Genomic DNA, 57,671 nt, shown 5'->3' with positions numbered 1-57,671 from the left:
AACATGATTACAAGCCACCTAAAAAATGACTCAAAACCATGTATCATTCTGTTTAGTGATTTAATATGTATTTAATATATCATAAAACAAATCAAAAGTAAAGCATTATTTGACCGCACTTAAAAATAAATGCGGTCAAAGTATATTTTAGTCTTTAAAACTATGCTATTTTGATTATTACCATTATTGAATTGGTTATTGTTACATTATTACTGTTATTTCTAAGTGAAACTGTGGCAGGTGTCGTACCTGCAACGTAGAACATTGAATTTGCACTTGCAAGCTCTGTATCTATATCGCTTTTTAAGCTTGCACTTGAATCTGCATTGTATATTGTTGTATTGTCTTGTACTACCGAGAATGAAACAGTATAAGGATATACTACTCCTGCTCCGCCTGCACTTGCTGTCAGATGATAATATACCTGATATAGTCCCGGTTCATTGATTATAAATTCAGGAGAACCGTCAGTATGAGAAAAACTATTTCCAACTAAAGTAGTAGTTCTTTCAAAACCTATCAAATCGGATGAGTTATAAGTTGAAGGGTTTTCATTAACCGCAGCAACAACTTCCTGCTGACCGCCTGCACCTGTTGGTCCTGTCGGACCGATTTCACCTTGAATACCCTGCGGACCTTCTGGTCCTGTTTCACCGGTAGGACCGGTCGGACCGATTTCACCCTGGATACCCTGCGGACCTTCTGGTCCTGTTTCACCGGTAGGACCGGTCGGACCGATTTCTCCTGCCAAACCTTGAACGCCATCTGCTCCAGTAGGACCAACTGCACCGTCTGCTCCTGTTGGACCCGTTGGTCCTGTTGCTCCGGTAGCTCCTGTTGCTCCCGTTGGTCCTGTTGGACCGATTTCACCTGCTAAACCTTGTGCTCCTTCTGCCCCTGTAGCTCCTGTGGCTCCTGTGGCTCCCGTAGGACCTGTTGGTCCGGTTGCTCCGGTTGGACCTATATCTCCAACTTCACCTTTTTCGCCCTTTTCACCTTCGATACCTTGATCACCGCTGTAACCTCTAGGACCTGTTGGTCCGGTTGGACCTGTAGCACCTGTGGCTCCTCTAGGTCCTGTTGGTCCGGTTGGACCTGTTATACCAATACCCGTGGCACCGGTTGCTCCTGTGGCACCAGTTACACCCGTAGGTCCAGTTGGACCTGTTATACCTGTAGCTCCGGTTACGCTGGCACCAGTTGCTCCTGTGGCACCGGTTGCTCCTCTTGGACCAACTTCACCTTGAGCTCCCTGACTTCCGGTAGCCCCTGTTGGTCCGGTTGCTCCCGCTGCACCTGTTGCTCCTGTTGGTCCCGTTGGACCTGTTATACCAATACCCGTGGCACCGGTCGGACCTGTTGGTCCTATCTCTCCTGCCAGACCTTGTGCCCCTGTTGAGCCTGTCGCACCTGTTGCACCGACAGAACCTGTTGCTCCTGTTGCGCCTGTTTCACCTCTTAGTCCCTGAGGTCCTTGTGGTCCCTGAGCACCCTGGATACCGGTAGGTCCTGTTGGACCAGTCACACCTGCCCCTGTAGGACCGGTTGGACCCGTAACTCCCTGAATACCCTGTGGACCTGTTGCTCCTGTAGCACCGGTCGCTCCTGTTCCTGATGGACCCGTTGGACCTTGTACACCTTGAGGTCCCTGAGGTCCTTGGACGCCTGTTGCACCCGTAGCTCCTCTAAAGCCTCTTGGTCCTTGTGGTCCGGGACTTCCTGTAGGACCCATAGGTCCGGGGCATCCTCTAGGTCCTCTCGGACCGGTTGGACCCGTCACACAGCATCCGGGATCCGGAGGTGGTGGAGGACAAGGACATCCCGGCTCGGGGTTACATCCGCAGTCATAATCATAATCGTTCGGATAGTAATCGTCGGGTTCCATATTACATGAATTTTCGCTTTCATGACAGCTATAATTTCTATTCATATCATTGTTTCTGCCTTCTAGAAAGCTGTCAAAATCAAAATCATACATTAAATTATATCACTCCTTAATTTACTTATATGAGAACATAAACTTATATAATATTAATATTACAAATACTTTTAATCTATTAGTTACAATATATAGTGAGCCTCAAAAATTATTTGAATTATTCTTTTAATTACTGTTATAAAACCATATATTTAACTTATTTATTATTGATCCATTCATATAAGAAAGTAAACTTACTTATTAAGTTTGTCTTTAAAATACTTTTTATTAAGTTTGTATTCCTTTGAAGCAGGTTTAAATAAGCCTGCTAATTCATTATATTCATTTGCGAGTTTTATGTTACCGATTTTGTCATAACATACACAAAGCTGTATCAAGGGAATATAATTGTAACAGTCCTCCAAAACAAATCCTCCGAGACTATCCTTTCTTTCACATGATAAAGCCCTGTTATACCAATATATAGCCTGGTTATATTTTGATTTGGACATAAAATAATAACCTAAATCACAGCATACCTCAGCTCTCGGAATATCATATTTAAAGCTTTTAAATAATGATTCTACCGCGAGTTCATCTTCCCCGACTTTATCATAACATTTATAAAGAAGCCTTGCCGCATCTATTTTATTTTCAAGAAAACCATCCTTTAAAGATAAAAATTTCTGAAACATCCCTATCGCTTCATGATATTTCTCATGATAATATAGCTCTCTGGAATAATAAAACAGCTCTCTCGGATTTAACTCTGCTCCTTCTTTAATCATCTTTTCGAATATCCTCAAATTCCTATCCGGGTCAGAAACTTTTAATTTTCTATGAGTTACGGCGATATTCGAATGAAGGGTGATACCGTATGGAGCTATAGCCTCATGCACCGCTCCCTTCCATAGATCTCTGTGAACGTTTTTAAGAAGTCTTTCTCTATAATAAGAAAATATAACATTCCCTTCACTGTCAAAAGAAGTGTTATATTTCATCATTACCACATCGGTGTTTTTATCCAATGTTTCTTTTAATTTAATAAATTCTTTCCTGTCTTTTTCTTCTATCACATCATCTGCATCAAGCCATAGGATAAAATCTTTATTGGCTTTGGAAAATGAAAAATTCCTTGCAAGGGAAAAATCATCCGTCCATTTAAAATCATATACCTTATCAGTATATTTATAAGCTATTTCCTTTGTCTTATCCTTTGAACCCGTGTCTACTATTATTATTTCATCGACGATGTTTTTCACACTATCCAAACATCTATCCAATACGTCTTCTTCGTTTTTTACTATCATACATAAACTTATTGTAATCACACTTATCCCCTCGTCTTTAAACAAATTTATATATAATATGAAAGAAAGAGTATTTTTGTGACTTAGCTGTATCAAGCAAACAAAGCTTTATATTTTAAAGAAATAAAAAGAATATAAACAAAAAGTAAAAAAAAATTTATTTTCCATAGTTTAAATACAAGAGTTTAATAATTTTTTTAATTATGTTCTTAATTTTATAGTGCTTCCTCTTATATTTATTTCTTACTAATTAAAATCAATAAAATAATAAAAAACACCCCAATAAGGAGTGTTTTATCATTTAAGTTTTTACAGATATTTCAAATCTCTGTGATATATCCTATATATAAAGTAAATACATAGACTTACACCGACTACTTCGGCTATCGGGAATGCCCACCATGTAGCATTTATCCCCCAAAGTTTGGATAGGATGAATGCAACGGGAAGAAGCACTACAAGCTGTCTTACGGCAGAAATTATAAGACTTGCTATACCATGTCCCAAAGCCTGACATACAGACATTATACAAATCGACACCCCGGCAATGAGATAGTGAATACCTATTATCCTAAGTGCGGGAACACCTATCTGCATCATTGTATCGGAAGCATTGAATATCATAAATAGTTTATCCGGAAGGAATTCAAATATCAAAAATCCTATAAACATTATAATGACCGCATAGACTATGCCGGTCTTTAAAGTCTTTGTAATCCTGTCTTTCTTTTTAGCTCCGTAATTATAAGATACTATAGGAACCATACCATTATTAAGTCCGAACACAGGCATGAATATAAAACTTTGAAGCTTGAAGTATACCCCAAACACCGCCGTTGCGGTAGATGAAAATGTTATAAGTATTTTATTCATTCCAAATGTCATTACGGAAGCAATGGAAGACATTATAATGGAAGGTACTCCTACGGCATATATCTTCTTTATTATATTAAGCGAAGGTCTGAACCCTTTTAAGTTTATATCTATTTCATGATTTTTATAATGGTTGAAAAATATCCCCGCAATTGCCGCAACTATCTGTCCTATAACTGTAGCGAGAGCTGCTCCTCCAACTCCCATTTTAGGAAAACCAAGTAATCCGAATATCATTATAGGGTCTAAGATAATATTTATAATGGCACCGAGACCTTGAGTATACATGTTATATATTGTCTTACCCGTAGACTGAAGAAGTCTTTCAAATGTTATTTGGAAGAAAACCCCAAATGACAAGATACAGCATACTCTTAGATAAGTAGTTCCCTGACTTACTATATCAGCTATATCCGTCTGTGTCCTAAAGAACATATTTGCTCCGAAAATACCAAATAACAAGAATACCAAGTAACTCATTAAAGCGAGAAAAATCGCATTCTTCGCAATCTTATTTGCGGTATCGTATTCTTTCTCCCCAAGGGATTTTGATAAAAAGGCATTGATACCTACCCCTGTACCTACAGCGACTGCTATCATAAGGTTTTGAATGGGAAAAGCAAGGGATACCGCCGTAAGTGCATTTTCACTTATCTGAGCCACAAACATACTGTCTACTATATTATATAAAGCCTGTATCAGCATCGATATCATCATAGGAAGAGACATCGAAAGTATCAATTTATTTATGGGCATTACACCCATTTTATTTTCTTTTCTTTCTTCTACTTTTATTTCTTTTTCTCTAGCCAATATATTCACTCTCCTTTATGTCAACCAAATCTTTGATGATTTTTACTGAAGTATCAAGTCCGAGATTACTATTGATTACCAAATCGTAATTCTGAGCTCTGCTCCATTTCCTGTCCGTTTGATAGTTATAATAAACCGCTCTCGCCTTGTCGGTTTTATGTACATATTTTTCTATATTCTTTTCATTTACCTTATAAACTTCTTTTACCCTACTCACTCTGTCCTCTTTTGGAGCATGGATAAATACTCTTATGCAGTTTTCTTTATGTCTTAAAATGTAATCAGCACACATCCCCACTATTACACATGGACCTTTATCTGCTATCTTTTTTACTATATCTCTTTCAGATACACTCACCTGATCTTCAATAGGAAGATTTTCATAACTGAAAGATGTATCATAAAAGAAACTCAATGGTCTTCTATTTTCTACATTCTTAATAAAATCGGACGCAAGCCCCGTTTCTTTTACCATTAAATTTATAAGTTCTTCATCATAGAAAGGGATATCCAGCATTTCTGCAAGCTTTTTACCTATTATACGACCTCCGGAGCCGTACTCTCTTCCTATGGTAATAACATAACTTCTCATAATCTACCTCCTAATGTTGGTATTGCAACTAATGTTATAAACAAAAAAACAGCTATTTCTACTGCTTTAGACTAATTTTAAGCTAATATGACATATTTGTCAACAAGCAAAGATAATATTTCTTGACTTTTTAGAATTATGATTATAATATAAAGGTTGCAAAGGAAACTATTATTTGGAGCCAACCATGAAAGAAAAAACAAAATTCAATATAATAAAATACACTTCAAAACTACATAGGAAATCTCAGATGTATGTAAACGAACAAGTGAAAAATTTGGATATAACAGGAGGGCAGGTACCGTTTATAAAAATACTCTGCGAAAATGGGGAAATCATACAAAATGAGTTCTGCAGATTTTTGGACATTGATAAAAGTACCGTCGCAAAGATGATGGTAAAACTTGAAAGCGAAGGATATATAATAAAAACAAACAATAAAACCGACAACAGATCCACGTATATAAAACCCACCGATAAATCATATAAAATATATCCAAAATTAAAAAGGATAGAACAAAACTGGTTTGGTGAAATCACAAAAGATTTTACGGATATAGAAAAACTGATTTTTTTTGATTTAATTAAAAAAGCAACCATCAATGCAGGAAGTTTTTTCTACAGGTGCGATAACTAAATCAATGCTCCTTTCATACAATAGTGTGAAAGGAGTTTTTAATGTTTTATGTAAAAGTAGAAAACAATGTAAAAATCGCGGTTTATGATCTAAACCCTGATGCATGTAAGACCGTACTGATGATACACGGCTGGCCCTTATCAAATAAAATATTCGAATATCAAAAACGCTTTCTCGTGGAATGCGGATACAGAGTAATAACTCTTGACTTAAGAGGCTTTGGAAACTCTGACGCTCCGGCATGGGGATATGATTACGACACATTGGCAAGAGATATATATAAAGTGGTATGCAAATTGAATTTACACTATTTCACTCTTATCGGATTTTCTATGGGAGGAGCAATAGTATTAAGATATATGAATAATTATGACGGATACGGAGTTGAGAAATTGATACTCCTTGGAGCTGCTGCTCCAAGCTTCACGAGCTTTGAAGGATTTCCTTACGGAGTAAGCAGAGATTCCGTAGATGAACTGATAAGACTGGCAAAAACAGACAGAGCAAAATTTTCAAAGAACTTCAGTGAAAAACTATTTTACAGACCTCACAGCGAAGAAATAAAAAATTGGTTTTATGATATTTCTCTTTCGGCTTCAGGTATAGGTACCGTAGAGACCGGATATTCACTGAGAGACGAACGCGGAATGGAAGACTTATGTAGTGTACGTGTCCCAACAGGGATATTTCATGGTAAAAAAGATGATATAGTACCGTACGAACTTGGAGTTATCCAGCACGAATATATAAGAGGTTCAAAGTTATTTACATTTGAAAACAGCGGACATGGTATTTTTTACGACGAGTTAAAAAAATTCAATCAGCAGTTGTTAAATTATCTTAGAAGTTAAAAAGAGTTCCCTTAAAGGAACTCTTTTTTATTTTAATTTTAGGCTGCCTGCTTCTTCTTTTTATTTTCTCTGTGCTTTCTTCTAATAAAATACTTCTTGGTTTCATATACAACGACTCCGCTAAGTGCGAACAGTGCGATCATATTAGGCAGAGCCATAAGCCCGTTGAATATATCCGCTATGGTCCATACAGCTTTAACGGTCATATAAGGTCCTATAAATACAGCAAAGATATATAGCCATCTGAAAGCTTTGATATATTTTACTTTACCTCCCGATAAGTATTCAAGACATCTTTCGGAGTAGTAATCCCAGCCTAATATTGTAGTAAAAGCAAAGAACACCAAACACATCATCAAAATAAATGACGATACCTGTGCAGGCAGAGGAAGTCCTTGATTAAAGGCATAAGTAGTAACACCTACCCCCTCCAAGCCGCTAACCTGCCATGCTCCCGTTATTACTATAGAAAGTCCCGTCATGGTACAAATCAGTATAGTATCTATGAATGTACCGGTCATGGAAACAAGACCCTGACGGACAGGTTCTTTTGTCTGAGCCGCAGCTGCTGCTATAGGAGCGGAACCAAGTCCCGCCTCGTTTGAAAATATACCTCTGGCAACTCCCTTTTGCATAGCTATTATCATACTTCCGACCACCCCGCCGGTAATCGCAGAAGGATTATATGCCCCTTGAACAATCACTTTGATCGCTCCCGGGATTGCAGAAGCATTGTATATCATAAGCACTACACATATCGCAATATAAATAACCGCCATAAAAGGAACGATTATCTGAGAAACATTAGCTATACGTTTGATACCTCCGATAAGTACAAGTGCAACACAAATACTAAGTATAAAGGATGCAATTATAACCGCCCATGAATATGTACCGATATGAGGGATAGTAACGCTCCATGACATGTTAGGGTCAAAGAAATTTTTAACAGCAGAAGTTATCCCATTTACCTGAGAGAACGTACCGATCCCGAAAAGACCTACGCACACACCAAAGAAAGCAAATATCTTTGCAAGCCACTTCCAGTTCTTTCCCATACCATGCTCGATATAGTAAAAAGGTCCTCCCAAAGTATGGTTATCCTTACTTATCACTCTATACTTAACAGCAAGAAGACCTTCCGCATACTTTGTCGCCATTCCGAAGAATGCCGCTATTTCCATCCAGAATAATGCCCCGGGTCCCCCGGCAGCTATCGCCGTAGCAACTCCCACTATATTCCCCGTTCCGATAGTTGCGGAAAGAGCGGTACACAAAGCAGCAAAAGATGTAACCTCACCGTCTCCTCCCTCTTCATTCTTAACCATATATTTTAAAGCCAAAGGAAGTTTACGAAGCTGTAAAAAACCAAGCCTTACAGTCAGCAAAATCCCTCCCGCCAAAATAAGTATAATAAGAGGCGTACCCCATACAAGGTCATCAACCTTTGTCAAAAATGTATTAATAATTCCCCACATAATTTTGATCCTTTCTGTTTTTAAAACAAAAGATAAAAAAAGAGCTAAATATAATCATACTTAGCTCCGAATAATAAACATTATTTAATATAAAAATAATCTTATTATACTCTGTCCTTTTGCCTGAGAGATTAATGTAATTTTAAATTTTAAATATTACATCTTGCACCTTCGGCACTCCTTAGAGATTCTCCAGAGCCACATCCGTTCATAGTCCTTATCCTAATGGACACCTGAGAGTTTTACTCCTTCGGTAAGGTCTGACCTACTTTCCTACAAACTTCTTTTGCTTAATTATTATTTGATTTTTATACACCTGTTTTATTATACACAAAATGACAATAAATTACAAAAAAATTAATAAAAAAAGTAAGGATTTATTTCCTTACTCTTTATATCAATCTATTCTTAAAATATCATGATTTATTTTTTTATAAAATAACTTCTTTATCTCATTAAAATCCTTCGTAAGGCTCGTTATCCACATGAGCTTTACAACCACCGATTCCGTAGTCATATCATACGCTTCCAGTACGTTATAATTTGAAACTGTCTTATGCCCGACTTCATACAGTTTTGCATCACTGCCTTCAAGCATTACCTGAGTTGAAAGAACTATTATCTTTCCTTTTTTGGTAATCATTTGAAGTTTATCAAAAAAGTTTCTTTTATCGTGAAAAGGCAGTCCGCCTACCCCATACCCTTCGATTACGATAACATCATAATTATCTGAGATATAATCAAGTATATCAGGCTCCATTCCCGGTATCAACTTAAGCAGAAAAACTCTTGAATCAATGGTCGTATGGAAAACTATATCACTCTCTTTTCTTTCCTTTTCGACATACTTTATTATCCTATTTTCATCTATAAAAGCCGCAACAGGATAATTTATACTTTCAAAGGCATTATAGCTCTTTGAGCGTAATTTTCTCGCTCTCGTACCAACTATCGCTTTCCCGTTGAATACGAGATATACTCCGTGAATATCATCATCACATGCGAAAGTAAAACTATCTATCAAATTTTTCTTTGCGTCAGTGATATCAGCATTTATCGGTTTTTGAGAACCTGTGAGTATAACAGGCTTTTTAGGATTTTGAATTAAATATGAAACAGCCGACGAAGTATATGCCATAGTATCGGTGCCGTGAGTTATTATAAATCCGTCATATTCTTCATATTTTTCTTTTATGCACTTTGCGATTTTTATCCAGTGCTCGGGCTGAATGTTCGTGGAGTCGACATTAAAAAGCTGTATATAATCCACACCACATATATCTTTTATTTCGGGGATATAAGATATAAGTTCCTCTGCGGAAGTATTTGGTTTCATTCCGTTTTTTGTCTTTATGGAAGCAATGGTGCCTCCCGTTGCAATAAGAAGTATTTTTTTCATTTATCTATCTCAAATCTTTGATTTTTTTAATTTTCTTCCGGCTCAGCTTGCAAAAGTTAGTGAAATATTTCAAGTTTATGAATGAAAACCGCAAGAGTTTCTATCCTTTGAAATTTATTGATTTCGGTATAAATTGACAACGACTCCCGTTATTATTGCTGTCACAATAATAGAATATATATTAAGAAGGAGCGACAGTATTTTAACTATAAGAACAACGGCAAGTATATCACAAAATCACACGATAGAAACAACACTGTACGAATACCACAGACCGGATACAACAGAAGTTATACCCGGTTAAAATTTATATAATGATAAGCTTATATTTATATAAAAACAAATACTATGAGTATCTTATTTGATTTCGTCCTTTTTAATAAAAATTTTAATTTTATTATATTATTATCCCTTAAAATAAATAAAATATATCCAATATACGGTTTATAATGTAATCTCCATTGATTTATCCTATGATTTTTGTATATATATTTATAAATCCGGTAACAGTAACTATCAATACAAGAACAGGGGTTATATATCTAATGCAGAAAAGCCATATCTTTTTAAGCTTAAAAGGATGTCCCGAAGCTTCCATTTCGTCTATCAGTTTAGTCGTATCCCATTTCCAGCCTACATAATAACACATAAATATACCCCCTAAAGGAAGAAGTATGTTATCGGTTATCATACCTATAAAATCAAAAAATGTGTAGCCCAGTATACTTACATCAGCCAAAGGACCGAAAGACAGCGAAGAGAATATCCCAAGGAAGAATATTACTACAGTCAAAATACCTATTGATTTCTTTCTATTCCATTTAAGACTGTCTATTGTGAAAGACGTACTTACTTCTAAAAGTGCAATAGCACTGGTAAGAGCCGCAAAAAACATTATAAGGAAAAATAAAAGTGCGAATATGCTCCCCCCGCTCATGGAAGCAAACACTTTGGGAAGAGTCCCGAATATAAGGCTCGGTCCCTGTCCGGGTTCAAGTCCGAATGAAAAAACCGCAGGAAAAATCGCTATACCTGCAAGTATAGCCATACATGTGTCAAGCAAAGCAACATTGAGGCAGCTCTTTTCTATGTTCTCTTTTTTTGATAAATAACTTCCGTAAGTAATGGTTATCCCCATACATAAACTGAGAGAATAAAAGACCTGACTTAGAGCAGTATTTATGGAATCAAAAGTAAAGTTACCGAAGTTGGGTTTAAATATAAATTTAAGCCCCTCAGACGCTCCCGGAAGAGTAAGCCCCCTTATGATAACTATAATTATCAAAACAAATAACGTAGGCATCATTATTTTACTTGCTTTTTCTATACCGCTGACGCCGAAGAAACAAATCACTCCCGTAAGAAGCATGAATATAAAATGCCAAATGATAGGCTCAACGGGACTTGAAATAAACGCTTCAAAGCTTTCCGGAGCATTGAATGTAGTTAGATAACTAAAGAAGTATTTTAACATCCATCCCCCGATGACACTGTAGTAAGAAAGGATTAAAAAAGCAGACAAAACCCCAAGTATCCCTACAATCTTTGCTCTTGGATTTATGATTTCATATGCCCTTACCGGATTATGTCTGCTCATACGTCCTATTGACATCTCCGTTATCATAACCGGTATACCCAGTATCAATATAAAAAATAAATATGCGAGAAGAAACGGAAATCCTCCGTTCTTACCCATTAAATATGGAAATTTCCATAGATTACCAAGCCCTATCGCAGCTCCTGCTGTCGCCAGCAGGAAACCGATCTTGCTTGCCCATTGATTGTTATTATTTTTCATTTTCGCCCTCCGAATTTTACACTAACATCTATTATACATAAACCGACAAAAAATGACAGTAAAACATCATAAATATATACATTTTTATATAATATTTAGTATTCCTTGAAGGGTAGGATTAATTCTAAAAAAAGACCTATAAAGATAGGTCTTTTCCGATTTATTTATTATTATTTAATTTGTTTTTTCTTATTATAAAGAAAATTGAGAGTATACTTATTATGGATATTACTATATACAAGTTAATGTTCGAAACATCATTTGTATTTGGATTATTTACATTAGTTTTATTTGTTTCAGAACTACCGTTTTTATCCTTATTTGCATTATTATTCTTATCTGAAACACTTCCCGAACCGGAAGATGACTTTATTTTTTTCCACCTTGCATATAATTCCAAATCACCGACAGTGCCGGTCTTGATTTGAGTTATCTTGCTTCCGCCTTTATTCGAAGTATACCATCCAAGGAATGTATATCCGTTCTTTGTTGCATCTGCTAAAATCATATTTTCGGATTCTATATTATATGTATTCGGATTGTTAAGAGAATTTACTCCACCGTTCAAATGATAATTGATGTTATATTCAATAACTTCAAATTCACCAACCACTTCAACATCTTCACCCGGCATTTTAAAAGAATATTTTTCGTCTGTTTTATTTGTTTCATTATCATTATATTTAAGACTTTTATCCTTTAATTTATACCCTTTATCCGCATTTATTACGATTTCTATCATCTGAGTTTCTGCTGCAAAATCCATATCCGTTTTAATCGTTCCATGTTCGGTTTCTTTGCATTTTATATCATAACCCAAAGCTAGCTTCAAAGTCTTATCTTCCTTGAGTAAAGCATACGGACTTTCCGGAGCAAAATTCTTTGCTTCAAAACCCAATTTAGGCAAATCGGAAACAAATATAATATCCCCATTTTTAGGTTTGTTGTTTCCTTCAAATTTTATATTTATGGGATTTTCTGCTTTTATACTTCCGTTCAAAATAAAAGGAAGAGTATTTAACAACAGGGAATTGTCAAAAACCATACTCGAAGCAATACCCTTGGAGGACACTGTACCGAATTCAAAATCCGAATCATCTATAGCTTTATTGAACTTTATACTGCTTGAATTATTTAATTGTAAATTTGCATTATCATTATTTTTATCTCTTAACAAATTAGGAGAGATATTCGAAGGAAAAGCTATATGAGAATTATCAAGTATCAAATCATCAAAATATCTGATTGTACCTGCATTCATTAATGAGTTCGATTTACCTTCGTTTTTGAGAGTAATAATGCCGTCTCCCCCAATCAATCCGCTGATATCCGAATTTGCACTGATTGATACAGAAGATAAACTCGCATTATCAAAATTTATATTAACGTTATTTTTAACACCAATATTATTTTTTGTTTCGACATATCCCGTTCCCTGACAATTTCCTGATCCGTAAACATTACTTACACTTGCAGAAAGCCCCTTGATATTAATTTCGCTGTTACCTACGGTAGCATTTGCATTATCGCTTGCAAAAGAATATCCCGCGCCGTAGATATTATTTACAGAAGCATTTTCACTTACATTTATTTTTACATTTTTATTTATTTTTGCACTGTCAGAAGAAGCTGCATAACCTCCTCCGTATACCGCTTTGGTTATATTTGCGTCCCCTTTGATATTTATAGTTACATTTTGAGCATCCGCACTTGTTTTTAAAGTAGGAGCATTTGCTCTCCCTGCTCCGTAAACGGTACCGATAGTACCTTTTGTTATATTTATGGTTACATCTTTTACATCTGCTTTTCCATTTGCCGTACTGTTTCCCGCTCCGTAAACATTTTCTATCGTCCCTCCGTCAATATTTATATTAACATTCAAAGCACCGACATTTGCGTCGCCCAGCCCCGGAGCACCTATCAAAGACCCTCCGCCATATAAACTTCCGATTTCTGCATTATCGGATATTTTAATACCAACATTTCCGTTTACAAAAGCATTTGGCTCGGTATTATCTCCGTGACCACCCGAAACCAGCCCACCTCCGCAGACTTCTTTAAATTTTCCTCCCGCAATTTCAATATTCACATCTTTATTTAGTGCTTTTCTCGAAGAAGCATATATTGAAATATCTTTACTTGAAGAATTTGTTGTAACATCTTTACCCAATGTAAGCTTATTGCCGTTGGATATAAGCTTTCTTTCACTTGATGAAAACAAAGATACATTATCTATGGTCAAATTTCCTGTTAAATTTAAGTCATCGTTTAAGCTAAGTTTGGGATTTATACCGCTGACACCTTTTATTGTTATATTTGCGGGAAGATTAATACCCTGCGGTATAGAACAGTCTCCGGCTAAATATAACGTTCCGTTAGTCTTTAACAGTGATAATCCGGCAGCTATACTTCCCGCGGAACTATCCTTGCTATCACCATTTCCGCTTTCTCCGTCCTTGATATAAATAACATCTTTCTTCATAGACTCGGGTATCGTTACTTCAACCGTCTGTTTATATTCTTTATTATAAACGGGAGTACCATAGCTTCCCGCTATTTTCCAAACTATTGTATGATTTCCGCCTATACTTGTATCTAATGTGGTTTCACTTCCTCCTGAAGGATTTAAATATGAAACAGTAACCTTTCTGATTGAAGTTAAATAACTGCTCCTTATCCAGGACGGGATACTTGAATTCGTATCGAATAAATCGGTCCCGTCTTTTAACTTACCTTTCAATTCCGGCGGTCCGCTAAAGGAGGAATTCATATCAAGAGGTCCCATCTGTACAGCTTCGAATGTCAAATCAGGCTGCTGTTCACTATAGTCTATCGTCCCCGAAAAACTATCTATAAAAGCCTTTGGCTTACCGCTGCTGAAGTCGATACAGTTTAACTTCAAATTGACATTGTTCAAATTAGTACATCCGCTGAAATCAAAATCTCTTATATAAGAGGAATTAAGAGCCAAAGTCGTAAGAGAAGAAGCATTGCTGAAATCTACGGTGTTTACCGTACATCCCGAAAATATCCCGTTCATTGTCGTTACTTTATCACCGTGATACGATACCTTTTCCAATTTCTTCATATTGTATAATGAACTCGAAGCTACACTTTCCAATGTATCGGGCAGTTCTAATTCTTTTATAGGTAAACCGTATAAAGAACCAAAGTTAAGTTTTTTAATTTCCTTTGGAAATTTAAAGTTCTCGATCTTTAATGTACCATTCAAGCCCAAAGCTGTATTATTACTGTAATCCATAGCATCATTGGTTGATTTTATGCCGCTTAAATCAATAGTAGTCGCGTTTGTCCACTTTTCATCCATGTAGGCAAAGTCATCACCGGTCAGAACCGCACTTCCGCTTACCTTAAAAGAACTGACACTGCTTGCTTGTGTAGAACCCAATGCAGATTTTGTCGCATTCTCCAATGAACCGTTGTTATATACTATATTTACACTATCTGCACCTTTTACATTTGAAAGAGTAAAGCAGAATATAATTAATACCAAACCAACTAAGAATACAATCGCATTTTTAATACTAAGTTTTTTTACAGAACTTTTTGAATCCATAATACCCCCTTAAATGATTTAAATATCTGATATTATACAAAATCGTACTTTTTGTGACAGAAAATGATAACGCAAAATTTCTACGATTTAGAACATGATAAATTTGATTTTGTAATAAAAACATATAAAATAAATAAAATTATAATATGTATTAATTATAACATAATACTACCAAAAAGTACACTATTTTATTGTAAACGACAATATTAAACACTTTCTGACATATACTATCAAAGATCTTTATATATTTTTAATATTTTATATATAAAGCATTACACTATCTTAATGCATGAACGGATATAATAGTAAATGTAAAAAGGAAGTGAAAAAAATGAAACATTTAAATTTTACTTTAAAGAATTATGAAGAAAGAAATATTATGATACATCCCTATATATCGTATATATTAGCTGCAATATGTATACCGAGCTTTATAATTATAGGAGTTATAATAAGCGTTACATTAATTATGTATCCATTATCCATAATATTTGGATGGGTATAATCATAAATTTCATTAATCCTTAAAGGATATAGACAAACTCTTGATTAAGATAATGTACGTATCATTTTCTATACAAAAAATTTAATTTTTTTAATCAAAAATATCAACTATAGTAATTTAAAATATAAATATATTTTACTAAATATGATATATAAACATTAAATTTTTTATCATATTAATTTTATTGTATATCTTAAAGAAAAAAAGAAGATAATTTATCTTCTTTCATTCAATTATTTATTATTTAAAAATAGTAATTTATAGCAAGTTCAAAACTTAAGAATATCACATTTAAATCAGCTAAAAATATTTATGAGGTGATAAAAAATGAGATATAAAAATTTAAATGACTTGATAGCATCAAGCTCCAGTTCCAGAAAATACTTCTTGTCTTTGCCTACTTCGGTACAACTTGGACTGCATGACCAAAACGATTATATTCATAGCTTGAACGATCTATGTACAAATGCGGAATATATATCAAAATCGGAATACATTTCAAAACCCGATTTACGTTAATATAATTCGTTATTACAGTAAGCTCATTTGATTTTCTTTTAAAGATTCAACTCTTCTTTCATATATTTTGTCACCTTCCCTTATTTTATCACATAATATTGGAGAAGCAACGTCATATAATTTAAGATTATCCACTACCATATTTTTACTATAATTAGCATAACAATATCTGCATCCGTTCAAACATGTATTATATGAACCAATATGAATGCTTTCCATACATCCGCATATAGGTCTTCGATTTTTATCTTTATTTGCTTTAATTTTACAGCCAATAATATTTTCAATCATGTCCTTATCTATGCAGTGACCGTGCCCTACTCCAAATTCACTTAAATCAATTTCTTCAGCACATGTTTCAATACTCATATCGTTTTTTTCTGATGTTATAGATAAATTTTTTGCAAAGTAAATCATATCGTCTTTATTTAGTTCATTCAAATTCAAATCTTTTGTATTTCTTATAGTCTTATCATATAAATCAATAAAACTTATAATTACCTTATTAGTATATCATTTTAAACTATTTGATATTTTTTCAAAAGCTCTTAAATGATATTCCTTGTTATATTTATCACTCAGTAAAATAGGGCCATATCTCCAAATTACGTTATCTTTTCCTATCTTATCGGATAATCTTTTAAATACAGCTATCAATTCTTCGCTCTTATCAGGCAAATTAGGCTCTATATCCTTCCCATAAGATGTCAAAGTAAATTGAAAATAATAATCATAACCGTTGAGTTCATCCAGCTTATCTATCATATTCTTAGGATTTTTAGTCCAAAAGACTATACAGTTCACTGCGTCTTTGGAAAGGCTGACTTTGCTTATTTGCTTTTTATTAAACGGATTTCTGATATACACATATCCGTCTTTAATCCTATTTATAAACCAATCGGAATAGTAACTTGGTATATCCGTCCTCCTGCTGGCACTTATGATCATTTTACAAACTCACTCTCTTATTTTTTAATATGATAACACATTTATCATTTACATTAATTCAATTTTCAAACATATGAAAATTAAAATCTTATTTCATATTTAAAACTATTATATTTTGGAATTAATTACATAAATTATAATAACGATATTTCTACATATAGGAGCATAAAATGAAAAACAATATAAAAACTTTGATAATATCCATACTTATACCTCTTCTAACGGGAGGACTTGCGGGGTTATTGACAAGTAAAAGCATGGTCATATATAAACATTTAAATCTTCCCCCACTATCCCCGCCGGGATTTATATTTCCAATCGTATGGACAATTTTATATATTTTAATGGGAATAGGAGCATATTTTATAATTATATCAGATTCAAGCACAAGGACAGAAGCTCTCAGGACATATGCCCTTCAGCTGGTACTTAACTTTCTTTGGACGATAGTGTTTTTCAATATGAGAAACTTCTTTTTGGCTTTTATAATACTGATTGCTTTATGGGCTTTAATAATAAAAATGATAATAACATTCAAAGAAATCAAACCACTGGCAGGATATCTGCAAATCCCATATTTACTTTGGGTCACTTTTGCGGGATATCTAAATTTTATGGTGTTTATTTTGAATTAAAATAAAAAAAGGATAAGTTTTGGGCTTATTCTTTTTTGTTTTAATCATATATATTAATAAATTTTAAGTAATAACTATACTACACTAAGTACAAATATATAATTCAAATATCAATTCTTTAAAAATTTCCTAATTCTCTATATATAAGTAATTAAAATACAAATTTAAATATAGATTGTTAATTAATAAAAAAATATATTATTTTAAAATATAACAAACCTTTTAACTGTAACAAATAAAGCCAATAAAACAGTATTCTACTTCCCAGCAACAGCGCAGATAGTTTCACTGGTGCCTGAATAAGACTTACCTGTGACATCATCATATAAATCAATATATCTAAATCCCGCATTTTTAATTTCGGAAACTATAGAATCTTTTGTATATACCTGATTCCAAATATTATAACATTCAATATTTTCTTCGGTTAGAATCAAATACTGTTCTAAAGTATTTAACGTTTCTTTATATATATAATTTCGCTGAATACACACATGTTCTTTCTCCGACCAAAAACCCTTTTTATTGTATTCAATAATTTCTTTCTCTTCAAAATCATCAATAAATTTCTTTGTAAATCCGTCTAAAATCAAAATGCCATCTTTCTTCAAAGCTTTCCTTGTTTTATTTAATATTACAGCTCTGTCTTTAGGATGTAGAACTCCTAAGTCACAGTAAATCAAAATCGCAATATCAAACTCAGCTTCATAATCTATATCCAAATAATTTTGATAATGATATTCTATATCCATACCCTTTTCTTTTGCATGCTTTTTCGCATATTCAATTGAACGTTTTGAAAAATCTACTCCTGTAACATTAAATCCTTTTTTACAAAATAGTTCATCATATATCCCAGGTCCGCAACCTAAATCCAATAACTTTTTATTTTTAGTGACACTTAATAATCCGCTGATCCAATCAGCTGATTTCTTTATAAACTCATGATTCCTGGTCGCACCTTCGGACTTTGGATTTAAATGCTCTTTTAACATATATTTAGAAATATTTTCATCATTCCAAAATGCTGATGTGCTCTTTTCATATACATCAGGTTTATTCTTTATGTAGTTTATTAGTTTTTTATTTGTATTGCTCATGGTTGAGTTCCTTTAAATCATTTATTTTAATTTTATATTTATTTATTAAGTAACACCACCGTCTCCACATGGCTCGGTTGTTCAACGAAAAACATACTCAACCCCTATTGTACAAGGGAATGGTGGAACGCACCTTTCCCCTTAAAATCTAGGGTTTCGAGCCTGTGATAACCTTGAATTTCTCTATAATTTGTATAGGCAAACAGGGTAAAGCTCTGTTCCTTAAACTTCATTTTTCATGTCATCCCTACAAACTGGAATTTATCGTTCAACCACATAACGATAATGTGGCATATCTACGCCTCTGTAATGCTTCATCCATGTGTCTTTTATTATCATTCCATTTCTTATGGCTACATTTTGAGATGCTATATTCGTGTCTCTGATAATGGAACACACTTCCGTTGCATTTAATGTTTCAAATGCATACTTTTTACACGCTTTTGCCGACTCAATGGCATATCCGTTATGCCAGTATGACCGCTCAAAAAGATAACCTACTTCAAGCACCTCGTTTTCTTTCCATGGCTGCATAGTAAGTCCACACTGCCCAATCATTTCATCGGTTTCTTTCAAGACAACAGCCCATAAACCAAAGCCCCATTTTTGATAACGTGCAATTTGCCTGTCAAGCCATTCGTGGACTTCATCATTGCTAAATGCCCCTTCATATGCATACATCGTATCTTCATCTTGTAGGATTTTACACAAAGCTTCAAAATCCGACTGTTCCATTTCACGCAGATATAATCGTTCAGTTTCAAGTATCATATTTATCTTTATCTCCTAAATTCAAATCCCGATTTGTCAATTTCACGAATAAACACTTCTATATAATCGACCCAATCTCAATATTCCTGTCTATCCAACTATAAAAATATCAAGGTTTTATGCTCTTTTCTAGGCAAATTTCGCAGTCTGATTTTCAATTCTAAAAGCCTTGAAAAGACCCTTATTCCAAGCCTTTTTCACACTTTTACTTATGTACTTTAGTCAACAAAACCACCGTCTCCACATGGCTCGGTTGTTCATCGAGTAACCTATAATCTCCCTACTGTATAAGGCAATCGTGGAACAGTCATTTTCCCTTGAAAATCGGTATGTCGAACCGACACAAATGTTGAGTTGCCTTATTGCTTGTATAGGCAAATACTATAAAAGAATGTCCTTTAATGCCTTGCTCATCAGTTCCTGACGTTTCTCCATAAACTCTTCAAAGTTTGCAAGTTCATAAGAAACATCACTAGGAAGGTACTTTGCGTTTTCGCTATTTTCAGTAACCTTCAACCAATCGACAAGTGGTGTCGCATTCTTGGATTCATTCTCTCTACCTTCCAACAATTGAAGGTTTGCTAATGTATTCCTTCTTCTACGCCAATCCTCTTTAGTATCATCATCAATCACTGTTCCGTCCGGCAATACTAAGTCTTTAATCTTGCCTTCTTCAAATCCTGTATATGGATGCATATGATCTTGATGGAATCCCTTCTGACTATATTTCAAGTTTGGATACAGAAGAGATAACAACATAAATGTATAGGCACCAATCTCATATGTATCAAACATTGCATCAATCTCATCCACAGTATATCTAAGAGTTCTGTCACCTGTGAATCTAATCCCATTTAGATTTTTCATACTAAATGAATTAGATGATGCTGCCTTCAATGCCTCTCTTATGCTTGTCAGTGCAGAGTTTGATGCAGTACCAAAAATTTGTCTTACCTGTGCGATTACAATATATTTTCTTAATTCAGCTTTACTGCTTGAATCGAAATTACCACCTTTGTATCTGTAGTAAACCATAGGAGAAACAGCCACATAAGAAATCATGTTCTCCGAATTAAATCCGAACTCATTTAACAGATCAACTGTATCCTTGATGGCTTTTCGGATTGAGTCCCAGTTTTCTTTGATTTTTAATACACTGTCCTTTTTGAATGTTTCTACTTTTAATGCTACGGACATATCTAAAAGATACAAACAGGTACGCATTATAAAGTCATTAGAGAACTTGAATCCTTCGCCTTTCTTATTTATTTCAGAAAGCAACTTATCAATTTCATCCCTTGCCTTATCCCAATGAGAAACAATAGTAGAGAATAACAAGTCACTCTTTGAAAGAATGGTTCCACCAGAATTTACTCTAACGAAAATATCCAATACACTGTCTATCGAATCTTTTTCTACTTCAAAGTAGTTGATGATTTCATCAGTAACCAGTCTTGTATGCAAAAGAGAAATATTCTTTGTTGCAACTTTGTCGGTTGCCCATCCATTAGGAATGATGACCTCTGTTAATAAATCTTCAGCTGAATACTTAAGGATATCTTTTACCAAATACCAAAGCTTATCGTCCTTATTCTTTGCAGCCTCTTCTGCTGTTAAAAATCTGAACTCATAAGAAATGTCCTCATCATCAGTTTTTTCACTGTGCAAATCAAAGTACAGTTCTTTCTTCGGAAATGCATCATCATTCTTCCATCTTTTGTTTGGAAGTTTTCTGCTCATACTTCCTTGCAAAGCTATGTATAGAGAAGTCAATCTCTGCTGGCCATCCAAAACTGCCCAGATTGTTTCATCTCCACTACCAACCGGGAACGGCTGTGGTGCAGCCGGATTCTTATACATATCTCGGTCATGGTAATCTTTTATAAATTCATACATTGAATACTCTTTTTGGTTCACAATAGTCTTCTTAACTTTCCAAAAAAGAAAAGTTCCAATAGGATATCCAAGCATGATAGAATCCATTAATCTTGTAATCTGTGAATCTCCCCACACATATTTTCTTTGAATAGCAGGAAGGTAGACTCTTCTACTATTTACATCATCTATTATTGCTCTAATACTTTTCTTTTCGTATGCCATGATTTGCCTCACTCATTACTTGTTTTTATCTGTTCTCCATCCGGGAAGATAAATGATTGCTCAAAGGTAACACCCATGACATCGGCTATCAGCTTTAACTCCTCAAGAGTCACAGTATCTCGTTTCAGTTTCTTACCAAAGTTCTGTGGAGTCTAACCTATCCGTCTGGCAAGTTCTGAAACGCTTATATTCTTTTTATTACATAACTCTTTAATCATATCGGATGTCTTCATCTTAATCCTCCATGTCTAAAATACACCTCAACTCACTATATTATAAACCATTTGGTTGATAATTTCAATCCTAGCACGGTTTCGCTCTGTAATTTTATGATTCGAAAATGATAATGTCTTAATGAAACGAAATTGATTATGTCCTAAAGGTTGTATTAAAATAAGGCCTCATGAGAAAGTGAGGCAATTATGCGAAAGGTGGATCTTAGAATGAATGAACAAGCAAAGTATGACATTATCAAAAAACTTGTTGATACCAATGGTAATAAAAAGAATGCTGCGATTAAACTTAACTGCTCCATGCGCACTGTCAATCGTTTGATTATCAAATACAAAGAAGAAGGCAAACAGGGCTTTATTCACAAAAACAGAGGCAGGTAGCCTGTTACTGCTTTCTCTGATGATGTCAAAGCGTCTGTGATTGATTTATACACATCCAAGTACTTTGGCGCCAACCTCTCCCATTTCTCTCAACTTCTTGCCAAACATGAAGGTATTATCGTCAGTGATTCTACCATTCGTCTTTGGCTTCGTGATGTTGATATCTTGTCTCCCAAGGCCAGAAAAAAAACGAAAAGACTCCTTGAGGCTGACCTGAGAAAGCGCAAAAAAGCCTCTGCTTCCTTCAAACAAAAGGCTACCATTGAAGATAAACTGGAACTGCTAAACCGCTCTGAAGTCCATCCCAGACGTCCCAGATGCGCTTATATGGGCGAACTTGTGCAAATGGATGCCTCCCCTCATCTCTGGTTTGGTAATACCATTACTCACCTGCATTTAGCGATTGACGACGCTACTGGCATGATTCTTGGCGCTTTCTTTGATTCCCAAGAAACTCTTCATGCCTATTATGAAGTCACTCGTCAGATTCTTACCATCTATGGTATTCCTGCCAAATTCCTTACCGATCGTCGTACTGTCTTTGAATACAAAAGAAAAAACGCATCCTCCGATGAAGAAGACACGTTTACTCAGTTCTCCTATGCCTGTCATCAACTTGGCATTGAGCTGGAATGTACTAGTGTCCCACAAGCCAAAGGACGCGTAGAAAGGCTCAATCAGACCTTACAGTCACGTTTGGTCATTGAACTAAGGCTTGTGGGCATTACCTCGATAGAGGAGGCGAATGAATTCTTGTACTCCTACATAGAAGAATTCAATGCCATGTTCGCTCTACCGCTTAATCATACAAGAAATGTGTTTGAAAAGCAACCCTGTGATCGGGATATCAATCACATTCTCTCCATTCTCTCATGTAGGAAACTGGATGGTGGAAACTGCATCCGTTATAAAAACAAGTACTATATACCTGTGACACGTAATGCGCATAAGGCATATTTGAAGAAAGGAATGACAGCCATGGTGATTGAAGCCTTTGATGGAAACTTATATGTGAATATCTTGGATCATATCTTTGCGTTGGAGGAAGTTCCACTTCGTGAAGCCAAGTCTAAGACCTTTGATCCTGTGGTTAAGGATGTTAGGCCAAGAAAGGTTTACATTCCTCCCATGTCTCATCCTTGGAAGCACGCTTCTTTTCAGGCTTATCTTGCCAAACAAAAGCACCGTGTTCTTGGTGCTAATGTTTAACTTTTTTTGGGACATTTTCATTTTCGCTTGACATCCTAGCACGGTTTCGCTCTGTAATTTTTCTATGAATGACAAAAACACCCTGCATTGCTGCAAGGTGTTGATGTAATAGTTCTTATTCAATTATCTCTTGAGTTCAATAGTCATGCCGGATTTAAATTCGAAGATTAGTTTATCATCATAAACTGTGATTTTTTCAATAAGCCTTCTGACCAATTGCTCATCATATTCTGTGATTCTGCTTGTTTGCGTTTGAAGAAAATGTCGCATTTCATTAATTCGTTTTCTGAGCATTTCCTGTTCAGCATCCTTTGTTACAACTGCTGCTTTCTTTTCTCTCAAGGCGTCTATTTCCTTTGCTATAACATCATACTCAGCATTTTTGTTTACGCACATCACAAGCTTTTCCTGTAATTCCGCCATTCTTTGGTCTATGTACTCGAGCGTTGCCGTAGAATTACCATTTAGTACATCTTCGATATTATGCTGTAGTTGCACCAAAAATTCTTCTCTTCCTCCAAGGGTCTTATTGATGGCTCTCATGACTGCTTTTTGAATTTCTGATTCGCTGATTGCCTCAGCATCACAGCCTTTTTTCGGTCCCTTCTCAATTCGGCTGGCACATCTCCATTTGTTATAAGATGCACCCCTGGCTTTCCACGCAACTCTTCTGAAAAGATCCCCACATTTACCACAGTATATGATGCTCGATAATGCATATTTGCTGCTGTAGACTCTTTTCGTCTTCCCGTTTTCTGTTCTTAAATGAGCCCTTCTTTGCAGTTCTTCCTGGACCTGCATAAACAACTGCCTTGGAATGATTGCTTCATGGTTATTTTCAACATAGTACTGAGGAACAATGCCGTTATTAGCAACTCTCTTCTTTGTAAGAACATCAACCGTATAGGTCTTCTGTAAAAGAGCATCTCCCATATACTTTTCATTTGTGAGAATTTTTCTTATTCCATCACTTCGCCATTTCATATTTCCGGTTGCGGTTGGAATACCATCTGCCATAAGTCCGTCTGCTATATTCTTAAGGCTTGCTCCTTGAAGGTATTCTCGAAATATTCTTCTTACTACCACAGCCTGCTCTTCATCAATGATGAGATGTCCATTCTCGTCTTTTGTGTATCCCAAGAACCAATTATGATTGATCTGAACCTCTCCGTTTTGATATCTGAACTGGAGTCCCATCTTTACATTCTTGGAAAGCGACTCAGATTCCTGCTGTGCAAGTGATGCCATAATAGTAAGAAGTACCTCGCCTTTAGCATCTAAAGTATTGATATTTTCTTTTTCAAAAAATACAGGCACATTTTTTTCTTTAAGCTGTCTGATGTACTTAAGGCAGTCCAATGTGTTTCTTGCAAATCGACTGATTGACTTTGTGATAATCATATCAATTTTGCCTGCCATCGTATCTTCAATCATGCGGTTGAATTCTTCTCGCTTTTTCGTATTTGTTCCACTGATACCGTCATCAGCGTATATTCCGGCGAATTCCCATTCAGGATTTTTCCTAATATATTCCGTGTAATGCTCAACCTGGGCATCATAACTTGTAGCCTGTTCTTCGCTGTCAGTACTTACTCTACAGTACGCTGCGACCTTTAATTTTGGCATATCTTCTGCGGTTACTGTATTACCTACACGTTTTTTTGCCGGAATAACTGTTATGTTCTTTGCTCCTGCCATGTGTCATTCCTCGCTTTCTATCAAACTATAAATGTATTCTGCCTGCTCGAATGGATCAGGAAATGTTAAATCGGCTGGCTTGAAATGAAATGCTATAGGAACTGTCTTATTGTGTTCCTTGCATCTTCTGTCGAGCCTTCCAAGGTTCCCTGCCCTTCGTGTCAGTTCTTCCAGAAATCTTGTCTGGATTTCTTTGTCAATTATCTGTGGGTAATAGTCTGTTCCCAGATACTTCTTGTTAGAAAGCATTCTCTTTACTGATGCATGGTTCATCTTAAAACCTGCTTCTTTAGCTGCATCAATAAGTGACTTGCCTTCAAAATAGTATCTGTAGGTTGCCCTTATTTGTTCTGCAGCCGTTTCATCAACTACAGCACAACCGTCAACTATTTTGTACCCTACTGGTATGTGTGCCATATCAATCTATCCTTTCCTTCAGCTTTAAGCCAAATTTTAATTCAAACTCTACTTCTTCTCTGGACAGCACCTTTACCTTTTCTACGAACCTTTCAAATAAGGAATCGTCCCATTCGGTAAAAGGCTCTGCTCCGTTAAGGAAACTGACCAGGCCACTTAATGCCTGTTCCATCGTGTAGCCTGCGTTATCCATTCTGTAAAGAAGATCTCGTTTTGCAGTAAGCTGTTCATACTCCATCACTAGCTTGTTATGAGCCTCGGCAAATACTGGACTTTCAAGATAGCCTCTTGTAAGAAGTGTATTCAGCTGCTTTTTCTGTTCTTCATTGCTCTTCATTTCCTTTTCGATATCTTCCACACTGTTTGCGTTCTTTTTAGAATTATTTGTTGTAATGGAAATAAGGAGCGGTTTCAAGACTAGGTCGTTTCCAAATACCAGCTTGTTCATCATGGTAAGGAAGGCTCTCTTTAAATCATCATCACGAATGAACTTCATGGAGCAGGAACTCGAATCTTCAATATGTCCGCCACAGCACCAAGCATTGTAGCTTTTGCCGTGTGAAGTATAGTGGTATCTTCTCTTAAATGATCTTCCGCACTCGCCACACTTGATTTTACCGGACATGGCATATCTGTTCTGATACTTTGATGTATCTTCGGTGCAGTTGCCTTTTTCAAGTCCTCGCTGCCTAATTGCTTCCTTAGCTTTCTCAAAGGTTTCTCGGTCAATGATAGGCTCATGATGATTTTCACAGTAGTACTGTTCTTCTTCGCCATAGTTTCTTTTTCTCTTGAAGGATGCATCTGTGATGGTCTTCTGAAAAAGTGCATCTCCTATGTACTTCTCATTTGTAAGAATGCCGTTAATCGTACCGCCTGTCCACTTAGCACCTTTCTTGGTAGGAACACTTTTTTCATTCAGTTCCTTTGCAATGATGTTGGTGCTCTTTCCGGCAAGGCACCCTGCAAAAATCTCTTTTACAACTTCTGCCTGTTCAGGAATAATCACCATCTCGCCATCGACATTAGCATAGCCATAAGGCGGATAAGAAATCACATAAGTACCGTTCTGGAACCTTTTCTTGATGCTCCACTTTTCATTCTCCGAAATGGAACGTGACTCGCTTTCTGCCATGCTGGCCAATACAGCAAGCATTAACTCACTTTCCATAGAGCCTGTGTTTATATTTTCCTTTTCAAAAATAACATAGACTTCATAATTCAAAAGCTTTCTTACAAGTGCCAGACAATCGGTAGTGTTTCTGCTGAATCTGCTGATGGATTTTGTGATGACAAGATCGATAAGACCTTTTTCACAGTCTTCCATAAGTCTTAACAACCCATCTCTCTTTGCAGTCTTTGTACCGCTGACACCATCATCATAATAAATACCTGCATATTCCCATTCACTGTTTGCTTTGATGTAACTCTCATAATGATTTTTCTGTGTTTCAAGGCTGAGTTCCTGTTCATCACTATCAGTTGAAACTCTGCAGTATGCAGCCACCCTTGTCTTCTTAAAAATGGAGAAATCAACCTGATTGATTTTCGTTACATTCTTCACTTATATCACCTCGCTTTATCGTATGACATATTCCCGTAGAAACCGTTATATATCAAGTCAATTACTGATAAATCTCGCATAGATAGGGAGAGAAAATAAGCCGATTTTTCTCGGAGATTTTGTGTAATTCATCATCAGAAATAAGACCCTTTTCTGCCATCTTACGAACTATCCTTTCAGCGAGAATGAAGTCAAATTCCTTCTGCAATTCTTCCTGTGTAAACACCTTTGTGTCAGGCTTTGGTGCTGCTGCACCGTCTTCTAATTTTGTAATCTGCATAAAAAAGCACCTCCTACCATGTAGCCTTGGCAAGAGGTTGAAAAGGACGTTTTTCATTAATCTTTTTTATAAAACCGACATTCATAGCCGTCTGCACGAAGAAGAAGACCCTTTGCCCAGGGTGGAGTTCTTCCCATCTGCTCACACACAGCATCAAGGGACATATCCTTTCTGCACTCGATGATGACTTCATCATGCACATGAGCAACGATATTACAGTTTCTTAAAGTCTGCATTGCATACATGAGAATATCCCTGGCAATTGCCTGTGTGATGTTTTCACAAAACTTTGGACCATAGCTTTCAAGCCTTTCCCATTTCTTTGTACCACCTACACCTTCATAGGTAACAGACGCACCACCGAACTGATTCACACCCATCTTGGGTTTTACATATGCAAGTCTTCTGCCGGAAGGAAGAACGATAAAAAGAAATCCACTCTCATACATAAATCGTATGCCGTGAGTTTCGGTTGTGATTCTCTTCTTGACTGTTTCCTTTACACAGTTATCAATATCCCACCACAACATTGTGATGGCAGGATTTGAATTCCTCCAAGCATAGACAAGAGGCTGGAGTTCCTCTTCGGTAAGACCCATTTCAATGGCTCCCATAGCTTTCAATGCTCCGACTGAACCGCCATAGCCAAGTGCGAGTTCCGCTATCTTACCTTTCTGTCTTAAGTGACCGTTAACACCATGCTTTTCAACAGGCACACCGAACATCTGTGATGCACTGCTGCAATAGATATCCTTGCCTTCTTCAAATACTTTAATTCGCCATTTCTCGCCAGCAAGCCACGCAAGGACTCTCGCTTCAATGGCAGAAAAGTCAGCAACGATGAATTTGTTATCTCCCTGTGGCACAAAAGCTGTACGGATAAGCTGTGACAAGGTATCCGGGATATCATCATATAAAAGTTCAAGGGCATCAAAGTTACCGCATCTTACAAGACCTCTTGCCTGTGCAAGATCTGGCATATGGTTCTGAGGCAGGTTCTGGAGCTGCACCAGTCTTCCGGCAAACCTACCGGTTCTGTTGGCTCCGTAAAACTGAAACATTCCTCTTGCTCTGTTATCCATGCACACGGTATTTTTCATAGTCGTATATTTCTTCACACTGCTTTTCGCAAGCTGCTGACGAAGGGATAACACATCCACAAGATGTTCAGGAGCCTCCTTCATCATTTCTGCCACTACTTTCTTGCCAAGGCTGTCTGTTTCAAGTCCATTCTCTGAAAGCCAGTTCTTCATCTGCTGTACGGAGTTTGGATTTTCAAGACCGGTAAGTTTCTGCATCTGTTTTGTAAGTATCGTCTTGCTCTTCTCATCAAAGGCAATGGCATTCTTAACAAAAACCATATCAACACCAATTCCACGGTCATTGATTTCCTGATCTAAATGATACTCATCCCATATACTTTTGCTTACCGGGAAACGGGATAGTTTCTGTTGGATACCCATCTCTGTTTCAACATCTCGAAGGTTGTATGCCTTAAACTGCGTCCACTTCTCCAAATCGTGATATGGCATATTTCTTGTTCTGCCACCATTGACCTTTGTAGGAGAGCAGGGAACACAGAAGTATTTGATGAGATTCTTGCCCTCTGTGAGTTTCTGCTTTTCAAGTCCAAGAACAGCACCTACTCCTTCAAGGGATAATGGAAGTCCAAGAGTTGCCGCCCAAACAAGAGTGCAACGCCATGACACAGGATCAAGACAATATCCATTATGAGATACACCATTATCACGAAGATATCTGGACAGGCAGACTCTTTCAAACTGTGCATTGAAAGCGCACTTGATGACTTCATCATCTGTAAGAGCAACAATAATATCGTCCGGTATCTTTTCTCCCATTGCGAGGTCTACAACCTTGACCTCGCCGCCATCTACGGAATATCCGAAAAGCAGAATCTCAAAATCTTCACTTTCTGCATAACGATAAACCCCGGATTTTTGCAGACTCACACTTGAAAAGGTTTCAATATCTATACTGATTGATTTCACATTCTCACTTCCTTTCAAAGTAAAACAGACGGCAGAGGATTGTCCTCCACCGCCTGCACACTTTTATTCTTCAGTTTTATCTTCAGCAGATTTCTTCTTATCCTTATGCTTTTTAATGGAATCCTTCACAAGCCAGATGCAGTTCATGATTGTACTAACAATGCCGTAGATACCAGCACCCATAAAAATGTAGAAGATGATGATCACATCAATCTGCTTTGCTAATTCATATAATTCGTTCATATCGTTTACCTCGTATATTCATAATAGTTGCAGACGGTGGTGTTTCACACCGCCTGCAGAAAGTTAAAGGGTCAGTTCAGATTAAGATAAGAAATCGTCATCTTCCTCAGTACTGAAATCATCAGTTGCAGAGCTACGACCACCAAGGGACTCTCCGTCTCTGATTTTCTGAATATTACCAAGACCACAGGCAATACCCTTATTACCATTGGAGTTGAATGCATAGAAGTTAAGAGAAACTCTTGCATAGCAACCACTGTACACCTCATCACGGTCAAGAATAGGCTTTACGGCCTTATCAACAATCTGTGGTGCTGTCTTACTGTTGGCATTGATGAACCAATGTCCGGCATAAGCCTCGTCCTCACGCTCTGTGTCACCATCACGAAGAGGAAGCTTGATTGCTGCCTTGTTAGGCTTCTTGCCACCGAACTTTGCGATGCCTTCCTCAATAGCTGCATCAACCGCATCATTGATTGCCTTTACTGTTTCCTTATCATCCTTTGGAATAAGAACAGATACACTGTATCTTTCTGGACCGCCATTGATAGATGTAGGTTCCCATCCGTGGAAATAAGAAAGTCTTGTGTTCTTGCCTGTGATAACCTTTGTTTTACTTGTATTCGCCATAATCGTTAATCCTCCATTTTAAATTCGTTTTTAGCGTTTGATATATGCATTGCCTCTCTCTTATCCGAGTTTGGTACAAGAGTCGGCTTTCCGGGTGGTTTGTAGATAAGGTCACCCAGTACCTTTTCAAATGTTGCTTTACCCATCAGTTTCTGCATCTCTGTAAGAGTGATAAGGCTCTGACGGTAAATATCCTTATAACCTGCTTCCTTGGCTGCTTTGGCAACTGCATCTTCGTCCGTGTACTTACGGACAGAGCGTCTTTCAACAACCTTGAATCCGTTCCACTGCTTACCGTGGCTCACAGCTGATTCGGTAGCATAAGCCATAATCTCATTTGCCCACTTTGTAAGATCAGGAATAACGGATAGAATTTCTTCGATTTCCTCATCTGTAAGAAGTGGAGGAAGTTTGAATTCTTCCTGTGCAAGTTTCAGCTTTTCTTCTGCTCTTGCTCTGCATCTGACTGCTGCCCTGCAGAAGGTACACCATTCACCGGGACAGTATTCGCCTTCGCCATTCATGGCCATTTCAGCCTTTGGCTTTAATACTTCTTCTGCCCAGGACTTAAGTTCATCAACTGAAATCGTCCAGGTGCTCACATTCTCCCTGCGTGGCTGGAAGATGGACATTGAAACTTCCTTGATGTCATATAAGCTGTCATAGATTGCAAGGGCACCGAGTGCATAGCATTTCATCTGTGGATTGTCTGTAGCGTCTACCAGAACTCCCATGCCGTATTTGAAATCAATGATGTGCAGCTTATCATCCGAAACAATCACACAGTCTGCTGTGCCATAACCATCTGGGACATATTCAGAGAAGTCTACGTGTTGCTCTATCAGCACCAATGGGTCATTGCAGTTCTGCTTTGCAACATCAAGCTGTTCCAAGACAAAATCCACATATGCATCGGTGTGTTCCTGCATCTCATCACTGTCATAAGAAGAAATGGGTCTTTTGCTTCTTCTTCGTAGTGTTTTCTTAAGCTTATGTTCACACCATGCATGAGCAGCTGTTCCTTCTTCTGCTGCCTGGCTTGTCTTGTTTTCAAACTCTGATTCAAGACTTGCACTAGGTGTACAGTTGAGCCATCTGTGAGAACTTGAAGGGGAAAGGAATGCGTGTTTACTCATTTCCAAGCACCTCCGCCTCTTTGATGATTGCTTCATAGTTGCTAGGGTCGATGTCGGATAACTTGCTGCCTCCAAACTTTGCAATCAAGCCCTTAACTTCTGATGTAAGTCCGTTCTGGCTCTTTTCGGCAAGAACTCCTCTTACGTCTTCGAGTGTGTAAAACTTTGCTTTTTCCCTCTTAGGCTTTGCAGCCTTTTCAGCAATCTGTGCTGCAGGCTGTGATCCAGTTACTTCTACAGATTTCATATCTGTAAGAACATCAGCTACCACCTGAAGACTGTCTGCCAGGTTACGCACATTCGTGATGACTTGGGCTACAGCGTCAAGTAATTCCGTTACTTTGTTCATGGTCTACCTCCTTCCGTAACTTTTGTGATGGCAAGTTCCTCAATCGTGTCACCCGGAACAAGAATCATGATCTTCTGCTTTTTACCGAACAGCATTCTCATAAATCTTTCTCGAAGTGTGATGCTCTTGTAGGACACCATGCCGTTTCGTTGTGGCTTGTCAGAAACACTAATGTGAAGATTATGTTTCATCGTGACACCTCCAATTCCGAGAGATTTGTTTCTCTCTAACTTTTAGCCTTGGGAAGAGGTTCAAAAGGACGTTTTTTGAAAAACTTTTTTATTTTTCTTTTTTCCTTGTTTTGCTCTTCCTAACTAGTAGCCTTGGGAAGGGCATCAAAAGGACGTTTTGAAACAAAAAAATAAAGCCTGCCCACACTCCGAAGAATGCAGACAGGCTCATAGCTCTTATTTTAAGAGTTCGTTTACTCTTTTCTGCACTGCAGAATAGTTATATCCTGCGGCTGTCAATCTGTTCTTTCTGTCAGAACCATTACCCCACTTACCCTGGATAACTTCTCTTGCAAGCTCATCTACCGTTTTGGTACTTGAGGCATTAGATCCTACAATTTTGCCATTCTCATCAAAGATGAAATATCCCGGATTAGCTTTTGCACATCTCTTAGCATTATCAAGGTACTTGAATGCACCTTTCTGCGATTTTGCGTCATTCCAAGATTTTCTTACCCTATAAAAGCCACTTGTAGATGTTCCATTGCCCGTAGCAGAATTACTGCCACCAAGCTGTGCAGTGACCTTTGATGCAAGATCACCAAGTCTTGAGTAAAGCCAATCTCCCGGGCAGGACTTATTGGCAAACCATCTGTGAACTGTAAGTACCATTTCATCAGATTTTGGTGAGTAATTCAGAGTCTTATTTTTATCCCCAAGCCAGATGAGTTTCTTCTTTCCATTACGTTTACAGATATCTACGCAAAGCTTAATAAGAGTTGCATACACAGTGCTGTTCATAGTATATGGATGTTTAGTATCGGATGCACATTCAATAGTTACTGCTCTCTGATCATTCGCATTAGACGAAGAACACCAAGAACGATTCTTTTCCTCCACATACATTCCGACTCTTCCATCAGGACCAATCCCATACTGACAGCTTGCCTGTCTTGACGCCGGATAAAATATATTGCCAAGAGTTTCTACAGAACACTGTCCTACTACACAATGTGGGGTGATTCTGTCAATTGCATGAGTTCTTTGTCCGGAATGATTTGGACTAAGTTTGGTGTATACCACCATTTTACTGTTTGTATAAGCCATATTATTTTTCCTCTCTTTCTGCTCTGTCATGGAGCTGCTCTAAAACTGTTTTGATTTTTTCTGGAATAGGAAGTCCTAAATATCCTGCATTTTCAAGAAGTGATATGCCTTCATTGGAAATGTAGAAAAAGATAATTGCTGTCCTAAGTACGCTTCCCGTCCCGATTACTTGGACATCGAGAATGTTTGCGATGCCCACTAAAACAAAAATCAGCACCTTTCTGCAGATGCCCTTGAAACCGACCTCACTGGATAACGTCTTATCCGCAATTGCACACATGACCCCTGAGATGTAATCCATCACTACGAACATCACAAGGGCAATTAAAAGGCCATCGCAGCCTCCAAGAAAATATCCAAGCCAACCGCCGATCATAGTGAATACAATCTGTATTCCGTTCCAAAATTCCTTCATGATTTATTCCTCCATTTCTTAAAAATAGGTATGAAAAAAGCACCTCCGAAGAGATGCTTGATTCCAAATAATTTATGCAGTTCTTTTCCACATATAAACTACAAGGTAAGGTGGCATATTGTTATGAGCAGAAGAGCCACCTTTTGATGAAGTTAGGTAACTCCATTCGTTTCCTTCTGCTTTGTTTGTCTGGTTAACCCACCACATTTCCATTGTGGATGAGGCTCCCATTTCTTTTATTGCTGCACTTGCCGTTGCCCCTTTACCATACACTCCGATAAAATCAGATTTTCCTTCTCCATTATTCGTCATATTGTTGAAGAATGGTGTATCGTGAGCATGTTTAGGCATTTCAGCAACGGTCAGTTTATGTGTTGCAGCACCTCCGGTTGAACCGGCAGTATAGGCTGAGCCGACACCTAATAGAAATCTATCTTTTAATTGCGTCCAAGAGCCTCCAAAAAGATTAGCCGGACTTGTAGCATTTACGCTCATATAAATACTGCCTATGGGATAGATGTAATCAATAAGTTTCTTCCCGTGAATTTCTAATTCCCAGTTGTTTGCGATTTCTACTGTATTATCTTTTTCTGCAACCTTTCCAATAGCAATGCCCTTACCACCAGCTTTAAAATCCATTAGAACTGCAGCAGTTGATACCGTATTGTAGATGGTAACTGTAGTGAACTCATCTGTAATGGTGTATTTCACATCGTATGAACTCTCTGTTGATATTGCACCTCCACCAAATACAAAAGCTGTACCGGAAGAGAAACTTTTGTTTGCATTTGTCCAGGTACTTGCAGATGACTTTTTATAATAAGTTGCTCTAGTCACAGTATTCTTATTGCCGCAAGATGAATACGAATAAGAAATTATACTTCGAATATATGTGCCATCATCATTTGCTGTTCCATCACTTATTGCTCTCTGCGATAAATAATCTGTAAAGGACGGTGCTGCATATGCTACCACAGAAATTGATACTGTCTTGGCATCTGAAACCCTCCCTCTTGAATCTGTAACCTTTGCTGTAAATGTTATCGTACCGGACGTTGTAAGAAAACCTGTTGTAAAGCTTGATTCAGTACTTGAAAAACCTCCGCCGGAAATTGAATAAGAAGAAATAGTCGAGCCATAACTTCCTGCTGCTCCATTTATCGTAAGCGTTGCTTTTGATTTCGATTGCACATAAATTCCCCAATCAGTTGGTACTGTCCCATCAACCCTTGTTACACCTAAACTTGTAATGGTCGGCTTGACCGTGGCCGGCACAGTAAGTGTAAGTGTGCAAGTCTTTGATCCTACCTTTGTTGAACCACTATAGGTATCACAAGTAATCGTACATGATCCTGATACTGCCTTTGGTATCTGATTTGCAAGTGATATTGCCGGAGTCCAAGATACTGATGTAGATGTTGTCTTTGATACAATTGTTCCTGTTGAACTGCCAAATTTATAGGTCAAAGTATGTGTAAAAGAAGAAGATGCCCTAGAAATAGCAATTTTTGTAGCACTTCCCATATTTACATTTGTTGCTGATACCGATGATGCTCTGGGAATGGTATTCAGTGTATGTGTACCACTTGCAGTAACACTAACTGCATAAGTATAAACACCTGCCTGGCAGCTTAGACTAAAAGATTTTGTACCATCAGTATTATGTGCGATTGTAGTTGATCCACTAGCAATCACTTGATCTTTCTTTAACTGTATACGTGTGTCACTCGAATATACTGTGGTTCCGTTAATAACAGCCTTAAAAGCTCCAGACATTACCCAACTTCCGCCACCAGAACTGCCGGAGCCTTTCAATGTCCATGCAATTGTGGATGTGTTTTTCTCGATACTCTGACTCGACAATGTCCATGATAGCGTTATAGAACGTCCTTCTTTTTCATTTGTTGTAATGCTTCCGCTTGATGCCATGCTTTTCTTCCTCCTTTACGATACCGGGTCTCTCCATTTAATAGAGAGATTTCCGTTTCCTCTGGGTATAAAATCAAACCATCCCCTGGTTTCATTTCCAAGGGACAGCTTGTTTCGTATTTCTGCATTGGTAATAACCAAGCTATTATTTGAAATGTATGCAATCTTTTGTCCATTCTCTTTGAAAGCCAATTCTTCATTGGATAATTCTGCGGTAAAAGCATTTCCTACTTTTCCAAGTTCAATCAAAGCACCCTTGAAGCGAATATACTCCTCTAGCAGTTCTTGGTTTGTTGCCACATTTCCTTTTATCTCATCAGTAATAGCCGTAAAGTCCATTCGTATCTCACTGCTGTTCTGCGTGATACTGGTCTGAAAATCCTGCTGCAATTTTTCCAGATCCGACTTTTCAATGTAAGTGTCCTTTACCGAACTCATTATTTCATTTGATGTTTTGGTAATCTCCGAGTAGCACTCATGCACTTGAATCTTCAGTGTTTCCACATCACCCAAAGCATCTTCATAAGCCACAACACTTTGAAATGTATTCTGGCATGATGTCAAAAGTGCCATTCATCACACCTCCCATCAATTAGAAACATCACACTGAAGGGTAAGCAGACTGTCAATATCAGCTGCCGAAAGATAGATGACCTTTCCGGTCTTTGTGAATGTCACTTCTTTTCCGTCCTTGTCCTGTGCATACCAGGTATAAGTAAGGCTTTGCTTTTCCGTAGCGTTTGCCCATGCAGTTCCATTGTATTTCATCAAGGTTACATTCTTTGCCGAGTGGTCAATCTTATACCAGAAATCTCCTGACTTTGGAGCAGAGGGTGCTGTTTCACTGATATTGCCAAGCAACGCATCAACCTCCTGCTGATTGGTTCTTACAATAATGTATGGAACAAGACCTCCAAGATTATTCTTTACTGTAAACCCGCCAATAGAAAGCATCTCTGAAATATACGGATCTGACTTATCCTCAACGGTAATTACATCAACATAGGTCTTGCCTGAATAAGTCATAGTACACCTGTAGGACTGAATATTTATGATATCAGCTCCTGAAACAGTAAGTGTTGATGCTGTTGCATTGCTAATATTTTTCCATGCACCACCTGAGTATTTTGCCCACTGATAAGTTGCATTTGTGATAGCTGTTGAACCCAAATATGCAGATGTAGCAAGAGTAAGAGTTCCAGACTGATTCTGTACGATTGTTCCATGCGGAGCATATACAGAGAACACAACAGCTGACGAGCCATTACTTCCTGCCTTTGATTTAGTCCAAGTGAATACCTTTGTTACAGACTTTCCTGAAATCGTAAAAGTAAGCACGATATCTCCAGTAAGTACAGATGCATTGCCTAAATCAGAAGATGCTGCTACTGAAAGTTCAACCTTTCCTGCTACAGATGCTGTTGATGCTGTATTTGTTTTAAGTGTGATACCCGTTGGAAGTGTTCCTACTGTGCAGGTTGTTGATGTCTGCGTAATGCCTACATATCCGGTAAATGGAATACTGATAGTAGCCGCAGCTGCCGTTTTTCCTGCTGATGTACAGGCAATAGTCTGTGTTTCATTGCCAAGAATAACTGAAATACCACCACTGCCTGTAGAACCCGGATTACCTTTATCACCCTTTGCACCATCATAAATCTTACTGATGGAAATCGTGTCAAATACATCTGCATCAGAAGTTGTTACCCTAATCTGTGCCACGTTATTGTTAAACACAGCATGACCTGGCTTTACAACTAAAGTTCCTCCTGTAATGCTTGTGTTATCTGATGTGCTTGGATAATCTGCCCAAGCACCGGAACTGTTCTTATACTGCCATTTGCCAACAGTCACACCCTGCATCTGCGCAGTAAGAGTGGCTTGAGATGCACCTACTAAAACAGACGAGGTATTATACTTAAAAACATACGTATCACTTGTCACATAGCAAAGTTTTGCATTAGTGGCATTCTTTACGAGAGTGTAAGTAATATCCGAAGAAATATTGATGGTGTTCTTCGTTTCTGCATCATAGTAACTGATATAGCAGATGTATGTAATCATCCCGGAAGCCGATGCAGCAAGCTTGTTTGCATTGACCGTAAGTACACCCTTATTGACTGTTTCCTCGGATGAGAGAGCCGTTTCTGATGCCACCCCATCTTTTCTTTTCCATGTAATTGTTACTCCTGTAGCTGTTGGAGATACATTTGTCTGGTCAAGGAAGAGAACCGGAGTAAGCACAAGATTTGAAGTTATCCAGTTTGGTGCGTATTCATGTGGCAGCACATTTGGATCTTCACTTTGTGTTTTCGGAAGATTTGAAGTAATGTATGCCGACAGCTTTCGCTGATCTGTAATATCAACGAAAGTCTGCTGGCTCGAAGTTAAAATTGTACCCATATGAAAGCCTCCTATAAATTGATTTCACAATAAAAGGACGCATTGTCATATACGTCCTCGGTAGTGATTGTTATTTGCTTTTTTCCTATGTGGCTTTTATCCCACTCTATATCTGCCTCTTCATCAGAGGACTTTCTATGCCATACAAAACACTCTGCATCAAGTGTATCCGTGATGTCTTTATCCCAGGAATAGACTTTACATCGCATTGTGCTTGCCTGACCTTTATTTTTGAAGATATTCACTCCATCAACCACAAGTTCTGTACGGTACATTTTCTGTGCATTAATGGTATCAATCTCACCGCTGATTGTTTCGATCTTATAGGTCTTGCCAAGAAGATCATCTTCAATGGCAGCTATATTTTTATCCTGCTTAACCGTAGATGCAGAAAGTGTTACACCACTTGCTCCGATGGTTATGGTATTGCCGGAAGGATTCAGATAATCCCGTGTTCTGCTCACACAAAGATAAGTTCCGTTAATACCATGTGGCTTTGAGATACACTCTACATACATCCTGGCACGGATATCTCCAATATCAGCGCCAGTATCGGATTCATCCACGATTGTAAGCTGAATACTGGTAACTCCATTCACAAGGTCGAATAGTCTTGATTTTGCTTTCTTTAGAAGATTGCCTGGAAGAGTCACATCATCCCATACCTCAGACTTCCAAATCCAACCAATTTCTTTTACTGCTGCATCGTCATAGATGTAATTCTTGCCACCATTCACGGAAGTAATATCTACTCGGTCTTCACTCTGTGTTTCGTTGCCATTTTCATCAGTCACTGTCTTCTTTGCTCCGAGTGGAATAAGAACTGTGACTCTTTCGGTATGATCTCTTGTAATCTTCACATCCGTGATATTCTTACCAAACTCTACGGTCTGCATTGACTTTGTTTTGAAGTCAGAAAGATAATCGAGATACTTTCCATCGCTCTCATATCTGACCTGCAGATAGCCACCGTGCGTATTGATAAGCTTATTCTTGATGGTGTCCATCGTCATCGTAAAATCGGAACTGCTGTAGGAAACATAGTCATTGTTATCCGTAACCGTCACATTACCTACTTTGAATTTCTTCTGGTCTTCCACACTCTTGTTATGAACAGAAATAAACTGTTCAAACAGACCTTTCAGCGATCCCTTATATGAAAAAGGTGGCTGCATGGTATCTTTCAGATAAGCAAGTGCTGATTCGCAAGTCCAGGTATGTGTGTTATAAAAGTCCGAACCATTATCCAATGCTCTGCCTTCAAACACTACATTCTCACCCTTCTTGCATACGATAATCGATGCCATAGGCTTGATGGAATCAATGTATGGATGATTAAACGGTGCTGACAGTTTAAGGCTGTCGATGTTTGCAGCATCTTCGCTTACCCGTGCCTGCGTGATTGCAAGCTTTGAAAGGTTGGGATGATAAAACAAAGCACCGTCAACATAAACTCTGAAAATACTCATACGCATCCCTCCCTGTATCTGAATGTTGTAGTTCCACTTCCAGTTACCTTTACGGAGTTCGTTCCGTGTGATAACTGCAGTTCAGGAAACTCCCATGTTCCGGCACTGACTGTTTTGTTAAATGTGTCTGTTCCAATCTTCCAGGTAAGCTTTGTTTCTGCCGTTGTAGTAATCACAGGTATTACAGGCATATAGTCATTTTGAAGACTGACAGTAGCATTTCCTGATACGATTACCTCCGTCACATCTGTGTGATATCTATACGAATCCGCATCAGAGCATTCAATTACAAGTTCGCCTCTGCCTTCAAGCGGATCATAGGAAGGTGTAAGCTGAAGTGTTCCAATCGAATACAGTCCGGGTTCTTCACTGCAGATGACTTTCGCAAGTCTTCCTGAAAACTGATTGCCTACAGACTTTACAAGTTCGTTGAATTTCTTTCTTGTTCCAAGCATAGACAAATTAACAGTAAAGGCTCTGGGTTCAAATGATACCGAACCAAGAGCCTCTGTAAATCTTATTGGAGAATTGCGACCGGGAACAACCACAGTTTCTGTCTGCGATTTAGGAATTGGAAAATCGATGTTCTCACGAATCCATCCCATTCTTGACATTGAAATATCGTTAATATAAATATCCGGTATCATAACGAAAGCCTCCTTGTCAATTTTGTATTTTTACCAAGTCCGTCATCAATTGCCGGAAGAAGATGTCCGACAAGTGTTCCATCGTCAAGATAGATACCCTTTGAACTGTTATCCGCAATAATGGCCAAGTACTTCTCCATAGAAGTCATGTTTAATCTGCTGTCAATCATTGCCTCAAGCTGCTTGTAAAAGCCTGAAAGCGGCAGGATTGCCTCTGCACCTGCCTCGCCACCAACCATCATGGAACTTCCATTCATACCGAATGCTGTAGGTTTTGTCATAATACCACCATCTTTATACCAATCAATAGAAAGATGAGGAACGGAAGGCGGTGCAATTGACAACTTACCTGTTACCTTGAAGTGTGGCAACTTAATCTTCGGCAAAGAAATCTTCATACCGGAGAAAAATCCTTTAATGGCATCAACCATACTTTTGATTTTATCCTTTGTCGCCTGGATAGGTGTTGTAATGGCGTTCTTAATTCCATTCCATACGGAAGTGGCCGTACTCTTGATACTATTGAATACAGAAGTTACAGTGCTTTTCACAGAATTAAATACTGTGAATACCGTATTCTTCACAGCATTGATTGGTGTCGTGATTGCTGTTTTAATAGCATTCCATACTGTTGTTGCTGTTGTCTTAATTGCATTGAATACCGTGGTTACAACCGTTTTGATAGTATTAACCACCGTAGTGACAACCGTTTTGATTGCATTCCATACTGTAGAAAATACCGTCTTTATTGCATTCAAAACTGTACTAATCATTGTAGATACTGCATTGATTACTGTTGTCACCTTGCTCTTGATTGCATTCCATACGGAAATAATTATTTCCTTACAGTTCTCCCAGATAAATCGGAATGGAAGTGTAATAATATCAAAAGCAGCCTCAAAAAATGATGCTATAAACATCACCGCAGTTGTAACAACATTCTTGATGCCTTCCCAAAGTCCTGAAAAGAAAGTGGCAATTCCTGTCCAAAGATTTACAAAGAAATCCTTGATACCAGTCCACACTTCATTCCACCTAGTTCCGAACCACCCAAGAACAACATCTGCTATTCCTTTCAGAACATTCATAATATTTATAAACGAGTTGGCAATGAAGTTCCAAATGGATAAGAAGATGCCTTTTACTCCTTCCCATACTTGTGACCAATTACCTGTAAAGATACCGATAAATACATCTAGGATTCCTGTGATAATTCCGAAAGTTTCCTCTAATACATTTGCTATGTATGTAAACACTCCTTCAAAAATCGGAGCAAGGAAATTACAAAATCCATCCCATACCGTTTTGATTACTTCTGTGATATCTTCAAAGTTGAATCCTAATGCGTTTAATCTATCCACAATACCCTGCGTGAAACTATCAAAGATACCTTTGATTCGATTCCATATTGCAGTTACATTCTTACGGAAATCTTCATTCGTTTTCCAAAGATGTACAAAGGCTGCTACCAATACTGCAATGATAGCCACAACAGCTACCACAGGTGCAGAAATGCCTCCAATCGCAACACCAACCTTTCCCATCATACCGGATAGTCCTCCGGCATTAGAAATAAGACTCGTTATCTTCAGTCCAAACTTACTGAATGCCTGAATGACCACACCAATTTTTGAAATAACCGTACCTAAGATTACAAGTGCCGGTCCCAGTGCTGCTACAAATAGACCAATTTTAACAATGACCTGTCTTTGACTCTCATCAAGATTATTCAGCCAATCCACGAAGGACTGAATCTTTGCTACGATGTTTTTAATCATTGGCATAAGTGCATCACCAATGGAAATTGCAAAACCCTCTACTGCAGACTTTAAGATCGTAAGCTGACCAGACAAGTTATCAAGCTGAGTGTCTGCCATCTGCTGTGCTGCTCCGCCACTGTTTTCAATGGCAGTCTGCAAATCTGTCCAGGTATCACCTGTATTTGCAAGCAGTGCATTTACAGAAGAAAGATCTGTTTTATTAAAAATCTTACTGATGATATTTGCCTTTTCCTCAGCAGTCATACCATCCATGCTCGTATTCAGATCTCCAAGTATATCGTTCAGTGAACGCATATTTCCTTCGGAGTCATAAACAGACAGACCAAGTGCCTCCATCTGAGCAGCTGCTGTGTCAGTTGGACTTTGCAATGACAGAATGACGTTACGAAGGTGCGTACCGCCCTCTGCTCCCTTGATACCATTATTCGCTAAGATACCAAGTGCTGTATTTAATTCTGCAGTTCCGCCTTTGACTGTCTTTGCTGTTGCACCGATAGTTAAAATTCCCTCACCAAGCTGTCCTACAGAGGTATTTGTGCTTGATGCAGTCTTCGCCATCTGATCGACCATCTTGTTTGCATCAGAGGTTTTCATTCCAAGGGCAGACATCGCATCAGTAACCATATCCGATGCTGATGCAAGATCAAGTCCACCAGCCGCTGCAAGGTTAAGTACAGTCGGAAGTGTATCAGCCATTTCCTGCGTGTCATATCCGGCAAGGGCAAGGTAGTTTAATGCCTCAGCACATTCACTGGCAGAAAACGCAGTCTTGGATCCCATCTCTTTTGCAAGGTCAGACAGTGCGTCCATTGTATTCACGGACTGACCATCAAGAGTTGACATGGAATCTTTTGTAATACCCATCGTAGCCTGAACCTGGCTCATGGAACTTTCAAAGTCTGCTGCCGTCTTTACAGCAGCCCCACCCATTGCAGTAACTGCAGCAGATGCCACAGATACTTTCTTACCTACATTTGTGACTCCATTACCGAAGGTTTCTACTTTAGAACCAACCTCTCCGATTTTCGTAAGCGTCTGATTAGTCTTGGATGCCTGTGATTCAAGCTTTTTAAGTTCAGCCTCTGTCTCAGCAATTTCCCTTTGAAGGGCATCATATTGTGCTTGTGTGATTTCTCCCTTTTGCAGCTGCACATTAGCTTGCTGTGCTGCTGTCTTTAGGGTTGATAGCTTTTCTTTTGTTTCTCCGATTGCCTGGGTAAGAAGTTTCTGTTTCTGGGCAAGCAGAGTTGTATTTGTAGGGTCAAGTTTCAGAAGTTTCTCAACATCCTTAAGAGCAGACTGTGTACTTTTGATCTGTCCGTTGACCCCTTTTAATGCTGTTTGTAGTTTAGTGGTATCTCCGCCAATCTCAACGGTTATACCTTTGATTCTATTTGCCATTGGCAGATACCTCCTTCAACAATCGAGTAGGAGAAAATAAATAATTTGTTTATTTATTTTCGACCTCTCACACCACCGGGCAAGCCGTTCGGCACACGGCGGTTCAAATCTATACTAAATATGTTTTAACTGATATTGGTCTAGTAATGATACTAGGCCATTATATTTTAATACTTCGTTTCTAAGTGCATAACTTAATGGTTGTGATATGGCTATCCTTGCATATCCTTTTCTTGAATACGCTGTTCTTGTTGCCCTATTCTCATTCACTCCCAACTTCATCATCATTCTGATTCTCTTTTGGGGTGTTTTCCATTGTTTCCATATGCACATTCTTATCCTAAATCGTAGCCAACTATCTATTTGCTTACACTTCTTTTTGAAATTTCCTATCTTATAGTAGTTTACCCATCCTACTATAAGTTGTTTAACCTTTAGAAATCTATACCCTAGACTTACCGACCAACTTCTTGATGTTAACTTCTTTATTTTAGCTTTTAATTTTACTATTGATATCTTATGTGGCTTTGCCTTATATACTCCGCCCGCTTTATAGTCTTTGTAAAATCCAAATCCTAGGTACTTGATGTCATTTGGTTTACTTACTTTGCTTTTCGTCATGTTGACTTTTAGTCCTAATTTACCTTCTATGAACTTTGATACATTCCTCATGACTCTGTCTGCTGCTTTTGATGAATGCACCAATATAATACAGTCATCTGCATATCTTACAAACTTAAGTCCTCTTGTTTCTAGTTCTATATCTAGTTCATTAAGCACTACGTTACTTAGTAGTGGCGATAAATTTCCTCCCTGAGGTGTTCCTATGACTGATTCCTTATATTCATTATCTATCATAATCCCACTCACTAGAAACTTTCTTATTAGCGATACGATTTCTCCATTTTTGACATTCTTCATAATCAATGAGATAAGCTTGTCATGATGTACATTGTCAAAGAATTTCTCCAGGTCTATATCTACTACCCACTCATATCCATCATTCATATATTCAAGTGCTTTGATGATTGCCATTTCACAACAGCGATTTGGTCTAAATCCATAACTTGAATCACTGAATATAGGTTCGTAGATTGGCGTAAGAACCTGCACTATCGCTTGTTGTATAACTCTATCAATGACTGTTGGAATCCCTAAGTTTCTTGTTCCACCATTGTCCTTGGATATCTCTATTCTTCTTACAGGACTTGGTTTGTACTTTCTTGCCCTTATTTGTTCCCTTATGTTATCTAGATTTTCTTCAAGATATCCTTTAAGCTCACTAATAGTCATACCATCAATACCAGGTGCTCCTTTATTTCTTTTGACCTGTTTATATGCTTCCATGATATTTTCATCACTAAGCATATTTTCTAATAATGTGTTATCAGTTTTCAATATTCGTTACCTCCATTTCTTCGCTTATCCATGCACTAACTTCCATTTTCATCCGTTCTTTGTCTACTCATGGCACTAGTTTTCCTCATATCCCAAGACCATGCATGAATACAAATTCAATTTTTAATAACTGATAGATTTGTTCAGTCCTTCACTCCATTACCATTACAGTAACTTCTTCGCTACTACGACCTCAGCTGACTTCTTGTGATTCGTTGTTACTAGGAATTATCTCCCTCACAAGACCTCCCGGGATAAGGTCATATCTCTTTCCCTCCATATATCCGCCATATTTACATATAACAGTCCTCTTCCGCAATCTCTTATGACTTCGTGTTGTTTGGCACACTCATCCCCGTTATATGCCTGATATGATTCGTGTTCCTCGGACCGGAGTTTTGCCTCCATCTTCTTTCAGATTCCACCTCACGATGGACACCCTTGATATTGGCTAGTGGTTGGCAGTTGCGACATCGCCCCCACAGTGGACTTGCACCACCTAGATATATGCCATGCCCGGCATACCAAAAAGGACTCCTGCTATAAGCAAAAGTCCCATTGCAATATTATTAGAATTTGTCGAAGTCCTCCTGAGTTGCCACATTGTCATACTTGTAGGAATCATTTCCTTTTTCTGTCCAGATATCCATTACCATTCCTATGGTAAGGTAATCCAGATCTTTGATGGAAAGCCCTATCTCAAGACAACGAAGGAGGAACAGCGGTGTTGTCATCTCCCTGCTACTGCGTTTAAGTTTTTTTTAGACTCAATATCAGTAATAAGGTTTGTACCCCAAAGTGCAAGGATTTCTGGCAGAACCTCGTAAATGGAAAACATCTCGAACTGATCAAGCCAGTCATCAATATTTGCCGGAATCGTATGGTCTGCATGGTAGGCCATGATGTAGGCTACATTCTCGAAGATTTCAAGATCATCAATTGCGAACTCCTCACCATCTTCCTTGCTCCCCTTATACGAACTCTCAAGTTTTGCTAAATCCTTGAAAATATCTCTCTTGAATTTGGCACGATAAAGACGAGGCACTGTTGCAGAAGAACGGAATGCTACTTCTTTACCACCGACATTAATAACCTTTTTAAGCATATGCTACTCCTCCTTAACCTACAGTATCCTTGGCAACAGGAATGTACACGTTCTTATACCAGTTGCTGTATGTTGTCTCATCAGTTGCATCCCCGGTTCTTGACTTAACAAGACCATCCTCTCTAGGATCAGCTGTAAGAGATAACTTCTCTGTACCAGGCTCGATTGCATCTTCTTTAGTTTCAGACTCGATAGAAGGACGAGATGCACTGCAGTTATAAAGGACATGACGGATGCATCTTACATCACCATCAAACTCGAATAACAATGCGAATTTCTCCATCTCTGTGACAGTAGCACTCTCAACAAGAACACCGTTCTTATCAAGTGCCTCTTTTAAGATTTCAGTTCTGAACCATTCAGGAATAAGTGCAATCTCAAGGTCACCACTGTAACCGTTATTTGCAGTAGAACGGAAATACACGATACCATCTGCATAGAAGGGACTGGAATCACCCTCGGCATCCAAGCTGATACTTACTGCACCAGGGATTGCTTTAGGAGTTTCATATGTGTACTCACCATCTTCTGTTTTTGTCAGCTTTGCAGCATGAACATTTTTAAGGTTGTATTTTACTTTATTACCCATAGCTTTTATGCCTCCATTTCAAATGAATATAGGACTTCATACATCTTTTCACTCTCAATCCATGTTTCCAAACGGTCATAAAAAATGCCGTGACTGTCAAGCACGGATTCAACTTTCTGTTCTACCGACAAGTCCTTCAAATCGGTATACAGTTCTATATGAACTTCGTTTACCTTCAAATACACTCTTCCGTCAGCTGCAAAGTTATCACTGCCGGGCAAGAGATAGCAGATAAACGGTGGATCTGGACTTTCTCCCTCTGCAAAATGGTCATATGCAAACGGAATGTCCATTTCTTTAATAATCTGTAACAGTTCTTCCATCACATACCTCCAAGTGCTCTTGCGATTTCTGTTTCCAATGTTTCAATCGCATTCTCTTCTGCCTGGGCAATGTGGGGTCTTGCAGCCACTCTTCCGCCACCACGTTTTGCGTGGCCGTGTTCAAGAAGATGGGCAAGCTGATATCGGTTCTTGGAATGCACCGTCAGTTCAAGTGAATTTGAAGTTTCCTTCGTTTTCTTGACCGACCAGCTCTTCGCATAGGCACCCGTATCCTTTGGAGCAGATGCAGCGATACCTTTCCTTACTGTATTTCCTGCCTTCCTTACAGATTTCTTCAAGTCATCTGTGGCCAAATCAGCATACTCCTTGAGGCCGTTCATGATTTCATCTGCAAGGTTATCAATCTTTACATTTGTCATCACTATCTCCTCACTTTCTCACATTTCAGTTTCAGGCATTTCTTCTTGTAGTTCATGTGGTCAACAGACACGATATTATATAAAGAGCCTTCAAAAAGAACTCTGTGCTTTGTAATATCCAGGTCTGCGAGTGCCCTGCAGTATCTGACTGTAAATGAAACATCAGAATCATCTACTATAAGACCTGCCACACTCTTTTCAGAACCACCTTCGCCACTTACGGTTGCAAAGCAGGTGTAATAGTCAGTCCAGATATTCTTATGATTGCCGATGGCATCTACAACAGTTTCATTCTTCTGTACCGTAATCTTCACATTCAAAAGTGCAATATCCATCAGAACACACTCCTTCTTACACCTTCAAGCAGGGAGCGAAGGGAAATGGTCAGCTGATGATGGTCTGCATCTTCTCTGTGTTCATACAGATAGGCAACTGCGTACATGACAGCAATCTTGGATGATGGAATCGCACCCAGTTCATCCACGGATAACCTGGCTATATCTGCACAGAGGTTCTGCCCGGTTGTGATGAAACTTTCGATAAGTGCATCATCGTCATCAAAGTCCACTCGAAGGTAACCCTTCATCTCATCAAGATTTACAATCATATCTATCACCACCTAATAATCAGTGACACCTTATGACTGGCATTCCCTATATCTATATATAGGCTTTAATTTTTTATCCCTATAGAAAAGGATAGTAAATAGCCGTCATAGGGTGTCACACTTATTTATTCTTAACCCTTAGTAGTTGCAGTTTCTTCCTTAAGCTTTAAGATCTGTACTGCTTCAGGAAGGATAAGCTTACCATCGACTCTTTCCTTGGCTACATAACCAACCATGCCGTTACCAGCGAAAAGTTCACGAAGTTCTGCAAAAGAACGAGAACCACGGTCACCGATGTTGTAGTAACTATAATCACCGAATGCAATCGCATTTGTAGGTGCAAAAGCAGAAGTGTGAACAGCATAACCAAGCACTCTGTCAGGGTCTCCTTCCTTGTAAGAAGGCTGCCAGATATATGCTCCGTTGTTGTCCTTAAGCTTTCTGATAGAAGCCAATGTTGCATCATTCATGATGAAAGATGCGTTCTTACGATAAGGTCTCTTAAGACCATATACCAAATCGATAAGGTCATCGGACTTGATAGCTGCAGTAAGAGTTGCTGCAATCTGACCACCACCGTTTGCTGCGAAGATACCAGTAGGCTTTCCAGTACCATTACCGTTAAGGAATGCATCCTCTTCGGCATTTGCTAAAGCCTTACCGAACTGAGTGATGATGTAGTTTTCAAGACCGAAGGCATTGTCATAAAGCAACTCTTCAGTAACCTTGATTGCTACATGAAGCTTGTAGGCATCAAGATAAATCTGGTCGAATGTTGCATCACCAAAAGATAATGCTCCACCTTCCTCAATCCATGCTGCTGCAGGCTTGGTAGCTGCGATGTTGATTTTGTGCTGACCTGCAGTAGTAATCTTTGTAGCAAGGCTACGCATGATGTTCTCACCATCAAGCACATCAATAAGTCTGCGGTCATACTCTTCCGGCACAAGGTAGCCACCATCGGCATCTACACCTTCCTGAAGTACATTGCTTACATTACGGAAATTAGAACGCATTGCAGAAAGCATCGCATCCTTATAAGCATCGGAAGCACGACCCTTCTTTACTTCCTTGGCATCACCCATAAAAGGCTTACCGGTAATCGGAGAATTAACAGGCTTTGCAAGTTCTGCTTCTCTGCGTTCTGCTCTCTGCTGACGGTCGATAGCAGCTGTCAAATCCTCGATTTCCTTCTCCATCTTGTTGTAGGTTGCTGTATCCTCATCGGAAAGCACACCATTCTTGTCTTCGTGAGTTTCCACAAAGTTCTTTGCAGTTTCCCACACTTTTGCTCTTTTTTCGATTAAATCCTTAATAGTCATAATAGAATTCCTCCTTAAATGAATTTCTTAATAAAGTCCAGACGCTCCTTAATCTCTTTTGCAGAAGTGCCTTTGTTTGTAGGTACAGAAATCTCTGCCTGCTTTGTTACGGTTTCTTTAGACTGGACATAGTGTTTTTCTAGCTTGTTCATAAGAGCGTTGTTTACCGCCTTGCGTGAAAAAAGCATCGAATCGGAAGGTTTCTTTTCCTTCTCTTCGGTGCTTTCATCATCTTCATCCTCTTCTTCGGGATCAGTATTCGGTTTTGTTTCTGCTCTTGTAATGATGTCATCAGCAAAGCCAAGTTCAACAGCCTTGTTGGCATCCATCCAGGTTTCGGCATCCATCAAGTGACTAAGTTTCGACCTTGAAAGACCAGTCTTAATCACATAGGCATTGATAATGGACTCTTTCACTTCTGCAAGCATATCGATTGCTTTTTGCATTTCTGCATGGTCACCAAATGCTACGGTTGCAGGATTATGAATCATCATCATTGAAACAGGGGACATAAGTACCATATTTCCTGCCATTGCAATGACCGATGCTGCTGATGCTGCAATACCGTCAATCTTTACTGTGACATTTCCTTTGTACTGTGTGAGCATATTGTAGATTTGAGCCGCAGCCACACAGTCACCACCCGGAGAGTTGATCCATACTGTAATGTCTCCACTTCCGGCATTTAACTCATCCTTGAATAACTGCGGTGTGACATCATCATCAAACCAGCTTTCCTCAGCAATAGTGCCGTGTAACTCAAGGACTCGCTCTGCGACTTCTTCGTTTTCCTGGTTCAGAGTTTTTCGACTCTTCCAGTTCCAGAACTTCTTGTTCTTCATCTGCTTTCTCCTCTCCGTCTGATGTATCCGGGCTTGCAGCAAAGATACCTGCATCTTCAAGCTTGGTCATGTTGCCGTTGATAAGGTAAAGGTCACCACCGAGTTCTGCAGGAATCCTGTCGAGATTCTCAAGTTCCCTTATGTCATTGGCAGACATCCAGCCATTCTGTCTTGCAGTGGCATAACCGTTCATACGGCTCTGATAGTCACCACGAAGAAGTCCGTCTACATTAAACTTGATAAAATAATTCTGTTTTTCCTCTGCTGTTAACAGAGAACGAGCCATATTCTGCTCCCACCTTGAAACCCAAGGGTCAAGAGTGTATTTCACAAATTCAAGTGACTGCTGCTCAATATTAGAAAAGCTCGACTTCTCAAGGTCACCTACCATATGGGGAGGTACTCTGAAAATTCGAGCAATCTCATCTATCTGAAATTTTCTTGTTTCTAAAAACTGTGCTTCGTTCGGAGAAATGGAAATCGGTGTGTACTTCATTCCTTCTTCCAGGACGGCAACCTTATGTGAATTTGCACTTCCACCAAAAGTCTGTGACCAGCTATCCCTGACCTTTGATGGGTCTTTAAGAGTTCCCGGATGTTCCAGGACACCACTCGGTGCAGCACCATTCGCATAGAACTTACTTCCATACTCTTCTGCTGCGATTGCAAGACCGATAGCATTCTTGGCCATAGCAATTGGCGAGTAGCCCACAAGACCGTCAAAGCCAAGTCCTGGAATATGCATTACTTCATCAGGTACAAGTTTAACTGTTGCTCCCTTATTTGTAGGAGCATCATCTGAACTTACCTGGTATTCGTAATACAGATGTCCGTGTTCATCTCTATCAACTTTCATTCTGTCCGGCATAAGAGGATACAAAGCAATAATCTCACCCTTGCCGTTCCTGATGATCTGTGCATAGGCATTGCCCCACAATAACAGATGGGTCATGAGCGTTTCCCTGAAAACAAAGCTTGTCATCTCCGGGTTAGGTTCATCATGCAACAGCATATATAAAGGATGATCTACAGCTTTTACCTTGCTGCCGTTATCTCCATATTTATAAAAATGCAATGGCAGGCTTGCTACCGCTTCGGACAGGATACGCACACAGCTGTAAACTGCAGTCATCTGCATTGCCGAGCGTTCATTCACTCGTTTGCCACTTGTACTGTTTCCCATAAAAAAGCTGTAGGCACTGCCACTTGTTCTGTTTGTGGGTGCATCTCTTGTCCTGAACAAGCCTTTGAGAATTCCCATTCCAATCACCTTACCTTTCTTAACTAAAATACCAATAAGCCTCGTGTATCGTAGACTGATTCGGTCACTTCATTACCACATCTGATTGCTCTGTCAAGCGCCATGATTGTTGCAATGGCACCGTCAATCTTTTCAGTCGATTTTTCCTTATCTGCCTTGATGTTTCCTGCAGGATCAGTACGAATAAAGATGTTGTCCATATTCCAACGAAGGACTGGATGACCACCATGTGCAATTCTTTGTTCAAGCACAAGCTTCATCAGTTCCTTGGTCGGTGGACTCATATCCTTGAATCCCTGTCCGAAAGGCACAACGGTAAATCCCATGCCTTCCAAATTCTGAACCATCTGTACTGCTCCCCAACGGTCAAAGGCAATCTCTCTGATGTTGAATCTCTCACCAAGACTTTCTATGAAATTCTCGATGTAGCCATAGTGAACAACATTTCCTTCGGTTGTCTGCAGATAGCCTTTTCGCTCCCACAGATCATAGGGAACATGGTCTCTTCGCACTCGAAGGTCAAGAGTGTCTTCCGGCACCCAGAAATAAGGAAGAACGATATATCTGTCATCCTCATCAAGTGGTGGAAACACAAGCACGAATGCCGTGATATCGGTTGTACTGGATAAGTCCAGTCCGCCGTAACATACACGACCTTCCAGGTCATCTTCATTAACGGCAAAGTTGCAGGCATCCCACTTTTCCATCGGCATCCATCGTACCGACTGTTTTACCCACTGATTAAGTCTTAGCTGTCTGAAGGAGTTTTCTTCTCCGGGATTCTGTTTTGCAGAGTCACAGGCAGTTTTTACTTTTTCTATGGCAACTGTGATGCCAAGTGATGGATTTGCTTTCTTCCATACTTTAGGGTCTGTCCAGTCTTCCGATTCATCTGCACCATAGATAACGGAATAAAAGGTAGGGTCAACTTTTCTGCCTGCCTCAATATCTAAAGCCTTCTGGTGTATCTCATAGCAGATGGAGTTCGTATCATTCCCGGCTGTTGTAATAAGAAAATACAACGGCTGCATACGGGCATCACCCGAACCCTGGGTCATTACATCATAGAGTTTTCGATTTGGCTGGGTGTGCAACTCATCAAAGATTACTCCGTGTGTATTGAAGCCATGCTTGTTTGCAACATCCGCCGACAGAACCTGGTAGGAACTGTTGGTAGGCTTATAGATGATCTTCTTCTGCGATTCCAGTATCTTCACTCTTTTCATAAGAGCCGGGCAGAACCTTATCATATCAACGGCAACATCAAATACGATTTTTGCCTGGTTTCTGTCTGCTGCACATCCGTACACTTCTGCTCTTTCTTCTCCATCACCACATAAAAGAAGAAGTGCAACGGCAGCTGCAAGTTCCGATTTTCCCTGTTTCTTGGGAATTTCAATATAGGCTGTATTGAACTGTCTGTATCCGTTTGGTTTCAGCACACCGAACAGATCCCTTATAATCTGTTCCTGCCAGTCTATAAGTTCAAATTTCTTTCCAGCCCACGTTCCTTTGGTATGGCGTAGTTCCTCAATAAAGCTGACAGCATAATCCGCCATCTGCTCATCGTAATGAGAAGACTTCGCCATAAGCTTCGTGGGTTTATACTTTTTCAGTTTTCTCATTCGCCATCACCTCCACGAAAAAAGGCCCCCTGGTGGAGTCCCAAAAAGTATTCTTTTTCAGTTGTTACTGTCCCATACAGCTATGAATGGTGTTCAGGATTTCTTCCTGCTCATCCTTGTCCACACCGATGCTTTCAAGAGCTTCTCTTGTTCCACAGTCGGGGCAGATATAGGTTTCGTTGTCCACTCTTGAAAGAGCCGGACTTCCGTGATATTCCTTGCCACATTTAGGGCAGATTGCAATTCTTCTGACTTCAGTCTTCATGTGTATCCCTCCTGCTTATTCTGATCGCATCGAACAGGTACTTCTCATCAAATCCAAAGGCTCGGTATCCGTCAAGGCAGGTGTTCACATAATACCAGCTTGGGATTCCAAGTTCTCTTTCTTCATGCATGATGTAGACAAAAGCATCTCGCCTTCGCACCTTTCCCGTTCTGATGCCTTTGATATCCAGGGTCATTTCCTTTTTGTAATAGAAGTTTGGATATCCTTCGTAACGGTCGAGTGCTTTCTCATCGGTCTCGGTAACTTTCCATATTACAACGGGAACTTCAGCACCTTCCATAGGTTCAATGGTAAGGTATGAACCTGTCTTGCTGCCTTTGAATAAAAGCTGATAGTCTTCAATGACCGATGTTCCAATAATCCTTGCACCTGGACATCGCATTCTCATCTGTGGGATGTTCAGGTTGCTGCCATAGGCAATGTAGTATCGTTTACTCATATGGTTTCCATCCTTTCTGAAGGGGACGCCCTTCTACCACCTTAAGACCACCGAAGTGGTCGACTCTTTTTATTAAGGTGTTACAAGGCTATCTCCTTGCAGTTCTGAATGCTGTATCTCCTGCAAGTCTTCTTGTAAGAAGGTCTCTTGCTGTCTTGAATTCGTCTCCGATGAACCCAAGTCTTAAGAGCCATGTTCTCATTGCGTATTTTGGATTTTCGTTCTGCTGTGGCTTTGGACTTGCTGTTCTTACTTCCTTTGCCATCTGGCTGAGTGCCAGGCAAAGCTGAATGTAGCTTTTAAGCTGTCCGGCATGAAGTCCGTTCTGCTTTCCATCGTCAGGTGCATCAAACTGGAAAAGTCTGAACTCGATGGTTCCCTTTGTGAAGGTTGCGTGGTAGTTAAGCATATGGTATCGGCTATCGTTGTAATGCTGGCTTCTTCCGTAGTCGCAACCCTGTGTGCCGTACCAGATGTCTGCAAGCTTGCTCATGGTCTTTGGTTTCTTTTTGTTGAGCTGCTCTAAAAATCTTGGGTCAACCGTTCTGCAGTATCTGTTCATTCTGCCTCGATCAAGGTCAAGTGCCTCGGCTATCAGACTTTCGTGGCTTGCCATGATGTTTGCAAGGTTTCTCATGGTCTGTGGTGTGTGGCCGTTTGCTCCGATGTGGATGTGAACTCCGCATCCTCTTGTTGCATCACTCTTGGCTCCTGCCTTGCGAAGCTTTCTGATCAGTTCCTGCAAGGTTTCCATGTCCTCGTATTTAAGAATTGGGGTTACCATTTCGCATTTGTGTGCATCGTCTCCGGCAATGCTGACGTCTTTTTGAAATTTCCATTCTCTGCCTTGTCCATCCCATGCTGACCAGGTAAAGTAGCCGTTTCTTGATGCTGTATTTTCGTAGCGTCCTGTTCCGAAGTATTCGGCTGCAAGCTTTGCTGCTCGCTCTCTTGTGATGCTGTTCATCTCGACCTCAACTCCGATGGTTTGCTTCTTCATTTCTTCAATCTGATGTGTGATTTTTTCGTTCATTCTATGTACCTCCGTTTGGTGTGTTTTCCCTTTTGGTAGTACTATATATCACTCTAAAAGCACACTATATCAAGTTAATTAGCACCATATACTACACAATCTTTTGGCAGAAAAACTGTGTATTTCTGACCCTTATTCTTCAGTGATCTTACGGCATTTATCCTCACCGTAGACCACATTCAGACTGCTGCCGTTATCCCATGCAACCATAATACTTGCGGTGTCATCAACACCTCTGACCGTACCCTTTGTTCCAATCGGTGGTGCCTGGAAATCATCCATTCTTACAAGTTCAACTCTTGTGTCTGCCGGATATTCCTTTTTCACTCTCTCAACAATATCTCTGCTTGGAAAGAACATTATTTTTCGCCTCCCTTCACACCGTTCTTGAATGCTGCCGAGCCTTCAAGGTTCTTAAGCAAAATCTTTCTGTCTGCCTTGTATTCTGCTCCGATGAATCCGAGCCTTAAAAGGAAACATCTGAATGCATATTTCTCGTTGGTTACTTCCTTTTCTGTGGAGTTGATTCGTTTCTGCTCTTTGCTCATCTTGCAGAGTGCTGCAATAAAATTTTGATAAGCTGTGCAGGCGTCTGCATCCGGCAGTTCTGAAAACCAAGGGAAGGATACTTTCTCCTCATCTACTTCGATTCGAATATCATCCGCTCCCAAGGCTTTCTTAATCAACTCACCCTTTGTTTCCAGAAGGTTCGTAAGGTTTCCGACTTTTACTTTCTCAAGAGGAACGGTTATCGTAAGCCCCACGCTTTCGCTCTGTGGCATTTCTTTCGGCTCTTCGGATACTTCTTCGTCCTGTTCCAAATCCTTGCTGTTCTCAGCGGTAAAGCCTCTATCTGCGAGTTTCTGCAAAAGTGTTTCGATATCCTTTGGAAAAATGTTCTCTTCAAATTCCAAAGCTCCTGTCTTATCCACAATTAGTCCTCCAAAGTCATAAGCTGCGGTTGGCATCCCCATGTACTTTGCCTTCGTTCCAAGGATCTCGGAAATAGCTGTAACCAATGCTTTTCTTTCTGCTCCGATTCTGTTAAATTCTACTCTCATGCCGAGTACCTCCTTTATTTTTCGGTACTACATATATCACTCTAAAAGGCACATATATCAAGTTGTTTGTGTGTAGAATAAGCAGATATTATTTGGTTGGAAACTGTGAGTAGTACACAATACCCGAAAGCACGAAAACCACATTCGGAAGTGCCACACCATTGCCCCACATCTTATATTCCGCAGAGTCGGAATGTGGATTTTTAAGCCACTTCTTTATCTGACTGTCCGTCTTTGGTTTCATATTTTTACCGAGAGCCTCTGCATGAGTTTTAAACACATCTTTCCAATATGCGATTTCCTCATTAGTAGGTTCTTCCGTTCCAAGATCATCACACCACCAGTCCGGAAATCCTTGCAGTCTTGCACATTCGGTTGGAGTGAGTCTTCTGACGATATAGTCTTCTTCCATCTCATCATTCACAATAGGAGGGTCTTTATAATCTGTTGCCACAAGTGTGTTTGCAAGTTTCTCTTCGGCAGTAGTAAAGAACGATGCCTTTGAAGAACTAAACACAGGATGAGCCACACCACTTGCTCCTGCTGCAACAAGTGTAGGTTCAACTTCCTCTTCCACCTGGAAAGAGAACTGTGCGTTATACCCCTGGTTCATCGCAGGTCTTCCTATGCCATAGGCAACTCCGTGCTGTTCTGTCGCATTAAGTGTGTACATCACATCGGATTCCTTATAGCCATCACCCTTATGAGAAGGTCTTGTTCCGTTGCCTTCAATAACAGCCATTCCACCCTGATTGCATGATGGATTGCCACCATTCCCATCAAGGCACCTGCTGGTAGTTGCCTCATAGAATCCACTGTTAGGATTTGATGACTTCATTGCATTGCTGTCCTTGGCACAGATACCATAGACCTTTGGTACGAATAAAGTCTGATCATTGTTGCATCCAAGGGTCGCTGACTTGTCTTCCTGAATCAAGGCACCCTTGCCACCACCTTCACAGCCACTTCTGATTTTGAGTGTCTTTGGCGTCTGCACCACAAAAGGCTGATTATTACCACCCGTTCCAAATGTGGAAAGAACGGTCTGTGCCACTTCAAGAGGACCCGTATATCTTGAGTCCTGTCCGTGGTTTTCAAACATTAAGCTGTTGCTGCCTGTTTCTCCAATGCTCTCTGCAGAACCGTTGGCAGTTTCTTGCCACGAACGGAAGCCCTGCGGAGTATACCTAGACAAGCCTTCTGACTCAAATAGTATTTTTCCGGCACACCAGCCTGCAAAATCTGCGACAAGGTAGATACGTTTTCTTCTCTGGGGTACTCCCCAAAATTGAGCATCAAGCTGTCTCCATGCGACTGAGTAACCGTCTCCCAGGATTTTTCCTGCACTCTGCCATTTTGAAGGTTTAGGCACTGACACACATTCATCTTTGATTTTGCAGACCTCTTCGAGGACGGCTCTGAAGTCTTCTCCCTTGTTGCTTGAGAAGGCTCCTGGGACATTTTCCCAGACGATAAATCTTGGATATCTGCCATCTGTCTTACACCTCATTTCTTTTATGATTCTTACCGCCTCATAAAACAGACTGGAACGAGAGCCACCAAGTCCGTCCCTCTTTCCGGCAACGGACATATCCTGGCATGGACTTCCAAATGTAATGATGTCAACGGGAGGAATCTCGCCACCATTCATCTTGGAAATGTCACCGTAGTGTTTCATCTGCGGTAGTCTTTTCGTTGTTACACGAATAGGAAAAGGCTCGATTTCCGATGCCCACAAAGGGGTAACACCAGAAAGCAAGCCTCCTAAAGGAAACCCGGCAGAACCATCAAAAAGGCTGCCAAGGGTCAAATTATTCTGTTTCTCCATCCGTACCCTCCACTTCTTTTACCAGTGCAGAGTATGGGATCTTCTCACCATCTCTGATTACAAATACACCTTCTGCATCCCCGGTATCCTCAACATATCTGCGAAGGATGACGGATGCGTATTTCTCATCAAGTTCCATCGTATGACATACACGGTTCGTCTGCTCACAGGTCATGAGCGTTGAACCACTGCCACCAAAGGTATCAATGACAATTGCATTTTCCTGACTTGAATTTCCAATCGGATAAGCAAGCAGGTCAAGTGGCTTGGAAGTCGG

At 39.1% G+C, this 57,671-nt stretch carries 51 protein-coding genes, 2 pseudogenes and 1 riboswitch (1 of these 54 cut by a window edge); of the genes and pseudogenes, 5 read left to right on the top strand and 48 right to left on the bottom strand.

The features are described from left to right. Positions 1 to 160 precede the first annotated feature (160 nt). The 4 genes from NSA01_RS02465 to NSA01_RS02450 all read right to left on the bottom strand — a co-directional run bounded on the left by NSA01_RS02465 (position 161) and on the right by NSA01_RS02450 (position 5,506). The gene (locus tag NSA01_RS02465) at positions 161 to 1,978 is read right to left on the bottom strand and encodes a collagen-like protein (RefSeq protein ID WP_306813829.1); all 1,818 of its coding nucleotides are present in this window, start codon (positions 1,976 to 1,978) and stop codon (positions 161 to 163) included. Positions 1,979 to 2,172: 194 nt separating this feature from the next. Further along, on the bottom strand, positions 2,173 to 3,228 hold the full coding sequence (locus tag NSA01_RS02460) for a glycosyltransferase (protein WP_306813832.1): 1,056 nt from the start codon (positions 3,226 to 3,228) through the stop codon (positions 2,173 to 2,175). 309 nt (positions 3,229 to 3,537) lie between these two features. After that, positions 3,538 to 4,866, bottom strand: coding sequence for an MATE family efflux transporter (locus NSA01_RS02455; protein ID WP_257479942.1), 1,329 nt, complete (start codon positions 4,864 to 4,866; stop codon positions 3,538 to 3,540). Positions 4,867 to 4,906: 40 nt separating this feature from the next. Beyond that, positions 4,907 to 5,506 carry a cytidylate kinase-like family protein gene (locus tag NSA01_RS02450; protein WP_257479927.1) on the bottom strand — a complete coding sequence of 200 codons (600 nt, stop codon included), beginning with the start codon at positions 5,504 to 5,506 and terminating at the stop codon, positions 4,907 to 4,909. A gap of 187 nt (positions 5,507 to 5,693) precedes the next feature. Here NSA01_RS02450 and NSA01_RS02445 point away from each other — a divergent pair, with 187 nt between their 5' ends. Further along, positions 5,694 to 6,143, top strand: a complete 450-nt coding sequence (locus tag NSA01_RS02445; protein ID WP_257479926.1) for a MarR family winged helix-turn-helix transcriptional regulator — start codon at positions 5,694 to 5,696, stop codon at positions 6,141 to 6,143. A 41-nt stretch (positions 6,144 to 6,184) separates the two neighbouring features. Further along, positions 6,185 to 6,994 (top strand): alpha/beta fold hydrolase, encoded by an 810-nt coding sequence (locus NSA01_RS02440; RefSeq protein ID WP_257479925.1) that lies wholly within the window; start codon positions 6,185 to 6,187, stop codon positions 6,992 to 6,994. Between the two features lie 38 nt (positions 6,995 to 7,032). On the opposite strand, the gene NSA01_RS02435 is transcribed toward NSA01_RS02440, so the two are convergent. From NSA01_RS02435 to NSA01_RS02420, 4 genes are all read right to left on the bottom strand, one after another. Then, positions 7,033 to 8,472, bottom strand: coding sequence for an alanine/glycine:cation symporter family protein (locus NSA01_RS02435; RefSeq protein WP_257479924.1), 1,440 nt, complete (start codon positions 8,470 to 8,472; stop codon positions 7,033 to 7,035). Positions 8,473 to 8,573: 101 nt separating this feature from the next. Beyond that, positions 8,574 to 8,678, bottom strand: a riboswitch (glycine riboswitch). 191 nt (positions 8,679 to 8,869) lie between these two features. Next, entirely contained in the window at positions 8,870 to 9,871 is a 1,002-nt protein-coding gene (locus NSA01_RS02430) for an asparaginase (RefSeq protein ID WP_257479923.1), read from the bottom strand. Positions 9,872 to 10,337: 466 nt separating this feature from the next. Next, complete coding sequence (locus NSA01_RS02425; protein WP_257479922.1) at positions 10,338 to 11,669, bottom strand: sodium-dependent transporter; 1,332 nt, start codon at positions 11,667 to 11,669, stop codon at positions 10,338 to 10,340. 160 nt (positions 11,670 to 11,829) lie between these two features. After that, positions 11,830 to 15,246, bottom strand: a complete 3,417-nt coding sequence (locus NSA01_RS02420) for an InlB B-repeat-containing protein (RefSeq protein ID WP_257479921.1) — start codon at positions 15,244 to 15,246, stop codon at positions 11,830 to 11,832. Positions 15,247 to 15,577: 331 nt separating this feature from the next. Between NSA01_RS02420 and NSA01_RS02415 the strand changes: the two genes are divergently transcribed. Continuing rightward, complete coding sequence (locus NSA01_RS02415; protein WP_257479920.1) at positions 15,578 to 15,751, top strand: hypothetical protein; 174 nt, start codon at positions 15,578 to 15,580, stop codon at positions 15,749 to 15,751. Between the two features lie 531 nt (positions 15,752 to 16,282). Here NSA01_RS02415 and NSA01_RS02410 read toward each other — a convergent pair. After that, a pseudogene (locus tag NSA01_RS02410) lies at positions 16,283 to 17,218 on the bottom strand (DUF1848 domain-containing protein). A 170-nt stretch (positions 17,219 to 17,388) separates the two neighbouring features. Here NSA01_RS02410 and NSA01_RS02405 point away from each other — a divergent pair. Next, a complete protein-coding gene (locus NSA01_RS02405; RefSeq protein WP_257479919.1) occupies positions 17,389 to 17,853 on the top strand; it encodes a TspO/MBR family protein in 465 nt (154 codons plus the stop codon). 257 nt (positions 17,854 to 18,110) lie between these two features. Here the strand turns inward: NSA01_RS02405 and NSA01_RS02400 are convergent, their stop codons facing one another. The 3 genes from NSA01_RS02400 to NSA01_RS02390 all read right to left on the bottom strand — a co-directional run bounded on the left by NSA01_RS02400 (position 18,111) and on the right by NSA01_RS02390 (position 21,824). Beyond that, positions 18,111 to 18,953, bottom strand: a complete 843-nt coding sequence (locus tag NSA01_RS02400; RefSeq protein WP_257479918.1) for a class I SAM-dependent methyltransferase — start codon at positions 18,951 to 18,953, stop codon at positions 18,111 to 18,113. 261 nt (positions 18,954 to 19,214) lie between these two features. Beyond that, positions 19,215 to 19,724: a GNAT family N-acetyltransferase gene (locus tag NSA01_RS02395; protein ID WP_257479917.1), complete on the bottom strand. Its 510-nt coding sequence runs from the start codon at positions 19,722 to 19,724 to the stop codon at positions 19,215 to 19,217. 381 nt (positions 19,725 to 20,105) lie between these two features. Next, positions 20,106 to 21,824 carry a DUF262 domain-containing protein gene (locus tag NSA01_RS02390; protein WP_257479916.1) on the bottom strand — a complete coding sequence of 573 codons (1,719 nt, stop codon included), beginning with the start codon at positions 21,822 to 21,824 and terminating at the stop codon, positions 20,106 to 20,108. 443 nt (positions 21,825 to 22,267) lie between these two features. Here NSA01_RS02390 and NSA01_RS02375 point away from each other — a divergent pair. Next, positions 22,268 to 23,647, top strand: a pseudogene (locus NSA01_RS02375) (ISNCY family transposase). Between the two features lie 123 nt (positions 23,648 to 23,770). Here the strand turns inward: NSA01_RS02375 and NSA01_RS02370 are convergent. From NSA01_RS02370 to NSA01_RS02195, 36 genes are all read right to left on the bottom strand, one after another. Further along, positions 23,771 to 25,345 carry a recombinase family protein gene (locus NSA01_RS02370; protein WP_257479914.1) on the bottom strand — a complete coding sequence of 525 codons (1,575 nt, stop codon included), beginning with the start codon at positions 25,343 to 25,345 and terminating at the stop codon, positions 23,771 to 23,773. Positions 25,346 to 25,348: 3 nt separating this feature from the next. Continuing rightward, positions 25,349 to 25,762 carry a recombinase family protein gene (locus tag NSA01_RS02365; RefSeq protein WP_257479913.1) on the bottom strand — a complete coding sequence of 138 codons (414 nt, stop codon included), beginning with the start codon at positions 25,760 to 25,762 and terminating at the stop codon, positions 25,349 to 25,351. A 1-nt stretch (position 25,763) separates the two neighbouring features. After that, a complete protein-coding gene (locus NSA01_RS10080; protein WP_257479912.1) occupies positions 25,764 to 27,326 on the bottom strand; it encodes a recombinase family protein in 1,563 nt (520 codons plus the stop codon). Between the two features lie 61 nt (positions 27,327 to 27,387). Continuing rightward, complete coding sequence (locus tag NSA01_RS02355; RefSeq protein ID WP_022059219.1) at positions 27,388 to 27,606, bottom strand: SHOCT domain-containing protein; 219 nt, start codon at positions 27,604 to 27,606, stop codon at positions 27,388 to 27,390. A 56-nt stretch (positions 27,607 to 27,662) separates the two neighbouring features. Beyond that, entirely contained in the window at positions 27,663 to 29,615 is a 1,953-nt protein-coding gene (locus NSA01_RS02350) for a DNA polymerase (RefSeq protein WP_257479911.1), read from the bottom strand. A gap of 63 nt (positions 29,616 to 29,678) precedes the next feature. After that, positions 29,679 to 29,858, bottom strand: a complete 180-nt coding sequence (locus tag NSA01_RS02345; RefSeq protein WP_257479910.1) for a hypothetical protein — start codon at positions 29,856 to 29,858, stop codon at positions 29,679 to 29,681. Positions 29,859 to 29,939: 81 nt separating this feature from the next. Further along, positions 29,940 to 30,488, bottom strand: a complete 549-nt coding sequence (locus NSA01_RS02340; protein WP_257479909.1) for a DUF2815 family protein — start codon at positions 30,486 to 30,488, stop codon at positions 29,940 to 29,942. A gap of 5 nt (positions 30,489 to 30,493) precedes the next feature. After that, positions 30,494 to 31,624 (bottom strand): DUF2800 domain-containing protein, encoded by a 1,131-nt coding sequence (locus tag NSA01_RS02335; protein WP_257479908.1) that lies wholly within the window; start codon positions 31,622 to 31,624, stop codon positions 30,494 to 30,496. Continuing rightward, entirely contained in the window at positions 31,617 to 31,973 is a 357-nt protein-coding gene (locus NSA01_RS02330) for an rRNA biogenesis protein rrp5 (RefSeq protein ID WP_257479907.1), read from the bottom strand. Before NSA01_RS02330 ends, NSA01_RS02335 begins: the two co-directional genes overlap by 8 nt. Beyond that, positions 31,970 to 32,164 carry a hypothetical protein gene (locus NSA01_RS02325; protein WP_257479906.1) on the bottom strand — a complete coding sequence of 65 codons (195 nt, stop codon included), beginning with the start codon at positions 32,162 to 32,164 and terminating at the stop codon, positions 31,970 to 31,972. Before NSA01_RS02325 ends, NSA01_RS02330 begins: the two co-directional genes overlap by 4 nt. A gap of 216 nt (positions 32,165 to 32,380) precedes the next feature. Beyond that, positions 32,381 to 33,250, bottom strand: coding sequence for an N-acetylmuramoyl-L-alanine amidase (locus tag NSA01_RS02320; RefSeq protein WP_257479905.1), 870 nt, complete (start codon positions 33,248 to 33,250; stop codon positions 32,381 to 32,383). 1 nt (position 33,251) lies between these two features. Further along, a complete protein-coding gene (locus NSA01_RS02315; RefSeq protein WP_257479904.1) occupies positions 33,252 to 33,665 on the bottom strand; it encodes a phage holin family protein in 414 nt (137 codons plus the stop codon). A gap of 72 nt (positions 33,666 to 33,737) precedes the next feature. After that, positions 33,738 to 35,594: a DUF859 family phage minor structural protein gene (locus tag NSA01_RS02310; protein WP_257479903.1), complete on the bottom strand. Its 1,857-nt coding sequence runs from the start codon at positions 35,592 to 35,594 to the stop codon at positions 33,738 to 33,740. A 15-nt stretch (positions 35,595 to 35,609) separates the two neighbouring features. Then, entirely contained in the window at positions 35,610 to 36,077 is a 468-nt protein-coding gene (locus tag NSA01_RS02305; RefSeq protein WP_257479902.1) for a hypothetical protein, read from the bottom strand. A gap of 105 nt (positions 36,078 to 36,182) precedes the next feature. Beyond that, entirely contained in the window at positions 36,183 to 37,997 is a 1,815-nt protein-coding gene (locus tag NSA01_RS02300) for a hypothetical protein (protein WP_257479901.1), read from the bottom strand. 11 nt (positions 37,998 to 38,008) lie between these two features. Further along, positions 38,009 to 39,466, bottom strand: a complete 1,458-nt coding sequence (locus tag NSA01_RS02295; RefSeq protein WP_257479900.1) for a phage tail protein — start codon at positions 39,464 to 39,466, stop codon at positions 38,009 to 38,011. Then, on the bottom strand, positions 39,463 to 40,071 hold the full coding sequence (locus NSA01_RS02290) for a hypothetical protein (RefSeq protein ID WP_306813827.1): 609 nt from the start codon (positions 40,069 to 40,071) through the stop codon (positions 39,463 to 39,465). Before NSA01_RS02290 ends, NSA01_RS02295 begins: the two co-directional genes overlap by 4 nt. Positions 40,072 to 40,109: 38 nt before the next feature. After that, entirely contained in the window at positions 40,110 to 43,295 is a 3,186-nt protein-coding gene (locus tag NSA01_RS02285; protein ID WP_257479898.1) for a phage tail tape measure protein, read from the bottom strand. A 114-nt stretch (positions 43,296 to 43,409) separates the two neighbouring features. Then, on the bottom strand, positions 43,410 to 44,693 hold the full coding sequence (ltrA, locus tag NSA01_RS02280) for a group II intron reverse transcriptase/maturase (RefSeq protein WP_373887170.1): 1,284 nt from the start codon (positions 44,691 to 44,693) through the stop codon (positions 43,410 to 43,412). Between the two features lie 730 nt (positions 44,694 to 45,423). After that, positions 45,424 to 45,798: a hypothetical protein gene (locus tag NSA01_RS02275; RefSeq protein ID WP_132226259.1), complete on the bottom strand. Its 375-nt coding sequence runs from the start codon at positions 45,796 to 45,798 to the stop codon at positions 45,424 to 45,426. A gap of 13 nt (positions 45,799 to 45,811) precedes the next feature. Beyond that, the gene (locus NSA01_RS02270; protein WP_257479897.1) at positions 45,812 to 46,387 is read right to left on the bottom strand and encodes a major tail protein; all 576 of its coding nucleotides are present in this window, start codon (positions 46,385 to 46,387) and stop codon (positions 45,812 to 45,814) included. 5 nt (positions 46,388 to 46,392) lie between these two features. After that, entirely contained in the window at positions 46,393 to 46,710 is a 318-nt protein-coding gene (locus NSA01_RS02265; RefSeq protein ID WP_132226261.1) for a hypothetical protein, read from the bottom strand. Continuing rightward, the gene (locus NSA01_RS02260) at positions 46,710 to 47,090 is read right to left on the bottom strand and encodes an HK97 gp10 family phage protein (protein ID WP_257479896.1); all 381 of its coding nucleotides are present in this window, start codon (positions 47,088 to 47,090) and stop codon (positions 46,710 to 46,712) included. The genes NSA01_RS02265 and NSA01_RS02260 overlap by 1 nt, the downstream gene beginning before the upstream one ends. Before the next feature lie 2 nt (positions 47,091 to 47,092). Continuing rightward, the gene (locus NSA01_RS02255; protein ID WP_257479895.1) at positions 47,093 to 47,425 is read right to left on the bottom strand and encodes a phage head closure protein; all 333 of its coding nucleotides are present in this window, start codon (positions 47,423 to 47,425) and stop codon (positions 47,093 to 47,095) included. Continuing rightward, the gene (locus tag NSA01_RS02250; protein WP_178667296.1) at positions 47,425 to 47,697 is read right to left on the bottom strand and encodes a head-tail connector protein; all 273 of its coding nucleotides are present in this window, start codon (positions 47,695 to 47,697) and stop codon (positions 47,425 to 47,427) included. Before NSA01_RS02250 ends, NSA01_RS02255 begins: the two co-directional genes overlap by 1 nt. 131 nt (positions 47,698 to 47,828) lie before the next feature. Continuing rightward, entirely contained in the window at positions 47,829 to 49,019 is a 1,191-nt protein-coding gene (locus NSA01_RS02245) for a phage major capsid protein (RefSeq protein ID WP_257479894.1), read from the bottom strand. 14 nt (positions 49,020 to 49,033) lie between these two features. Further along, positions 49,034 to 49,861 (bottom strand): head maturation protease, ClpP-related, encoded by an 828-nt coding sequence (locus NSA01_RS02240; RefSeq protein ID WP_257479893.1) that lies wholly within the window; start codon positions 49,859 to 49,861, stop codon positions 49,034 to 49,036. Continuing rightward, positions 49,779 to 51,122: a phage portal protein gene (locus NSA01_RS02235; RefSeq protein WP_257479892.1), complete on the bottom strand. Its 1,344-nt coding sequence runs from the start codon at positions 51,120 to 51,122 to the stop codon at positions 49,779 to 49,781. Before NSA01_RS02235 ends, NSA01_RS02240 begins: the two co-directional genes overlap by 83 nt. Positions 51,123 to 51,145: 23 nt before the next feature. After that, a complete protein-coding gene (locus NSA01_RS02230) occupies positions 51,146 to 52,747 on the bottom strand; it encodes a terminase large subunit (protein ID WP_257479891.1) in 1,602 nt (533 codons plus the stop codon). Positions 52,748 to 52,811: 64 nt separating this feature from the next. After that, entirely contained in the window at positions 52,812 to 53,012 is a 201-nt protein-coding gene (locus tag NSA01_RS02225) for a hypothetical protein (protein ID WP_132226267.1), read from the bottom strand. Next, entirely contained in the window at positions 53,002 to 53,472 is a 471-nt protein-coding gene (locus tag NSA01_RS02220; protein ID WP_257479890.1) for a gamma-glutamylcyclotransferase family protein, read from the bottom strand. The genes NSA01_RS02225 and NSA01_RS02220 overlap by 11 nt, the downstream gene beginning before the upstream one ends. Before the next feature lie 88 nt (positions 53,473 to 53,560). Then, positions 53,561 to 54,505 carry an amidoligase family protein gene (locus NSA01_RS02215; RefSeq protein WP_257479889.1) on the bottom strand — a complete coding sequence of 315 codons (945 nt, stop codon included), beginning with the start codon at positions 54,503 to 54,505 and terminating at the stop codon, positions 53,561 to 53,563. Between the two features lie 132 nt (positions 54,506 to 54,637). Continuing rightward, positions 54,638 to 54,865 carry a DUF4314 domain-containing protein gene (locus NSA01_RS02210; RefSeq protein WP_257479888.1) on the bottom strand — a complete coding sequence of 76 codons (228 nt, stop codon included), beginning with the start codon at positions 54,863 to 54,865 and terminating at the stop codon, positions 54,638 to 54,640. Further along, on the bottom strand, positions 54,865 to 55,479 hold the full coding sequence (locus NSA01_RS02205) for a virulence protein (protein WP_373887169.1): 615 nt from the start codon (positions 55,477 to 55,479) through the stop codon (positions 54,865 to 54,867). The genes NSA01_RS02210 and NSA01_RS02205 overlap by 1 nt, the downstream gene beginning before the upstream one ends. A 175-nt stretch (positions 55,480 to 55,654) precedes the next feature. Further along, positions 55,655 to 57,394, bottom strand: a complete 1,740-nt coding sequence (locus NSA01_RS02200) for a DNA cytosine methyltransferase (protein WP_257479886.1) — start codon at positions 57,392 to 57,394, stop codon at positions 55,655 to 55,657. After that, a protein-coding gene (locus NSA01_RS02195) for a site-specific DNA-methyltransferase (protein WP_257479885.1) crosses the window boundary here: on the bottom strand, positions 57,378 to 57,671 show its 3' portion. 984 nt of this gene lie beyond the right edge of the window; the window shows 294 of its 1,278 coding nt (coding positions 985-1,278); its start codon lies beyond the right edge, outside the window; its stop codon occupies positions 57,378 to 57,380. The genes NSA01_RS02200 and NSA01_RS02195 overlap by 17 nt, the downstream gene beginning before the upstream one ends.

This window comes from Anaerofustis stercorihominis, from assembly GCF_024623185.1.
Classification (GTDB): domain Bacteria; phylum Bacillota; class Clostridia; order Eubacteriales; family Anaerofustaceae; genus Anaerofustis.
Note: the sequence above shows the minus strand (reverse complement) of the source record. Positions and strands in the feature narration are given on the sequence as shown.

Bases quoted from the DNA above. Each gene is read 5' to 3' on its own strand.
- NSA01_RS02415 (WP_257479920.1), top strand. From the start codon at position 15,578: ATGAAACATTTAAATTTTACTTTAAAGAATTATGAAGAAAGAAATATT.
- NSA01_RS02320 (WP_257479905.1), bottom strand. From the start codon at position 33,250: ATGGCTTATACAAACAGTAAAATGGTGGTATACACCAAACTTAGTCCA.
- NSA01_RS02395 (WP_257479917.1), bottom strand. From the start codon at position 19,724: ATGATACTTGAAACTGAACGATTATATCTGCGTGAAATGGAACAGTCG.
- NSA01_RS02440 (WP_257479925.1), top strand. From the start codon at position 6,185: ATGTTTTATGTAAAAGTAGAAAACAATGTAAAAATCGCGGTTTATGAT.
- NSA01_RS02300 (WP_257479901.1), bottom strand. From the start codon at position 37,997: ATGGGTACAATTTTAACTTCGAGCCAGCAGACTTTCGTTGATATTACA.
- NSA01_RS02290 (WP_306813827.1), bottom strand. From the start codon at position 40,071: ATGGGATGGATTCGTGAGAACATCGATTTTCCAATTCCTAAATCGCAG.
- NSA01_RS02250 (WP_178667296.1), bottom strand. From the start codon at position 47,697: ATGATTGTAAATCTTGATGAGATGAAGGGTTACCTTCGAGTGGACTTT.
- NSA01_RS02330 (WP_257479907.1), bottom strand. From the start codon at position 31,973: ATGAACAAAGTAACGGAATTACTTGACGCTGTAGCCCAAGTCATCACG.
- NSA01_RS02225 (WP_132226267.1), bottom strand. From the start codon at position 53,012: ATGAAGACTGAAGTCAGAAGAATTGCAATCTGCCCTAAATGTGGCAAG.
- NSA01_RS02325 (WP_257479906.1), bottom strand. From the start codon at position 32,164: ATGAAACATAATCTTCACATTAGTGTTTCTGACAAGCCACAACGAAAC.
- NSA01_RS02390 (WP_257479916.1), bottom strand. From the start codon at position 21,824: ATGGCATACGAAAAGAAAAGTATTAGAGCAATAATAGATGATGTAAAT.
- NSA01_RS02270 (WP_257479897.1), bottom strand. From the start codon at position 46,387: ATGGGTAATAAAGTAAAATACAACCTTAAAAATGTTCATGCTGCAAAG.
- NSA01_RS02405 (WP_257479919.1), top strand. From the start codon at position 17,389: ATGAAAAACAATATAAAAACTTTGATAATATCCATACTTATACCTCTT.
- NSA01_RS02370 (WP_257479914.1), bottom strand. From the start codon at position 25,345: ATGGCAGGAGCAAAGAACATAACAGTTATTCCGGCAAAAAAACGTGTA.
- NSA01_RS02400 (WP_257479918.1), bottom strand. From the start codon at position 18,953: ATGAGCAATACAAATAAAAAACTAATAAACTACATAAAGAATAAACCT.
- NSA01_RS02220 (WP_257479890.1), bottom strand. From the start codon at position 53,472: ATGAGTAAACGATACTACATTGCCTATGGCAGCAACCTGAACATCCCA.
- NSA01_RS02210 (WP_257479888.1), bottom strand. From the start codon at position 54,865: ATGTTCTTTCCAAGCAGAGATATTGTTGAGAGAGTGAAAAAGGAATAT.
- NSA01_RS02265 (WP_132226261.1), bottom strand. From the start codon at position 46,710: ATGGAAGAACTGTTACAGATTATTAAAGAAATGGACATTCCGTTTGCA.
- NSA01_RS02230 (WP_257479891.1), bottom strand. From the start codon at position 52,747: ATGAGAAAACTGAAAAAGTATAAACCCACGAAGCTTATGGCGAAGTCT.
- NSA01_RS02455 (WP_257479942.1), bottom strand. From the start codon at position 4,866: ATGGGTGTAATGCCCATAAATAAATTGATACTTTCGATGTCTCTTCCT.
- NSA01_RS02205 (WP_373887169.1), bottom strand. From the start codon at position 55,479: ATGGGGATGCCAACCGCAGCTTATGACTTTGGAGGACTAATTGTGGAT.
- NSA01_RS02445 (WP_257479926.1), top strand. From the start codon at position 5,694: ATGAAAGAAAAAACAAAATTCAATATAATAAAATACACTTCAAAACTA.
- NSA01_RS02425 (WP_257479922.1), bottom strand. From the start codon at position 11,669: ATGAAAAATAATAACAATCAATGGGCAAGCAAGATCGGTTTCCTGCTG.
- NSA01_RS02460 (WP_306813832.1), bottom strand. From the start codon at position 3,228: ATGATAGTAAAAAACGAAGAAGACGTATTGGATAGATGTTTGGATAGT.
- NSA01_RS02420 (WP_257479921.1), bottom strand. From the start codon at position 15,246: ATGGATTCAAAAAGTTCTGTAAAAAAACTTAGTATTAAAAATGCGATT.
- NSA01_RS02235 (WP_257479892.1), bottom strand. From the start codon at position 51,122: ATGGGAATTCTCAAAGGCTTGTTCAGGACAAGAGATGCACCCACAAAC.
- NSA01_RS02215 (WP_257479889.1), bottom strand. From the start codon at position 54,505: ATGAACGAAAAAATCACACATCAGATTGAAGAAATGAAGAAGCAAACC.
- NSA01_RS02260 (WP_257479896.1), bottom strand. From the start codon at position 47,090: ATGACAAATGTAAAGATTGATAACCTTGCAGATGAAATCATGAACGGC.
- NSA01_RS02345 (WP_257479910.1), bottom strand. From the start codon at position 29,858: ATGAACGAATTATATGAATTAGCAAAGCAGATTGATGTGATCATCATC.
- NSA01_RS02335 (WP_257479908.1), bottom strand. From the start codon at position 31,624: ATGAGTAAACACGCATTCCTTTCCCCTTCAAGTTCTCACAGATGGCTC.
- NSA01_RS02245 (WP_257479894.1), bottom strand. From the start codon at position 49,019: ATGACTATTAAGGATTTAATCGAAAAAAGAGCAAAAGTGTGGGAAACT.
- NSA01_RS02435 (WP_257479924.1), bottom strand. From the start codon at position 8,472: ATGTGGGGAATTATTAATACATTTTTGACAAAGGTTGATGACCTTGTA.
- NSA01_RS02465 (WP_306813829.1), bottom strand. From the start codon at position 1,978: ATGTATGATTTTGATTTTGACAGCTTTCTAGAAGGCAGAAACAATGAT.
- NSA01_RS02285 (WP_257479898.1), bottom strand. From the start codon at position 43,295: ATGGCAAATAGAATCAAAGGTATAACCGTTGAGATTGGCGGAGATACC.
- NSA01_RS02355 (WP_022059219.1), bottom strand. From the start codon at position 27,606: ATGCAGATTACAAAATTAGAAGACGGTGCAGCAGCACCAAAGCCTGAC.
- NSA01_RS02240 (WP_257479893.1), bottom strand. From the start codon at position 49,861: ATGAAGAACAAGAAGTTCTGGAACTGGAAGAGTCGAAAAACTCTGAAC.
- NSA01_RS02365 (WP_257479913.1), bottom strand. From the start codon at position 25,762: ATGGCACACATACCAGTAGGGTACAAAATAGTTGACGGTTGTGCTGTA.
- NSA01_RS02450 (WP_257479927.1), bottom strand. From the start codon at position 5,506: ATGAGAAGTTATGTTATTACCATAGGAAGAGAGTACGGCTCCGGAGGT.
- NSA01_RS02430 (WP_257479923.1), bottom strand. From the start codon at position 9,871: ATGAAAAAAATACTTCTTATTGCAACGGGAGGCACCATTGCTTCCATA.
- NSA01_RS02340 (WP_257479909.1), bottom strand. From the start codon at position 30,488: ATGGCGAATACAAGTAAAACAAAGGTTATCACAGGCAAGAACACAAGA.
- NSA01_RS02200 (WP_257479886.1), bottom strand. From the start codon at position 57,394: ATGGAGAAACAGAATAATTTGACCCTTGGCAGCCTTTTTGATGGTTCT.
- NSA01_RS02255 (WP_257479895.1), bottom strand. From the start codon at position 47,425: ATGGATATTGCACTTTTGAATGTGAAGATTACGGTACAGAAGAATGAA.
- NSA01_RS02310 (WP_257479903.1), bottom strand. From the start codon at position 35,594: ATGGCATCAAGCGGAAGCATTACAACAAATGAAAAAGAAGGACGTTCT.
- NSA01_RS02275 (WP_132226259.1), bottom strand. From the start codon at position 45,798: ATGCTTAAAAAGGTTATTAATGTCGGTGGTAAAGAAGTAGCATTCCGT.
- NSA01_RS02295 (WP_257479900.1), bottom strand. From the start codon at position 39,466: ATGAGTATTTTCAGAGTTTATGTTGACGGTGCTTTGTTTTATCATCCC.
- NSA01_RS02315 (WP_257479904.1), bottom strand. From the start codon at position 33,665: ATGAAGGAATTTTGGAACGGAATACAGATTGTATTCACTATGATCGGC.